The organism is Algoriphagus resistens, assembly GCF_001442615.1.
Classification (GTDB): Bacteria; Bacteroidota; Bacteroidia; order Cytophagales; family Cyclobacteriaceae; genus Algoriphagus; species Algoriphagus resistens.
Map to the genome: position 1 here is coordinate 115,343 of NZ_LMXN01000009.1, position 57,671 is coordinate 173,013.

Genomic DNA, 57,671 nt, shown 5'->3' on the forward strand with positions numbered 1-57,671 from the left:
GTTTTGATATAGATAGGGAGTGGTTTTTTGTCAAATATGCTTTTGAGGAATTTGGTGGAATAAATAAAGATCCAGCCCATGGAAGTTGCAGCCATTGCGAATAATACGGCGTATCCAAAGTCAAACACTCCTGCGTATTCATATTTTGCCACCTCCCATGTCGCCCCTAATCCAAGGTGAATAATAATAGCAAAGATCAGATAACTAAAGCAACTGGCAACCAAGGCTGGGATAATAGCTTTGTAATATTCTACAGCATGCTTGTGATGTAATATTTCCAACGAAAAAAGACTTCCTCCCAATGGTGCACCAAATAGCGCTGTGAACCCAGAAGCCATGCCTGCTATACTCATGGAACGCAGCTCTTCGCCTTTCAGTCTAAACACTTTTCCGAACCAGGTCCCAGTCGATCCAGTGACTTGTACCAATGGAGCTTCGGGTCCTAAACTTCCTCCAGAAGCTACACAAAGCAGGGAGGAGATAATCATTGAAGGATTATTCTTTGGGTCAAGCTTCCCTTTATTAAAACGTATATTGTTGACTATCAGGTGTATTTCACCGGGGTCGCCGATAAAGTGAATAACCAGTCCGGCGAGAAGTCCGCAGATAGCCATCACAGGAATGACTTCCCAGCCTTCAAAAATCGAGATCCTGTGGGTTAGATATTCCAATACAATCCAGTAAATGCCAGCTATGGTTCCACCAATCAGACCAAGCAATGCCCACAATAAAAAAGTGCGGCTAAAAAGAAATGGGTTGAACCGGATAGGTTGGTCAAGAATATCCAACGCTTTGACCAGATTTCTTCTTCTTTTTAATTTCAACTGATTTGAGTTAGATTAAAGGGTGTAAGATTTTGCAAATCCGAAGTAACTCTGCATAGTTCAAATTTACAAGCTAACATATTTGATTCAGAGGGGAGATTTCCAAGTAGCGTTTGAGACATCTTTTACTTGCTCTTTAGAAAAACAAGATAGCGCTAGAGACAAGTTTTTGGGATGTTGGTTTGTGGACATGTCAGACAGGTTCGATGTGTATCAAAACATTTCCCAGTTCCGGAATTACTTTGCAGAGTGTATCCTTGAGTTGATGTGAGATGTCATGCCCTTCGGTGACGGTGAGTTTTCCATCTACCAGTGCGTGTAAATCTACATGATATTCCATTCCCGCTTTTCTGATGTAGCACTTTTCGGTACCTTTTATTCCGGGGACGGTCAGGGAAATCTCACGGATGCGGGCTGTCAGTTCCTCGTAATTGTTTTCATCCATCACTTCCCCAAGGGCTGGACGGAAGATCTTATAGCAATTGAAAAGAATAAAGACTACTGCAAAAAGCGCTGCAATATCATCTGCTTTTTCAAATCCTTCCCCTCCAAATATCGCAATAGAAATCCCTATAAATGCTGCTACAGATGTAATGGCATCGCTGCGATGATGCCAGGCTTCTGCTTTTAGTGGACTGCTTTTTAGTTTTTTACTCCGTGACATTACTACCTGAAAAGAAATCTCCTTCCAGATGATGATTACAGCCAGCACAATCAGGGTAAAAGGCTTGGGTAACTCATGCGGCGTGATGATATGTTGGTAAGCTTGCCACGCGATAGTGCCTGCCGAAATGACTAAAAATACCACCACCAAAAAAGTAATCAATGGCTCAGCCTTTCCATGTCCGTAGGGATGGTTTTCGTCCGCAGGTCTGGAGGAATACTTTAACCCAAAAAGGACGAGGACAGAAGCAAACACGTCAACTACTGACTCGATGCCATCTGCAATCAGTGCATAGGAATTGCCAAAGATACCTGTCAAGAATTTAACTGCCGCCAAAGCAACATTTCCCAGCATGCTGAAAATGACTGTTCTTACGGCTAAACTTGAATTGCCCATGGACGGAATGGATGAGAGAATGACAAAAGTAGGGATTATTCTTTTTTTGGACGGAAATGACTGAAACATCTGATTCATTTTGTGTTTTCCTAGCTCAGGTAGCAAATGAATCCCCCTTGCCTAACATTTATCCCACTTTTTGGAATAGGGGATTTTTTCTTTTAGAACTACAAAATCAAATCCAATGAATAGCCTGGTTAGATTTCTGGCATCCGCGGCTTTTATTTCCCTGGTATTTTTCTCCTTTGGAAAAAATGTGGATTCAGGTTGCGTTGAATTTCTGTGATTATGAGGATCATCTTCTTTTTGCCGGTACGAATGAAGTAATGGTAGATTGTGATTAAAGCGCCCAAAAACCTGAATACACTGAAGTCCAAAATTCCTTCGATCAGACGTTTGTGGATGCTGTACTATCTACTGGGAGAAGAAATACTTATCGTAATCTGGTAGTGCAGACCTTCAATACTAATATAGATTATGGTGTGAATTTCTTTTTGATGCCAACCGATGTTACAGGAAGAAGATTAATGGTGGAGGCTCACTATTATGATCCATATGAATTTGCGCTGCATGCAAATGAGAACATAACACAATGGGGAAAAACGCAACCGATCCTTCTAAAGCAGCTACCTGGAAAGGTGAATTACATGCAGATGGGCAATTCCAAGAGATGAAAGCCAAATTCTTTGATAATGGCATTCCTGTTTTAATAGGGGAATAAGGAGCAGTCATGAAAAAGGCGGCAGAAAATCAGATCAACCTATCCCTGCTATCTAAACTACGTGACCAAAAGCATGGAAAAACATGGATTGGTGCCATTCTATTGGGATAATGGATATGAAGGTGCCTATTGTTTCGCGTTATTCGACAGGGGCACTGGAGGACAGATTTACCCAGATTTAATCAAGTAGATTATCGATTAAGAAAAAGCCGGAATCAATCAGGGATTCCGGCTCTGGTTTAAATAGGTTTTAAGAAGCATAAGCTTCTCTGTTTCGTTGGCGGCTGATCGTTCCGGGGATTGATTGATCCATTTTTAATACAACAAACCCGCCTAACGCGCACACGGCCATTCCCAATACCATAGGGAAAGCAGAACTCGCATGGAATAAGCTCACAATCGCAGTCACTATTCCCCCAATGGCCATTCTCATGCTCCCTAGCATAGCTGATGCCGATCCGGCATTTTTTGAAAACGGAGCCATAGAAAGTGCAGTAGTATTTGGGCCGTTCAAACCATGGGCTGTCAAGAATAAGAACATCAGCGCGATCAGGGAATAAACATTGTATACATTGAAATAAACCCCAACTACAAGCAATAATCCTGTGAAACTTTGATAATGCAAGGAGAAATTGATGATCTGCTGTGAAGTGAATTTTTTCAATAAAATATGATTCAACTGTGTGGAGCCGATCATCGCAAAAGCAAGTATTGCGAAGATCCATCCAAATTGATGTTCACTGACGCCATATAGATTCATGAATACATCCGCCGAGCTGGCGATGTAAGCAAAAGGAGCAGCTCCTGCGATACCTCCCACAAGCATGTACACCAAAAACTGGCGATTCTCAAGGACTTTAAGGTAGCTTTTCCAAACCTGCTTTGGCTTTAGGGACACTTCTCTGTCCGGTAATGCTCCAGAAGGAAGTACTACCACTGTGGCGATCCAAATAATAGCAGTAAGTGCTGCCAAAATTATAAATACCCAGTGCCAATTATAAGAAGCAGTAACGAATCCACCTAGCGTTGGGGCTATCATCGGAGAAACAGCAATTACCAGAACAAGAAGAGACATAGCCTGAGCAGTTTTTTTCACAGGGAAAATATCCCGCACTATTGCCTGCGCAGATACCATTCCAGCACAACCTCCAATTGCCTGTAGAAAACGCATGAAAATCAGGTTTTCGACGGATTGGGACAAAGCGCAGCCTATGGAAGCTAAGATGTAAATAGCCAGACCTCCATATAGCGGCTTTTTCCGGCCATATTTATCCAAAAGCGGTCCATAGAACAATTGGCCAATCGCAATCCCAACCAGATAGGCAGTAAGTGAAAGTTGGATATTTGAAATAGGTGTTCCTAGATCTTTTGCCATCTCAGGAAAGCCTGGAAGGTACATATCGATAGAAAAAGGACTGATTGTACACAAAGCACCAAGTACCAGGACAATCTTAAAGTATTCAGTTTTAGTATATTTCTTTTCCATCCTAAAAATAGTTTACCTAAAATATAGTATCCAGAAGAAACAGATTGACTTGTTAATGAGTTCGTAAATATTCGCTAAATTTTTTGCGAATTAATTAGGCATAATTAGAATGTGTTGTAAAATAATCAATCTCTTACTGTTCTTTTTAAATAATAATCCCATCAACCCGTATGATTTTGGATAATCCCGAAACTGCCAAAGAATAGATTTTGAAAAAGGGGGATTTATAGCCGCTTTTTTACAAGCAAGAAAGCGAAACGCAGCATGGGATCTGGTGAGCAAGAGTATTAGGATACACTTCGGTCATCGGTTACTTGTACTGAGCGAAGTATCGGTCTTCCGACCAGACAGGTGAGGGAAGTAGAAAAACTGGCATCATTTCGGTTTTTTTTTAGAGGATTTAAAACTCAATATCATCTATACCTCTCAGCTGCACATGCTTTTTCATCTTCTTTTGGATGATTTTGAAGTGATGAAGATCCTCCTCGGCGATTAGGGAAATAGCTTCACCGGTAGCACCTGCACGGCCGGTTCTACCTATCCTATGAACATAATCCTTTGGAGATCTAGGCAATTCATAATTGATCACTAGCGGTAAGAATTTGATGTCAATTCCCCTTGCTGCCAGATCGGTGGCCACCAATACCCTGGTTTTGCCGGTTTTGAACCGATGCAGGGCTTCTGTCCTTGCGCCTTGGCTTTTGTCCCCATGAAAAGCCAGTGCATCCACACCGTTTTTGTTGAGCTTTGTGACAATATTGTTTGCAGCCCGGATAGAGGAAGCGAAGACCAGGATTTGAGACCAATCGCCAGAGTTAATCAAATAACGAAGGAAAGGACCTTTTTGCTCCATGGGAACGCGATAGGCATATTGCTCGATTAAATCTGGAGAGACAATGTCAGGTTCAGCAGCGATACGGACTGGATCGTGCAGCAGCTCATTGATTAATCCTTCTACAGATTCTTCATTGGTAGCTGAGAAGAGTATGTTTTGTCGCTTACGGGGAAGTTTCTCCAGAATCTGATCCACCTCTTCTTTGAACCCCATGTTCAGCACCTTATCCGCTTCGTCCAGCACCAGAACTTCGACTTGATTAAGATTTAGAGAATTCTTCGAAAGTAAATCCAATAACCGGCCAGGAGTAGCAACCAAAATATCCGTTCCGTAGATTTTCATCATCTGAGGATTAATGGAAACACCACCGAAAACTGCCAAGGCCTTCACCGGCCTATTTAGAAACCTGGCAAAATTCTCCGTTACTTCAGCTACTTGGCTAGCTAATTCCCGCGTGGGGACTAGCACCAACACAGGGATCATTCTTCCTTTATTTGGAGCTTTTTCCTGAAGCCTCTGGAGTATAGGGAGTATATAGGATGCAGTTTTTCCAGAGCCTGTGGGTGCTATTCCCAGCACATCTTTCTTTTGCAGAATAGCCGGGATAGCTTCAATCTGTATCGGGTAGGGGCTGTCATATTTTGCTTTTGCGATAGCATCAAGGATCTGCTTTGAAAGTCCTAATTCTGAAAAGTTCATGTGCTGGAATTTTCGTCAAAGTTAAGGCTTGGAATTTACTATTGTACTTTTTCGGTAATCTTCATTCCTGGTGTTCCTGCATAGAAGACTATGATCTCAGCATCCTCATCGCCCATATTCTTCCCCAAATGCTTTTTATTCACCACTTCCACTATCGGGTCCCCGGCTTTGAGTGTGAGTTCATTGCCATCTTCATCTATCACAAAAAGCTCCCCTTTCAGCAGTACGCCTGCGTTGATTACGGGATGATAATGTAAGGGGAGTTCAGAATGTGCAGGGATGGTGATTTTCAGAATGGATATCAGAGGTTTTGAACTTGGGTAATGTGGCAGTGAATCTCCATTCCAGGAAAATTCGGACTGGATCAAAGTGACAGAACTTGGTGCAGCCGTTTCCATGACTTCTTTTTTGAAGATGTAAAATGAAAACAGTATCAGGATGGCGATAAGCAAACTATTTTTTAACATGAGGTGGAGTAGTATTGAATCCGATGAATATAGGCATAAAGAGAGAGCCTCTTATGATGATAAGGTATGAAGTAATGTTTCCACTAAAAAAATCAAGCTTGTGTATCAGCCGAATATGTTTCAAATTGTACAGACCTTTTTTAAGTTAGTCAAAATTTGTAGCGATTAGTTTAATTGGGGGAATTTGCTCAAACCCAAAATTCCGTATTGTAGTATGTCGATTACCCGTAGTATTCCTTATTTTTTCATAGTAATGATGTTGGCTTCTTGTGCCAAAACTGTCACCGAAGACCCTTCAAATCCCTCTCCGGCCAGAACTGCGGAGGAAGAATTAGAAACTTTCCAACTGGAACCAGGATTCCAAATCCAGCTAGTTGCCTCAGAGCCCATGGTGGAGGAGCCCGTTTTTATCACATTTGATGAGGATGGGAGGCTTTGGGTGATAGAAATGCGGGGATTCATGACAGATACACTGGGGTCTGAAGAAGACAAACCAATTGGAAGAATCTCTATGTTGGAGGATGAAAATGGTGATGGCCAGATGGATAAGAGTACTGTCTACATGGATAGTTTGATCATGCCCCGTGCGCTAGGTTTTTTCGCTGATGGAGTACTAGTATCTGAAAATAGTGCCCTATGGGTTACCCAAGATCTGAATGGTGACCTTAAGGCTGATACCAAGGTACTTCTGGATTCTACGTATGCATCATCAGGCAATCCGGAGCACTCAGATAATGGTTTACTGAGAAATGTGGACAACTGGTACTACAATGCTAAATCACGATTGAGATATAAATATGCCAATGGCGAATGGATAAGAGACACTACAGAATTCCGTGGACAATGGGGAATTAGCCAGGATGACAAAGGAAGATTGTTTTACAATTATAATTGGTCCCAACTTCACGCGGATCTAGTACCACCTAACTATCTCTCCAGAAATCCCAATCATGACCCATCCACAGGGATTGACTTTGGAGTTGCACAGGATCGTAGAGTCTATCCGATCCGGCCGACTCCTGCGGTGAACAGAGGTTATATTCCAGGTGTTTTGGATGATAATCAGAGACTGATGGAGTTCACAGCAGCATGTTCTCCTTTGATTTTTAGAAGTACACTTTTCCCTACCGAATATTATGGAAATGCCTTTGTGGCAGAACCTGCAGGCAATTTGGTGAAGAGGAATGTCCTATCTGAAGATGGAAATGCAATTGTGGGCATAGACCCAAATCCGGGAAAAGAATTTTTAGCTTCTACAGATGAACGGTTTCGTCCTTCTGCTTTTGCGACTGGACCAGATGGCGCTTTATACCTGGCCGATATGTATCGTGGATTGATCCAGCATGGGGAATACCTTACCCCTTACCTGAGTGAACAGACGGTTGGCAGAGGTTTACTTACGCCTATCCATTTGGGGAGAATTTGGAGGATTGTACCAGAGGGTAAAAATGCAAGAGCGATGCCCAAGCTTTCGCAAGCAGGCAATGGGAAATTGATAACATTGCTCTCAGACAAAGACGGTTGGTATAGGGATATGGCACAGCGTCTCTTGGTGGAGAGAAATGATAAAAGCGTGAAAGACGGTTTGATAAAAGTAATATCAGATTCAAATACAAGTGAAATGGGACGCTTTCATGCGCTTTGGACTTTGGAAGGACTTGGTTTGCTTTCAGAAGATCTGCTTTTTTCAGCCCTCGATAACTCTTTTGGTCTGATACAAAATACCGTCTTAAGATTATTAGAACCATTTGCCCAAATTTCTTCCACTACCCGTTCAAAACTTGCTCAAGCTATGGAAGATGCTGTCGCTTCTTCTACATCCCAAGAGGCCCTACAGCTTGCATTGAGTGCACATGTACTACCTGCAGATGAAGGTGAAAATGTCCTTTCCGCCATTTTCAAAACGCATGGTGGCGATCCTCTCATACGGGATGCGATGATGAGCAGCCTGGCAGGAAGAGAATACGATTTCCTACAAAAGCTTTGGGCTTCTGCAGATTGGAATGATCAAGATCAGACAAAGGAGATTTTTTTGGAAACCCTTGCAACCGCAGTTGTTAAAAATGGAAAGTCTAAGGAAGTTAGCGGGCTTTTGGCTATGGCTAATTCCAGGGAACTGGGCTGGAAAGAGAACATTCTTATTTCCGGAATGTCTATTCAGGCGGCAAACTTAAAGGACAAAGAGCCAATAGTCCTGAAAGCAGAACCTTCACTGTTTAGAAGAACCGATCTTCCAATTGATGAAAATCGTTTGAATATGCTGAAAGGGATGTTTTCCTGGCCTGGATTTGTGCCTTCCAAAACGGCTATTTCCGAAACTCAGCTTGATGAGAAAGGAATGAGGCAATTTGCGCAGGGCAGACAGAAATTTTTAGTGACCTGTGCAGGATGTCACGGCTCAGATGGAGCAGGTGCCAGCAGAATGGGGCCTCCGCTGGTTGGCTCAGAATGGGTACTTGGTGATGAACGAAGACTGGCGATGATCTTGCTACACGGGTTGGAAGGGCCGGTGGATGTAGCAGGCAAAACTTATGATGCCCCTGATATTCTTCCCGTAATGCCCGCCCATTCTACCATGGACGATGGGAGCATTGCAGCGATTCTGACTTATATTAGAAATGAGTGGGGCAATCAAGCACCGTTGATATCAGGGCGTACAGTCAGCAAAACCCGCCTAACAACTCAGGGTAGAGTCTATCCATGGAAAGCCGAGGAGCTAAATGAGTACATAGAATCTTTACCTGATGCAGAAACCCAAAAACCATAGCCTATGAAAACTTCAAGATCAGATTTAACCAAACCTGAGGCTGATAGAAGACATTTTATTAGAACAGCAAGCCTTGGAGCAATGGCGATGAGCTTTCCATTTCCTTCCATTCCCGGCTACTTGAATAGTACCCCAATGGGTGTGGTTGTCCATTCCTATGGAGCCAGATGGCATTCTCAAGAAGCTAGTGAGAAGTATCCTGGTTTTACTGATGCAATTGATTTGATGGAGCATTGTAAGCAAATCGGTGCTGGCGGAGTACAGGTGTTGGTGAGCGGTTGGGCGGAGGATTTTGCCAAAAAAGTGCGGGATCGAAGGGAAAAGCTGGATTTATACCTGGAGGGTAGTATAGCGCTTCCAAAGTCCATGGATGAGGTGGCGAGATTTGAGGGAGAGGTACTAGCTGCAAAAGAAGCTGGTGCCAAGGTTTTGCGTACTGCTTGCTTGGGAGGTAGAAGGTATGTGAATTTCAAAACCGCTGAGGAGTATAGCGCATTTAAAGAAAATGCTTTGAAATCTATAGGATTGGCGGAACCGATTGTGCGAAAGCATAAAATAAAGCTAGCAGTAGAAAATCATAAAGACTGGACTGCCAAAGAACTGGAAGCTATCATTATTAATCTGGGCAGTGAATGGATAGGAGTGACATTGGATTTTGGAAATAATGTGTCATTTCTGGAAGATCCTATGGAAGTCATTAAAGTTTTGGCTCCTTACGCTTTTTCTACGCATGTGAAAGATATGGGAGTGAAGGATTATAAGGATGGGTTTCTTTTATCTGAAGTTCCTCTGGGTCAAGGTATAGTTGATTTGAAGATGGCAGTGGAGCTGTGTAGGGAATATAATCCAGGGATTAATTTTAGCCTGGAGATGATTACCCGTGACCCATTAGAGATTCCGTATCTGACTGATGGGTATTGGGCTACGTTCGAAAATGCATCTGCTCAGGAGACTGCCAAAGTCCTGCGGATGATAAAGGAAAATGATTTTCCTGGAGCGCTTCCCCATGTTACCGGGTTCAGTCCTGAAGAGCAGTTGGCTTTTGAGGAGAAGAATGTGGTGGAGTGTCTAAATTACAGTAGAAGTTCACTGGGGTTGAAATAAGTGTTTTTAAAAAGTAATAAGGAAATCAATATATAGTTCAAACCATTAACAGATTCGTGATCATGTCTAATAAATTACCTGGAATCAAACTTTTTGACTTAAGTGGAAAAGCAGCCATCATCACAGGTGGTTCCAAAGGTCTGGGATTGGCAATGGCTGAAGGGCTTGCTTCCGCTGGCGCAAATGTGATGCTTGTCAGCAGAAATGTGAAAGAAGGAGAGGAATCAGCAAAGAGAATCTCCGAACTTTATGGCGTAAAATCCTTTGGATTTGAAGCAGATGTCGTGAAAAAAGAGCAGACAGAAGCCATGGCTAAAGCGGCTTTTGATGCTTTCGGAAGAATCGATGTGTTGATCAACAGTGCAGGAATTAACATCCGCGGAGCGATCGACGAATTGCAACAGGAGGAATTCAGCAAAGTAATGGATATCAACGTAACGGGAACCTGGCTTTGCTGCAAAGCGGTGACCCCGTATATGAAAGAAGCTGGTCAAGGAAGTATCATCAATCTGGCGAGTACGCTAGGGTTGGTTGGACTAGCGAACAGGACGCCTTACGCTTCCAGCAAAGGCGCAGTGGTACAAATGACACGGGCGTTGGGATTGGAGTTCGCACCATTTAATATTATGGTAAATGCAATCTGTCCGGGGCCATTTTTGACAGAAATGAACTTGCCTATTGCAGATACCGAAGAAGGGAAAAAGTTTGTGGTAGGCGCTACAGCTCTCGGGAGATGGGGGAGACTGGAGGAAATCCAAGGTGCAGCGATCTACCTGGCTTCGGATGCAGCCACTTATATGGTTGGATCTATGCTTACTGTAGATGGAGGATGGACTGCCAGATAAATTCACCTGGATCTGACGAAATGGTTTTGCACGACTTTGTCCAAAAAGCGGGTAGATTGAATGCATTCGAATATCAGTTGCTTAGACAACCCTCCAAACAAAGGAATGCCCGAGCCCAATAACACAGGAATCGTGGTAATGATCATTTCGTCAATTAGGTCCTCTTTTAGGAAGCTCTGAATGGTTTTGCCTCCATCGATGTAGAGATTGTGAAAACCCTTACCATGAATTTCAGATAGTACCTCCGGAATACTTCCTTTGATTAGAAATGCCTTGTCCCGAAGTTTTTCAGGAATCTCTGTCAGGGAATTACTCCAGACAAAAACCGGCTTTTTATAAAACCATTCTCCTTCAAAACCTGCTACCACCTCAAAGGTATTTCTTCCCATGAGCAATGCATCGATGCGGGAGGTGAACTTATTAAATCCGGTATCGATATGATCAATTTCAGGAAAGGTAGAAAGCCAAGCCAGGTCATCGTTTTTTCCGGCAATGAAACCATCAAGGCTTGTAGCTATAAATACACTGTTTTTCATATTCTTATAATTGATTTTTATGGACACGCCGAATAGTCGGGCAGGCTATTGAATCCCGCTTGATAGCTAATCATCTCTTTTTGGGTCGGGCTGCAATATGCTCGATTTCATCTAAGTCTGATTTCCTAAAATTATTACCAACTCGCCAAATTTTCTATTCTGAAAATTTTCCCGGTCATTAATTGTCTGAATAATTTCTACTGGATCTTCAACTATTTCTTAAAGCCTCAGTTCATCACTTATTGACTGAATCAAAGAAATATATCTTTTCTTCAAATGTGTTTACTGGCATTTACCAAAACAGCGTCATCCTTAAGATTATCATGTATATCCGATATTCTATGAGGAAAGTACTAAAGGCATCAAGAGATTTGGAAATAATAGCATTTAGGCCACTTCGGTCTTTGCTTTTTCATGCATTATATAAAAGATGATATAACGACTGGTAAAGGGTATGAGAATGGGTGTGATTTTATTAGTAAATAGGATTAATTACCAGCTTCCGCCTCCACCTCCGCCAAATCCACCTCCAGATGACCCACCTCCGCCGGACCCACCAGAACTTGAAGGTGAACTGATCATAGTGGATTGAGTGGATTTGATAGAATTGTTGAAGGACTTGGAAAAATGGCTCATGGTCATGAGCCTACCCGAAGTAGAGTGATACCAAGCTGGAGGCTCTAAATTCAATCCTTCGAATTTTTTTGCCCATTTGTCAAACATCCCAAAGGCCAATGCATAACTCATTGTGGATTCGAAATAGGTTGGATCTTCCTTGAGTAGCATTTTGAGCTTGTTCTCCTCAGCAACTTTGATGAATTGTTTGAAACCTTTCAGCTCAGATAAAACCATTGTGCCGTCCTTGTTCTTTTTGATTAAAAACTGGCTCAGGGTTATTAAGAGAATGACAGAGACTGTTGCAGCGATTGCTGCTAGTATTCCCCAGAAAAACAAAAAGGTTGGTGCAAGAAGAAAGAGTAGAATTAGTAATGCCACGATAGTGAAATTCTTGATTCTTCGGGATTTGTTGACATAATAAATCTGTGCAGAGTCCTTTAAACTTCCTGCAGCCGTACTCATCGTGGTGTAGAACTTCTCTTTGAGACTGCTGACCAGTACTTCTGATTTAGATGCAAATAAGCCGTTAAACAACTGGCGCTGGTATATTGGAGCATCTGTTGGGATTTCTTCCAGCTTGGTGAGTTTGATGTCATCCTTTGCAAACCATCCTTTTTCATCAATCTCCTCAATAGCCAGGTATCCGCTGGAAGCCCAAAATGGAATTAGAGAAATTAGATCTGCGGTGTCTCCAGAGTCATCAATCAGATAGCCAGCCATGGCTGGATCCATATCTTTCGGAGGATAATAGCTGGTAGTCGTCGTGACTAAATCGTCCTTTCCATGTTTTTTCCAGATCGCATGAAAAGCAATATAAACTAAGCTCAAAATAATAATCCACCCATAGTCTGTCCAGAAAGGCCAAAAAGGTTTGATCTCTTTGATACTTCCCAAAGGTAATTTCAAAAGCACAGTCACGGCTTCACCACCTGAAGAAACAACGCCGGGTTTGCTTTCTCCCGAAAAGACTCCATTCGAAAACTTTGTGTCGAAGTCCTTGGTAGGAGTAGAATTTCCTACATCTCCCGAATAAACATAATATTCTTCGGGAGTTAGAATGATTCCATCTGGCAAATGGATCTTTAAGTCAATTTTATTGAAAGGTGCAGCCCAATCGCTTGGCTTTATGTTCCAATAAAATAGAATTGCTTCGGATTCGTGGAGGAAAGCATTTTCAACGCTATAGCGGATTTCATATTGCTGCGGTCCTTCCAGTGTAATACCTGCATCTCCGATTTTTATTTGCAGGTTGTTGGACATCCTTTGTCCTATTTTTGAAGGCGCATCAAACTTATAGCCCGGAACATAAATATTCCTAAGCTTGATTTTTCGAGTTTCTTCCTGGCCATCTTCATTGAGTAGATCATAGGAGGTTTGAATGTTCCGATAAATCCCGTGCTTTGGAACCTCAAAATTGAGGTTATATTTTTCGATTACATCAAAACATCCCTCCTTATGAACAGTAATATCGACTGAATACGAAGTGACGCTAAAATCCTGTGCAAAGACCTCTAGCTGCACAAACAGAAAAAGGAATAGACATAAGGTTTTTCTCATAATAGGTCTCATTTGCTTAAAAAATGCCAGGTTTAGCACGTCTTTGATCCCCTGTCATGAGAAACTCACCTTCACATTTTCACGGCTTTCTGGCTCGGCCTCGAAGTAGTCGAAATGCTGATAACTGAACATGCCTGCAAAAAGAACTCCAGGGAAGCTTTCTCCATAGGTATTGTTTTCGCGGACAGTGCCGTTGTAATAGCGCCTTGCCCGTTCAAGATTTTCTTCTATTTCGTTGAGTTTGTCCTGTAGTTGGAGGAAGTTAGTGTTTGCTTTTAGATCTGGGTATGCTTCACTCAACGCAAAAATGCTTCGGAGAGTCTTTTGGAGCTGGTTTTCTGCCTGTATCTGCTGATTGATGTCATCAGTCGGGACAGCCATTGCGGTGTTTCTGGCTTGAATCACCGCTTCCAATGTTTCTTTTTCATGGCTTGCGTAGCCTTTTACAGTTTCTACAAGATTAGGAATAAGATCGTATCTACGCCTCAGCGCCACATCAATATTACTCCAGGCATCTTTTACGGTGTTTTTATTTTTGACAAATCGATTGAAAATCCCTACGAGAATGACTGCCAGTAGCAGAATAATTCCAATAATAATGAGCAGTGTTACCATAATGGATTGTTTTTAAGCTATGTTGAGACAAGAGGAAATTAAAAACGTTAACCTTTCGGTTTTCAATGATTTAACATTTTCAAAATACTACCTTTTAGCGAAAACTCAAGAATTTAATGAAATTGAGCCTTGTCTACTGACATTTAAAGTGGTTTGTTTCCCAAATATTTGATATTTTGAAATGTAGCTCTTATGCAAGTTGATTCTATCGCATATCGGCAACACTCATAGTTTTTATCAATTGAATTTTTAATTACATAAATAAACATTTTCCTAAATTAGCTCCAGTAAAAATCAATTAAATACAAACCCTAATCATATGGATAACAAAGAAAACGGACATGATTATACAGACCCAGTATGGGATGTCAACGATAGTGAGGCAAAATGTCCATTTACCAGTGGTGCGATTCACCACACAGCCGGCGGGGGAACAAAGAATAAAGATTGGTGGCCGAATCAATTGAACTTGAACATTCTACGTCAGCATTCATCGAAATCCAATCCTATGGATCCAGATTTTAATTATGCTGAGGAATTCAAGAAATTGGACCTTGCTGCAGTGAAAAAAGATCTGGCTGATCTGATGACAGATTCGCAGGATTGGTGGCCGGCAGATTTCGGACACTATGGCCCATTTTTTATCAGAATGGCCTGGCATAGCGCAGGTACTTATCGTATAGCTGACGGCAGAGGCGGTGGAGGATCAGGATCCCAGCGCTTTGCTCCGTTAAATAGCTGGCCTGATAATGCTAATCTGGATAAGGCGAGATATTTACTCTGGCCGATCAAGCAGAAGTATGGAAGAAGGCTTTCATGGGCTGATTTATTGATTCTGGCAGGAAATGTTTCTTTGGAAACAATGGGCTTTAAAACTTTTGGATTTGCTGGTGGCCGTGAGGATGTATGGGAGCCAGAGGAGGATATTTATTGGGGTTCTGAGGGAGAATGGCTTGGCGATCAGGACAGGTATGCAGGAAGCGGAGATGGAGAGAGAAATCTGGAAAATCCGCTTGGAGCTTCTCACATGGGATTGATCTATGTGAATCCAGAGGGTCCAAAAGGACAACCAGACCCAATCGGAGCTGCACACGATATTAGGGAGACTTTCGGTCGAATGGCGATGAACGATGAGGAAACTGTTGCCTTGATTGCAGGTGGACACACGTTTGGAAAGACGCATGGTGCCGCAGATCCAGGAGAATTCGTTGGACATGAGCCGGAAGGAGCGAGTATAGAAGAGATGGGCTTGGGTTGGAAGAATAGCTTTGGTAAAGGCCATTCTGGAGATACCATTACCTCTGGAATTGAAGTGACCTGGACTACCACTCCAACGAAATGGAGCAATAATTTCTTTGAAAATCTATTTGGATTTGAGTGGGAATTGACCAAAAGCCCAGCGGGAGCACACCAATGGAAGCCAAAAGGCGATGGAGGCGTAGGAACTGTTCCAGATGCCCATGATCCTGCAAAAAAGCATGCCCCAAATATGTTGACAACTGATTTGGCATTGAAAGAAGATCCTGTATACGGGAAGATTTCCAGACGTTTCTTCGAAAATCCTGATGAGTTTGCAGATGCATTTGCCAGAGCCTGGTTCAAATTGACGCACCGGGATATGGGACCTATTCAGCGCTATTTGGGTCCGGAAGTGCCAACCGAAGAGTTGATCTGGCAAGATCCTATACCAGCTGTAAATCACGAATTGGTAGATGGGTCAGATGTTTCGGCATTAAAGGCTAAAGTCTTGGATTCAGGATTGTCAGTATCCGAATTGGTTTCAACGGCTTGGGCATCGGCATCTACTTTCCGAGGATCAGATATGCGGGGAGGAGCCAATGGAGCAAGAATCAGACTTTCTCCCCAGAAATTCTGGGCTGTAAACAATCCTACCCAGCTTGGAAAAGTGATCGATAAACTGGAAACTATTCAAAAGGAATTTAACTCTTCTCATTCAGGCGGAAAACAGATTTCTTTGGCTGATCTAATTGTCTTGGCAGGCTGTGCCGGAGTAGAAAAAGCAGCAAAAAATGCAGGTAAGGATATTACAGTTCCTTTTACTCCAGGTCGTATGGATGCTTCTCAAGAACAGACTGACGTTGCTTCTTTCGCGGCTATGGAGCCTGCTTCGGACGGGTTTAGAAATTACTTCCGACCTACTCATAAGGCTTCAGCTGAAGAGATGCTCATAGACCGGGCTCAACTACTGAAACTTACTCCTCCCGAAATGACAGTCTTACTAGGTGGGTTGAGGGTTATAGGAACAAATTTTGACAATTCTAACCACGGTGTATTCACCGAAACTCCTGGAGCTTTGACTAATGACTTCTTTGTGAATGTCTTGGATATGGGGACTTCCTGGAAAGCAGCAGATTCAGGCCAGCATGCATTCCTAGGTTCAGATCGCAAGACAGGTCAGGTGAAATGGACTGGAACTAGAGCAGACTTGATCTTCGGGTCCAATTCGGAGCTTCGCGCATTAGCGGAAGTATATGCCTCGTCTGATTCTTCAGATAAGTTCCTGAAGGATTTCGTGGCTGCTTGGAATAAAGTAATGATGCTCGATCGCTATGATCTGGCATAAGTTGATTGGATAAATGGAAATATAAAAGGTGATCTGGAAACGGATCACCTTTTAGTTATAGGAAGTTTTGGGGATATATTTTATGTATATCCGTTTTTCTATCAATAAAGAGACTAGTGAAATTAAGGATTTAGTCAACAAAGGTATTGAGGCCACCTCGGTCATTTGACCGACTGAGCAAGTAATTTTGGCTTCCGGTATCAATGAGGATACCCGCTTAATTCTTTAGCCACCCGGCTATACTTCTTCGCTCCCGGGTAAACGAAGGATGAACTTCATGCTCCATCTCATCGCTTCGAAAGAAGACTATCCTGCCGCCAATAGGTGAAATATCTTTTGTCTGCCTTCCTTCTGGATATAAGGAAAGCATACCTCCATCTTCAGTTTGCCAGTCTTGGTTCAGAAATAGTACAATAGAAAATTTCCTTCCTTTTTCATTTTTGAATTGATCCACATGCCTTTTATAAAAGCTCTTTTGCTCATAATTGGCATAATGGCTTTCAAAACTCTTGATTGAAGTGAAGCAGGTTTTATTCAAATGTGAAATGAAGTTGCTTACTTTTTTTAAATAGACCATTTCGAATTGATTGACGCTTTTCTCGTCTATCCATTTGATTTTATCTCCTCTGATCAGCGAATTCTTAATGTGGTTTTTCTGACTTCCAATGCCAGCTGCCTTTAGGACCCCACTTTGGTCAGCACGCAGTATATTTTCTCTCAGACCGCTGACAATATTTTCATTTACGAAATCATTGCTACAGCCATATTTATTGTCAATCAACCCTTGAATCATTTCTTCGAATTGATTTTTTTCGTCCTTTTTCTCTTGATCTTTGTCCATTTAGGCTGTTAGAACCTAGCTGCATTGATTTACAGTTAGGGTTTTACACAAGAAGAACATTCCTTGGTTCATTTTTTCATTTTATTTTTGAGAGTAGAAAAACTGAAAGAGGAAAATAGTTTTTTTGAGATCCCGAAAGAAGGATTAAGGCGGATTGTATGGCTGGTTTTGGCTTTTATTTATCCAGGTATTAATTGGCAAGTTTCTTGGTTAAATCCGGAGCAATAAGTTTTCTCGCCTCTTCTGCATCAATATAATCTTCCAATTCCCGCATAGAAATAACAGTGAAATCATTGTACTTAAGGTAGTGAAGATATTCCTTGAAAAGTTCTGGCGGGGTATTCACCCAAGGATGTTCAATGTCGGGAACGCCATGAATGGTCAGGATGACAATATTTCCGTCTCTTGCTTGTTCAAAAGATAAAAGAATCTCTTCCTTATTTTTTTCATTTGTCGCCCAGCTTGGAACCAGGTAAGGATGATCGTTCAAAGGATCATAAGCTCTGCTTCCTCCGGCACGTGCGAAGGTATAGTCTTTTTCTTCTAAAAATTCCAAAGCCTGTGCATTCAATCCATAACCGGGATATGCAAAGTTGCCGGGTTTTGCAATTCCTAAAGAGTCGCATTTTGCCTCGATGTAAATGAGTTGTGTGTTGAATTCTGCCTGGGTCAGTTTACTGACATTCGCGTGGGTATGCGTATGATTGGCGATTTCAAACCCCATTTTGTCCAGTTCCTGAATCTGCCTCCAAGTCATATACAAGGTGCTATCAGTGTAATTGGGCTGAAACTCACAGACAAAGAAAGTCGCACCAAACCCAAATTTTTGAAGCAGGGGAGCTACGACAGAATACTGGCTTGCAGGCGCATCATCAAAGGTGAGAACTACGAGCTTGTCCGGAATTGGTTTTTTGAGGATCTGGGCTTGGGAAATTATTGAATGTGAAAGGAAGGAAAGTAGTAAAATCAGAAGTTTCATAACATTGGCTTTGCATGCTGTCTATCTGCTAGATAGTTATACCACTATCAAAGTGATTAAGTATATCACGCTTATCGCCGTTACGGACATGATCAGTGTACCCAGACTGTGTGTTTGATTGCCCTGCTTGATAGATAATCCTGACAGCTGGGTCACTGCCCAGAAGAAACTGTCATTGGCATGCGAGATCGCCATAGCACCGGCTCCTGTTGCCAAGACAGCGAATACGCGCATGATTTCAGAATCCAAACCAAGACTTCCTAATAGGGGAGCAATAATCGATGCGGTAGTTATCATCGCTACGGTGGATGAGCCTTGCGCGGTTTTTAGGGCAAAAGCGATCAAGAACGGAAGAAAAATCCCCCAGCTTGCACCACTCATACTGGCACTGACCAGATCCCCGATTCCAGAGTTTTGCAGCATTTTCCCGAATACTCCTCCAGCACCTGTAATCAGAATGACAGGAGCAGCAATCAAAATCGCTTCACCTATCCAGCCAGAGGAGGAAAGCAATTTGGCATCAAATTTCTTTGGCAAGCTAAAGGCCATAAAAGCGCCTAACAGTAGGGCGATGACCGGGCTTCCTGCGAATTGGATAAAGGTATAAAAAGCACCATCTCCAAATGGTTTTGTGGGGTATTTGGCAATGGAAGCTGCAATAATCAGAATCAATGGAACAACAATAGGAAGAAAAGAAGCAAACACTGACGGTCTTTGTTTCTTTTCAATTTCCTCTGTTTTTACAGCCATTTTTGGCATTAATGGAATTTTATAGGCTACTTTTTTGACAAAAATATAGCTGGGAACCAGGGCAATCAAACTTACGATAAGCCCGTAGAAAATGATCATTCCAAGATCAGCTTCATAGATTCCTGCTGTTGCAATCGGTCCTGGTGTGGGCGGGACAAGCGAGTGTGAGGCGGTAGCCCCCAAGGCCAAAGCAATAGTGGTGGCTGCATAAGGAACCTTGCTTTTCAACGAAAGCGATTTGCTGATGGGATTCATCATAATAAAGGTACTGTCTCCAAATACAGGAATAGAAAGGATATAACCTGAAATCATCATAGCAAGGGTTACCGATTTCTCGCCAATCCAAGACAGGATTTTCTCAGCAATTACGATAGCTCCCCCAGTTTTTTCCAGAAAAGTGCCCATCATCACACCAAGCAATATCAGAAGGCCAATACTTCCCAATACCCCTCCAAATCCTTCGGAAATGGATTGAAGGATCAATTCTCCAGGCATTCCCGATAAAAGTCCGTAAAGAATAGCACCACAGAAAAGTGCGAGAAATGGATGAATGTCAAATTTCACTATGGCAACAAGAATTACTGCCAAGGCAAAAAGGATAATCAACAATGTGAGCATTTTAGGTTAGGTTGGGTTTGAAAAAAGAGCATGAAACAGGTCGTGTTCCGAGCCTTCAACCTAAAAATTAGGGAAAAAATGGGAATATTAAAGCCTAAAGTTCTAATAGCTTTATAATTGTTTGTTGAGTGGTTCTAATAGCTTCGAATATTTGGTATTTTAGCCAATTCATCATTATTTAAACCAGATAACCTCATTACATGCGCGTATTTTCAACGTTCAATCTGCTGCTAATCTTATTACTGCTTTCTTCCTGCAATTATTCTTCCAAGAAAGAGGGTAACTTTATGATTTTACCCAGTCCTTCATCTATGGAGATTTCGGGAATTTCTGACTTGCAGGTCTCTGATATCGGAAAACTGGCAGATGAGGCAAAAGCAGATTTTATCTCAGGGAAATCTCTTGAAAACGGGAATAATAAATTGTTGACGCTCAACTTAGATGAGGGGGCTGAGCTTAAGGCTGAGGCTTACACCCTTGATATTGCCGAAGATCATATTACTATCACTGCTGCTACAAAAGAAGGGCTCTGGTACGGGTTAATTACTCTGGGGCAATTAGTGCAGGATGCGCTGGATCAGGAGGCTGCTTTGCCCTTGATCTCTATAAAAGATGAGCCGGCATTGATGTACCGGGCGGTGCATCTGGATGTCAAACACCACATGGAAAAGAAGGAATATTATTATCAACTGATGGACCGATTGGCAGAAATGAAAATCAATGGGGTTATCCTTGAAATAGAAGATAAGCTGGCTTTCCAAAAGCAGCCAAAAGTTGGATCTTCAGATGCGTGGTCTATCAAAGAATGGAAAAAACTTAGCGAGTATGCCATGGCTAGGAATATCGCAATTTCGCCATTGGTGCAAGGGTTGGGACATGCATCCTTTATTTTGAAACATGACGAGTACAGGGATCTGCGCGATGATCCAGATAGTGATTGGGCTTTCAATCCGCTTGATGAGCGAACCTATGAGGTGCAATTTGATTTATATGCGGATGCACTGGCGGCTTTTCCATATGCACAGTACCTACATGTGGGAGGGGATGAAGTGCATACTACAGGAAGAGGAAGTGGTAAATCAGCGTTGGAATTACAGTTGATCTGGCTAAATAGAGTAAGTGAATATGCTGACCAAAAAGGATTGACTCCGATTTTTTGGGATGATATGCCATTGAAAAATGCGGAAGTTTATGGATCTATTTTCAACGGGAATTTATCTGAAGCCCAGGTGGATAGTATCTGGACGGTGAATGAGCCAAATCTGAACAAGTATGTGGATATGTTTCCAAAGAATTGTGTGTATATGCGCTGGAACTATGACATGCCCGAGTCTATAGGGAATAATCGTGCAATGCAGTGGTTTACTGATCATGGGTTCAAAGTGATGGGGGCTACAGCAGGCCAGACTCGCTGGAACCTGATGCCGCTTGAAGAGAGTAATACGGCAAATATCCGGGATTTTGCATTGATCTCCATTGCCAATAAGGCTGATGGATTGCTATTGACACTTTGGGATGATGATTCTCCACATTTTGAATTATACGGCAGGGGGATTGCAATTTTTTCGGAATACACCTGGGCAGGTAAAAAGCGGACTTCTGATGAGCTTCATGCAGCCTATAGACAGCGTACTTTCGGTCCTGAATTGGTTGCAGAGGGCTTTGCCTTTATCAATGACCTGGAAGAACCCGTCGCCTTTTGGAAAAATGCCTTACTGGATGATAAAGACCGAAACCAACTGCGAAGTATGGATAATCCTATGCAGGATGCAGTGTTGACATTGCCGGAGGCAAATGCTCCGGGAGAATGGACGGAAAGTAATAGGTCTAAATTGGCCAAAGCGAAAGAAAACCAGCAGGTGATAGATTCGGTTTTATACAGGATATCTGAATCCAAAAAAGCAGCCCTCAGAAATAATTACACGCTGGAAGTATATGAGCAAGTGGCTAAAGTAGCTCAATTTTCTAATAAATCACTGCTGCTTCTGGCGGCGTGGGATCTGGCAAAAACTGCTGAAGAGAGAGAAGCTGCAAAAGGGAAACTGCTGGATCTTGAAGTCGAATGGAAAACCCAATTGGCGGAACTGGAAAACACCTATGGTAAAACCAGAGTACTGAACAAGCCGGATGATTACATTTTAGATCAGGATCATCATGTTCATTTAGCCAATCAGGCAATTAAGTTTTCAGACTGGCAGTTCTATGTGGAGGGTTTATTCCTTCAAAAAATTAAAGAAGGAAATAGTTTGGAGATGAGAAGTGGTCTTGAGAGTAAATAGGCTCTTATTAAACAGCGAGGAGTCCAAAGATAACGCATTGTGAAATAGATAAATCAAATTGCAAAGCCTCCTGCTACTTCAGAAGCAGGAACTCATCGTGCTTTATGGATACAACTTTCCCATAGTTTTTAAACTTTGGGAAAGTTGTATCTTTTGCTTCTCACTTTTAACTTCAAAACTACTCATTAAAGAAGGGCTTCATCTCGTTATGAATGTCCTCTCTGAGTGCTTTTAGTTTGGTAGCGTATTCTTCCAGTTTTTTTTCCTGATCGGTTTGGGGAATCCAAGGTTTTACCTTTTTGGGAGAACCATTTTCATCTACTGATACAAAAATGATAATACAGTGAGTCTTTTTCTCAAATTCCCTTTGAGAAAAATCCCGGGAATAAACCTCAACCATAATGTGAATGCTAGAACTTCCAGTATAGATCACCTGGGAATCCACCTTGATCACCTCACCGATATTGATAGGTTTGTAGAATCGGATACCGCCAACATAAACGGTTACACAGTAACTTTCAGACCAAGTGCGGGCACAGGTATAAGCCGCTTGGTCTATCCATTTCATCACTACACCTCCATGCACTTTTCCTCCAAAATTGATGTCTGATGGTTCGCTGATAAATTGGAATGAGGTTTTGTGTGAGGTATCCATAGGTTTGGTTTTTTGTTAAAGGCTGCTAAGCTAAGAGATATTTTGGGTTTATGGTGGATGTGGAGGGGTTCGGTTTGATTAATTATAATTTTAACATTGCACCCTAATTACAGTTTTGCACCTTTAATAAGCCAGACTGACTTAATAGATTGTTCCTTCAAATGGATATATTTTTTACGTTCCTCATCCTTGAAGAAATCTGCTACATCTTGCTCATTTTCGAATTCCACCAAGTGTATTTCATAAGGCATTTCTATGTTTTGCTCGATAATGTTTTCAGAACTAGGTTTATATCTGAATAGTAGCTTGCCCTTATGTTTTGCAATTAAAGGGATGGCAACAGCTTCAAATTCCAAAAAACTTGCTTCCTCACCGTCCAGAATGTAAATAAGTTGGGTAAAGTAAATCATAACTATTCAGCGGTTAATGAGTCAATTACTTGTCTATGTCTTGACTGGATTTTATGAGCTGGAATTGATAAATGAGCTTAGTAAAAATCTCTTTTTTGGCGGAATAGCTTTGCTGCTAGCGGCAATTTTCAAGAGGTTCTGATCTTTATCTTTAGCAAAAACCAATCGGAATAAATCGGCAACGGAGAGGCTTGAGTTAGGTCGCTCAACTAGAATGAATTCATCATCAATGGCCACATACCCCTCTTCCAAAATACTCAGATAGGTTCCGCCAAAGCCATGTTGGATAAATTGCTTGATGACATGTTGAGTTCCAAACTTATGACCGAATTTATAGCAGGGTTCCCGGTATTGAGAAACCTGCACCAAGGTTTCGCCAACTTTATAAATATCGCCTAAGTAAACTTCATTTTCATCAAATCCGGAAACGGTCAGATTCTCACCAAACATTCCCCAGGACCAATCCAGGTCTGGATACAGATCTTTCCAATAAGGATATTGCTCCGCGGAAAAGATATAGCAAGCCTTATAATATCCTCCGTGATTTAGTCTGTTGGAGACCTCATCATTGATGACATCGTTCTTTGTCAAATAGATCGGTTTGCCTGTAGGCTTTTTATAAATCCCCGTAATCTCTTCTTTTCCATTCCAGGTGAAAGAAGTAGGCTTTCCAAGATTTGTAGAAATGATTTTCATGAGTTTTTCGAGCATTCCAATGAATGCTATATTTTGTGCTTATAAATTATTTCTGTTTTTCCGTTCAATTTAAGATTTTCTACAAATCACATCCGAAAATAGCACGTGATTTTGGAATTATGCTTTACTGAATTTGGAGTTGATATTTGTGAACTACCATCTCACGACAGAGCCGATGGGCTGGACTTCGGTGGTCATAGACCCGCCCAATGGCAACGCCTCATCCCGTTTTGTTTGTGTCCGACTGCATCCCCACAACCAGACAATACCTTTATATCTTGTGTTAAGATGTTCTTTGTCGCATTGACATCCCTGCAAGTTTTTGTTTTTACCTTCCCCTTGACCTGCTTCCTTTTGTTTTCTTCGAAAGCTGTCTTTGCCCAAACCTGAGCTTCTTTAATTTGGTCTTAAGTGATCTGATGTTTTCATAGATGCTTCCATCTGAAAGAACGGCAAGTTCCTTTATACCCGTATCAATACCAACTGATTTCCCTGTTTTGCCATAGGGTTTATGTTCGACTTCGCAAGTAATCGATATGTGCTATTTTCCCGTTGTTGACCTTGAAACAGTGCCAAACAAAGGTTCACCTTCCAACGCTCTATGAAGGTTTATTTTAATTCCTTCTTTGAATTTTGGTTTCACAAGGTCTGCTGTCCCCAACGGATACATTTTGTGGTATTCTGAAACTTCAATTAGTGTTGTTACATGATGGTACTTTATGTCAGTATTATTGATGTCGGCATTTACCCTGGGGCGATGAGCTCTTTGTTTGTCCAATAGGTGAAGCATCACCTTCAATTTCGCTACATCAAAAAGTCTTCACAACTAAAGCCCGTATCTGGAAGTTTCCACCTCTTCTAGTATATTTTTTGCATGGCTCAATAAGCCAATTTGCTGAATGCATTCTGTGAAGTTCCATTGCATTGCCGATACAAAACAATGCATAGCCAGTAAGGTGCGATTCATTTCTCTGTGATTAACGGCCATTTCAGTGATTCTTTTTTTTGCGGACTCATATCCCTCCTTTTGATAGACTCCAAGTATCTCGACAGCATTTTCTTCAGGTGTAACGATACGTGTTTTGGGCTGGTAACCCAATTGTTTAATCATGGCTTCCGCTAGCCTCCAGGTGGACCATGGGTTTTGTCCTGTGATCAGATTTTGGTCACTCACTACGTTTTCCAAATACATATTACCTTCTTTGAAATTGGCCCCACTTTCAATCAACCTGTCTTCCAATAAAAAAGGGAAAATGGTTTTTGCATCAGGAATCAGAAAGAGTTCTTCATTATTTGTAAAACTGCTAACGGACTTACCCATTAACAAAGGCTTTCCGCCTTCCACTTTAACGTTCACCAAAGCAGCAGGACCATGGCAAACTGCACCAATAACCTTCCCTGACTGATAATAAGAACTGACAATTGACTGAATATGGGGGTTGTCAGGAAAATCGTACATCGCCCCCTTTCCACCGACAAAATAGATGGCTGAATACAGTGAATTATCCACTTCAGACATAGCTAGTGTGTTTTTTGTCTTTAGCTGAGCAACAGAGTCATTGAGAAAGGCAAAATCGTACACCCCCATGTCTTCATCATCAATGATGACAGGGGGTTCACCGCCTTTTGGACTGGCCACATCCACTTCAAAACCGTTTGCTTGAAAGACGTAGTATGCCCGTGATAGTTCTGTGAGTTCATATCCTGTAGCTTTACCGCTTACACCCATTGTTTCTGTGCTTGTAACTACGGCTAGGATCCTCCCTCTGTTTTTAATTTTGTTTTCGCTTAGATAGGGGAGCGATCCGATGACCGTTAGGCTGATGGTATTCTCGGGATCTGGTTCTGGAATCAAGCTGATAAACCAATACCCAAAGGCAAAAAGCAAGAGGGTTAATCCTAGTATGGTAAGTAATACCCGTTTCAGTGTTTTCTTGAATAGTGACATTTGCTTTCTATGATTTTGAGCAAAACAACCAGACAAGTGTTTCAAATCCTTTCTAAATGATCATTTCGCAAAAGCAAAAGATCATTCTGTCAAATCCTGTCTGTATATCTGGGGTGTTTTGCCTGTCTGTTTTTTGAAAGCACTATTGAAACTGGAAATACTATTGAACCCTGCTTCATATGCAATGACGGAGATTGTATAGTTGTTGTAGCTGGAATCTTCAAACAATTGAATGGCATATACCACTCGGAAGTTGTTTACAAATGCGTTGAAGTTTTTCTGACTCTTCAGGTTGATTACCATTGAAAGCACCTGTGTGCTTACTTTCAAGGCTTCACTCAGAGATTTAAGTGTTAGTTCAGGGTTTTTAAATTGCTTCTCTTCAATCATCAGTCTGCTGACCCTTGAGAATAGCTGCTCCATTTGTTGGTCAGATACCCTTGTTGTTTTGTATTTATCCTGCTTGAAAACTTGGATATACCCTTTTGATATCACAATAAAACTGATCACATAGACTACAATAGAATAAAGTATTGGACCCACAATGTAGGGGAACATTTCATCAAACAGATTGAGCACGTATGCTACCCAAATAATAAACAAGCCATAGAGGAGCAATGTAAGAAGCTTATATGTCTGGTCGGGTATTCCGGCTTTGCGCTGTTTGGAGAGATATCGCTTGCTTTTGATAAGATAAAATAAGTAGTGGGTATAATAGCATACAAAGAGCACTATAAATAATGCCTTCGGTAAGGTTTTCATGTCACTATCACTAATCCAGAGACCGAACAGCATCGCCAAAAAACATGGTGAAAAATGCAGCAATTGTCTTTTGGTCCATTGAAAAGATTGATCAATGATTGCCATTGTGTAGAGATAAAAAAGGGGGCCTATGGCCATCAGTGTGCCCAGACCGACAAAAATGAATTTGGCCTCCAGGTTTTCATGAAATTCGAGAAAGACGGATTTACCAACGCGGAATGACAAAACCAGGAGCAGTGTACCAAGTAAATGGTTAGCAAGCGAATTTCCTTTTTTTGTCGTCCACAGAAACAGCGCTATAAACAAACCATGTATGACTCCTAGTCCACTGATAATAACAAGGAATATTTGACTTACTGACATTCGTGTAAAAATACAGAAAAAAGTATTTGGGTGATTATCTCACACTATTGAGTTTAAGAACACTTTTTGTAATCACAAATAAGATACAACGGTCCGGGGCTTTGGGATGGGGACGCACCCATACTGGGAACAACAATTACACTTTCCAGATTGAGAAGAAAAAGTTATTTATGTATGATGGACTATTACTCAAAATCAAGATCTGAGATTCAGCGAACAGCCATACAAGAGATTATTAAAACAAAAAGCTAGTTTTTGGATTTGTAATCTACAATTTTATCTTCCTGATTCAGGGTTAGTAGATGAACAGAAACTAGTAAAAGCTCATCTTTCGATCCAAGTCGAAAGATAATGGGTTTTCAAGAGCTGAACTGTCATAGATGGAGGGAAACCTCCGGTCGTTTCAAAGGTGTTTCCATATGCAGCAAGCCTTTTTAGTGGTAGAACAGTAATTTATTAAAAAACTTCCGAATTGACCATCTGTTTTGGGATAGAGAGACTCAACGTTTACTACACTATCTTCGGAATAGGATCTTGTTCCTTTACAAATAGCCCAAATATCACTAAATATATCAGGAGATATGGCGTTCAAAAGTTCGCTTTGCATTGGTTTGGAAATTCCAGTGATTTCATAATCGTAGTCTTTATATCGATCAAAGTATCTATTTATGCAATCTGCCTGATCTCCGTCACAGTTAGTTATTTGGCCAACAACGAATTCAGTTAGTCTATTAAGTTCTCCGATCTGATTTGGCTTGAAGTAGTTCTCAAGCTGTGTTTTGCTTCCAGCTTTTTCAAATTCATTCAAAATCACTAAAAAGCTAATCGAAAGCATAACCGTGCCTAAAGCGAGAAGTCTAACGGATTTTTTTGAAATTGCCATCAGAACTTATTTATCACCTCAATATCTTCTCAAACAACTCATGGGCTTGGTTTTCAGCTAGGGAAGAGAGGTTTGTCTTTTGCTCCTTTAGTTCTTTCAGCCAATCCAGATACTTTTTGCCAGCCTCAGGTTTGTCTCTAAGGAAATGACTTAGGGATTGCAGGGAAAGCTGGTTGGAATACCACGGCTTGAGATTGTCCTTTAGCTCAGCTATTTCCTGATGGATAGAATTGATGAAAATTGGGTTGAAGCCTAAATTCATCAACAAATTCTCGAGCATGATTATCGTACGCAAGCCTTCAAAAGTATCCTTCAACGCTTTGCTGTCCATCGGTCCTTTTTTGTCCAGCTGGAAAAATTCTAATTCTTCCTGGATGATCTGATTTACGGCGGTATTGATGGTCAAGGGCTTGATTCCTCTGCTCGCCTTTAAAGCTTTGCCGTGAAAATCATCCCAGCTTTTTAAGGTGCTGCCAACGATCAGATCAAAAGCTTCAGTATAGAGCTGTTTTTTGTATTTGTCGAGATGGATTCTATAGCCGTTGTATTTAATTCCCAGTCTCTGCTCCCGGTCATTCAGGCTTTTTTCTGCCAATTTGAAATGATGGATTTTCCTCAGGCTTCTCTTCATCATTTTGAAATCCGAGAAAATATTAAAATTCAATCCTTCAATATCGAAATGGATCTTTGCCATCAGATCGGCGTAAAGCTCCAGAAATTCCATTTTCCCGAGGAGCTCAAACACTTTCTTTGATTTGATCTGCTTTCCCAAGGTCAAGAAAAGTGCCTTAGCCTCTTGGTGTTGCGTTTCAAAAAGCTGAAAGACAGGTGATACTTTTGCCTGCATAGATTAGGAGATTCTGACCAAAGTGGCACCGTAGCCCCATTGGTCTTTTTGCGTATCCTGAAAGTACTTAATATTTTGATGCTGGCTTAGTCGCTTATGAATTTCTTTGCGAAGCACACCATTTCCAATGCCATGGATGAATGTGATTTCATCCATTCCCGAAGCTATCGCCTGATCTAGATTCCTTTCAAAAGACTCCAGCTGGATGCGCAGCATCTCCGAATTGCTCATTCCCTTGGGATCTGTAGCCAGCTTTTCTATATGTAAATCGATGGATCTGGATGGTTTGACTGGTATTGAGACTACAGATTTGGGATTAATTTGTTCCAATTCCTGATTGAGCGCACGAATATCAAGCTCTTTGGTAGTCTGCTCCAAAGCGAAAAGATAGGCTGTCTTATCCAGTCGGGGCGCTTTGCTAAGATGCTTGAAGAACTGGGTTGGCTTCATCTTCAGCTGCCGCTCAAAAGCTGGTTTTGCCTTCTCCAGCGTGTTGTGAATCGGGATAAAACGGAGCAAAAATGCTGGCCACTCATCCATTTCCTTCAGCAATCGATCATCAAATTTCTTAGCATCACCAGGATTTAGCACAGCAGCAAGCAAAGTGCGCTGATTTTCCCCAAATACCTCCGAAGCATGGGCCAAATAGGCCTGAGCGCTGTCATTGATCAGGTAAAGGCTAAGACTTTGGTCGTTGATAGGAAGGAATGCCAGGTAAAGTCCCTGATCCTTTGGACCGGAAATAGGCATCGGTGTTTCACTTTCCTTTTCTTCTACAGGCTTATCTCCAAAGTGTTTCTTTTCAGATTCGTGGATGAGAACCAGCTCTGATTTCATAGCGGGAATGATAAACCCATCTTCAATTTCTATCTGTATTCTTCCGCCGGAAGAAATCTTGCGGATGATTCCTTCTTCGTTTCCATGAAGTAATCTTACTCGGTCTCCTATATTCATTGGTTGAGAGCTGATTTGTAGGTGTCTATTGCACGTTGCCTAGCAAATTTATGATCTACTATCGGTTTTGGGTACTTATCCGAGTTTATTTCTGGAATCCATTTTTTAATGTACTTCCAGTTCTTGTCAAATTTCTCCTGTTGGGAGCTTGGATTGAATACCCGAAAGTATGGCTGGGCATCTGTACCCGTTCCTGCTGCCCACTGCCAGCCGCCGTTGTTGGATGCCAATTCATAGTCGAGCAATTTCTCTGCGAAATAAGCTTCCCCCCAGCGCCAATCGATCAAAAGATGTTTGGTGAGAAATGAGGCGACTATCATCCGTACACGGTTGTGCATGTATCCAGTGGCATTTAACTCCCGCATTCCAGCATCAACAATGGCATATCCTGTTTTCCCCTCGCACCAAGCCTGAAATTCTTCTTCGTTATTTCTCCAGGGTATTCGATCATAAGCCGGTTTGAAAGCCTGATTTACAACCTGTGGATTGTACGTCAAAATCATCATGTAAAATTCCCTCCAGATCAATTCATTCAGGTAAGTGGTGTTTAGTTCCGAAGCTTTTAGCACCAATTTTCTGATGGAAATAGTCCCAAAACGCAAATGGACCCCTAGTCTGGTAGTACCATTCTTGGCGGGGAAATCACGGGTTTCATTGTAATGAAAGATGATTTCCTCGTCAGCAGTTTTTGATGGAATGGAAACATCACTTTTTTCAAAACCGATTTCCTTTAAAGTAGGTACGTCGAAAGCGGTCGTTTGAAGTAGGTTTTTCCAGTGCATGGGTTGGTAGTCTTCGATTTTTTTAGGATCAAATTTGCTCAGCCAAACTCTGCTGAAAGGAGTGAAGACCTTGTAGAATTCCCCTGTGCCATTTAGTATTTCCCCGGGTTCGAAAATCAGTTGATCTTTAAATGCATGAAATGGAATTTCTTGTTTGTGGAGCAGTACCGCTATATTTTCATCCCGGTTGTTGGCATATGGCTCATAATCCCTGTTTGTATAGACCGCTTGGATCTTATAGTTACTTAATAGCTCCTGGTAAACGGTTACCGGATCGCCATATTTAACTAATAGTGAGGAACCTTTACTTCCAAGTTGATTATGGATCAGGGTGATTTGATCATGTATAAATTCTACACGTGCATCCGCTTTATTCTCTAGTTTGTCAAGAATATTTTTATCAAAAATGAATAGTGGTAAAACATTTTCACTTTGATTAAGCGCTTGAAAGAGTCCATGATTATCTTCAATTCTAAGGTCTCTTCTAAACCAAAAAATGCTGATTTTCTCCATTTCTTTTTATAAAACAAATCCGTAGAAGGTACCAATTGTTTAAAATTTCCCTTCCTCTAGCATTCTAATTTTTCGCTCTCGGTCAAGAGAGTCCAGTCTTTCTTCAATATTGTCCAACTGTATTTGTTTCCATTCCTGTTTATTTTCAAATTGATAGCGTAGAAAATCATCTTGATCGTTGATGATCAATTTCTCATTTTTCTTTCTGGTTATTTTCTTGAAAAGCTCTGAAAATGAATTGAAAGAAACACTTTGTGATACAGCTACGCCGTATGTTGCTACGTTTTTGGAAAGAGACAGCGAGGTAAATGTATTGAAGTTGTTTCTGTTGAAAATCCGTATTCTATATACCCCATCTGCTGTAAGCATGTATTCCGCCTGCCAATCGCCGATGATGGAAGATGGGCTTGCATCGCCCTGGTTATTGGTGAATCCGCCGTCTCTTGACACGCGAAGACGTCCATCTAGGAAAGTATATGCAACACTGAGCTGGAAGGTTTCCAGTGCATTTTGATCCAAACTGGCCACATCCAAATCTACTTCCAGGTTTTTATCCACTTGGCCAAGGAAACTGTTGAGTTGGGAGGAAAGTAATTGACCTAAACTGGAAGAGATCGTTGAAACACCCGAGAATTGACCCTCCGGGGAGAAGGAGCGTGTCATGATCACAGAAAAGACCTGTCTATTCATCTCCTGTTCATCGTTGGCAATTTTGTTTTGGAAAGAAGAGATAGTTGTCTGCGTGTCACCACTCGAAGGGAATTCAGAGAAGTCAAAACCAAAACTGATATCAGGAGACAGTAACTGCCCGTCCAGATTCAGCAATACTTTGACCGGGTACCTGCGGTTGGAGGTGGAACTTTGGTTTTCTGTTGTCGCCGTATTTAACAAAAGTGGCTGTAAAGAAACGTTTTCGATATATTCTGCCGAAATATCCATTATCCCGGTGTATGGATCCCCATACCAATTTATACGTCCCCCAGGCTTAATGCGGAATTGCTTTTTCACCACATTGTAAAGGGAAAAATTATACATGCCCTCGGTGATTTCGTAGGTGCCGTTCAGTGTGAAGTTGCCCTGCGTATCCACATTCATTGTCAGTACACCACGACCTCGGCCTGAAATACCTTCCTCCGTCCGTGGGTCAATGATAATCTCTGCGTAAGCATCAGGGGTGATGTCCAGTATGAAATTCATCCTGACATTCTCTATTTCCAGTCTGTTGATCTCTTCGGCGATTTGTTTGATGCGTACCGTGTCCTGGATGTTGATCATGTGAATGAAATCTTCCTGGGCTTGGTTATTGTTGCTTATGAGAGGGATATAGATTCTGGTGTTGGGTCGACTGGTGGCCCGGGCGTTGATATCCATATTTGTGGTAGTTCCCACCACTTCAGCCGTTCCCGTTACGAAGGCAGTACCATAGAATGTCTCATTATCCTTGTCAGTGGTATTCATTACCTGAAGGTTATTGAGATTGGCTTTGATATTCAGCCGGATATTATTAAAGCCCTGATGACTTATCCCCCCGGTAAGAGAGGCTCCATTTCCAAAGAGGTCTTTGAGTTCCATCTGCTGGAAACTTATTTGGGTAGGCTTAAAAAGGATGTTCCCATTGAGTAAATAGGTAGTTTTGAGGTAGTTTACGGTTAGTTTCCCATCGTTTACCCTACCTGTTCCTTCGATTTGAGGATTAAAAAGGGTTCCACTCAAATCCATTTTTCCAGAAACTGTGCCGCCCATCTGAGATACATAATTGGATAAAAACGGCTCCAGTATAACAAGACTGGCATCATTTAGTGTAGCATCCATGTGCAGCTCCCGATTTGTATTTAGCATATACCCGCCAAGATTAATGGTCTCTTTGCCTTGATTTACATTGGTCAGCGAGACTTGCAGTCGTTCTAAATCCAGGTTGGCCTTAGCACTCATGTCCCCAATGGGAAACTTATTGATGGCGACATCATTTAAGCTGAATTCACCCCGCATCATGGCTTTGTCCAGCAGATGATCAAAGGAGATCAAGCCATTTGCTACGCCGTCAAAGTCTTGGGGAAAAAGCGTGTTTAGAAGGTCGACGTTTACATTGTTTACTGACAGGTTTAGTCTATCGTCAGGCTGAGCGCTGGCTTTTCCCTGTAGGGATATTGATTGGTTTTCGTTAAAGAGCTTTAGGCTGTCCACCTGAATTAATCCGGGTGTGATAGTGATCAGGTTGAGAGAGTCAAATTTCCATTCCCGATCTAGTAATTTCAGAGAAGACGGGGCAAAAGCGAGTTGGGTATTTTGGTTGGCAAAGCGGGCTGAAGCATTAATCTTGACAGCACTTTGCGTGGAGTCTTGATCCAAGGTGAAGTCAATGTCCATTTCGTCTTTGTCCCAAATCGCCTCAAAGCCAAAATTGGTAAACTGAAGGGATTTACCCATTTCCTGCGTTTTCGAATAAACGTAGAAGGAGGCTAAAATATCAGGACTGTTGATAAGTTTGGAAGTGTTGAAATCAATGTTGATGTTTTGGGCGGCATTGTTTTTATATTTCAGGCTATCAATGCTGGTGAAAAAGTTAAAGACGGTATTTTCCTGTGTTTGGTAGAAAGCCCCTTCCAGGACCATATTTTTTGAAAGGCTTAGATCAGGCTCAAAAAGCTGGACAATCGGGTTGATATTGATCAGACGGAGGTTAAGATCAAGATTATATATTTCCGAGAAATTTCTTTCCAGATCTGCTATGGGCTGTTCCTCATTTAAGATAATGGCAATGTATTGTTTGAGCAGGATGTCCAAATCTCTCCCCATTTGCTCAAGGTTGAATTGTCCTGAAGCAGCTGCAACCAGGTAATCAGAATTAATCGACATTGTCCGGGTACCTCCCGCAAAAAGCGATTGGAAGTTGAAATCTCCTACATTCAATTGCCGATCCTCGTAACCTACCAAAATATTTCGGAATCGAGCAATCCCTTGAATATCATCCAACTCTATTCCTTTGACGTCTATGTCCAGATTTCCACTGATGAAAGTAGCCTTGTCAGCGAGATTCAATCGATCAAGAAATGCCGTGTCAATTTGCAAACCCATCCGCACTGAATCAGTGGACTCACGGAGGTTTAACTCTCCATTGGCATTGATTTTTAAGTTCGGATCATTTACAGCCAGATTCCCTCTAAAGAGATCCAACCCGTAAGTAGCATCGGTTTTAATGTTAGTATATACGTAGTTTTTGAAACCAAATTTTGTAACATCTGCATCTACATCAACTAATAAGTTGTCGATGGAATTCCCAGTCGTATTTACTTGCCCCTTGAGGCTTACTTTCTGCAATAGTTCCCTGTTTTCGGCGATTATCCCTAAATCAAGATTCTGCGTGGTGATATTCGACACGACAACGGGAAGTCCATCTGCCAAATCAAAATTAACTCTGCCGGTAATATCTCCAATTGACGTTTTAAAGTCTCCGTTGGTATCGAATCTGCGCAAGTAGCCAGCAAAGTCTGCTGTGAGGCGAACCGTATTGAATTTATTGATCTGACTGGAAACTGAAGAAGGCAAGTAGGGAGCGAGATCTTTGGCAAAGATTGTCGAGTTTTTTAATGAAAGATTGATGTAGGTGTTGGCTATATCGGGCAAGCCATCTAGTCTAAAGGCCCCAAAGATTGCGGTCTTTTCCCCAAGTCTAATTAGTAACTCTTCTGACCTAATATCTGATACGGGCCCGGCAATTTTTCCTGAAAGGTAGATTTCATCGTCAATAGCGGGAAGAGAGGGAGCAAATAGCTTCAGATCTCCCAAATCAAGCTTTGTCTCATCTAGATTGGTTATGATTACCACCTCTTCCACGAAATTGGAAAATGCGGCAGGAGTGGCATATTCAAACCTTAGGAAGTTTTTGATATGGCTATTGACAGACTTTAAGCTGAGTTTGTCAAATTCCATAAATTCCCTCGCATAGGTCATATCAGTTTTGAGCTCCACGATCTCAAAACCTGAAGTGAGCTCTGTTCCTGTTAACATTTCTATATTTGCCCCAATCTCAGGTCCTTCGAGGTAAAAGTCAGAGGCATTCAAAGTGATATCAGAAAAACGTAGCTTACTGTAATCTAATCCTTTGGTGAGTGCATCGGTGATTTCATTGACGATATAGATTTCAGAATTTCTCAATTCCACTGAATTAATTCGAAACTGGGTAGGCTTGGAGCTTTTACTGCCTGTACTGAACATGTTTGCGAGTTCCTCCACCCAGATATTGATATTCATGGCAGAATCGCCCTCATGAGTAAGCATGTGGAGCTTTGCATTCTCCATCCGCACAGCATTTATTGTTGTGATTCCCGGAGGGATCAGTGAGAGTAACTCAAAATCCGCATTGATCTTTTTTGCACCTATCATCAAGCTATCCCGATGATCGCGGATGACAACGTCATCCAGTTCCAGCGCATCCCACCAGGTAAGTCTGATCTTTCCGATCTCTGTGTGAAAAGCGGAATTGTCGTTGAGAACTCCTGTGACTGTGTTAATTACCTTATTCTGGACCCAGGAGATCTGGAGACTTATTGCTACCAAGGTAAAAAGTATCAGCAATGAAAAGACTATCCATAGTAACACTCGAAACGCGTTGTGCAAAAAATCCGTAACTTTCGCGTTCTTTTCCAATGGGTACCAACGATATCTTTATTCTAGCAATTGAATCCTCGTGCGACGAGACCTCTGCGGCTGTTATAGCTGACGGCAAAGTACTTAATAATATTGTCGCCACACAATCTGTTCACGAAAAATATGGAGGTGTAGTTCCTGAATTGGCCTCACGCGCACATCAGGAAAATCTAATCCCAGTGGTTCAGGAGGCCATTTTATCCTCTGGCATTTCCAAGGACCAACTTTCGGCGGTTGCTTTCACCAGAGGTCCTGGATTAATGGGATCGCTTCTTGTTGGGGTTAGCTTTGCGAAAGCATTTGCCTTCGGGCGAAACATTCCTCTGATCGAAGTGAATCATATGAATGCACATATACTGGCGCACTTTATTGAAGATCCTAAGCCAGATTTTCCATTTATTTGCCTGACCGTGAGCGGTGGACATACGCAGTTGGTTTTGGTCAAAGACCACTTGGACATGAAAGTGATAGGAGAGACGCTGGACGATGCGGTAGGAGAGGCTTTTGACAAAACAGCTAAACTATTGGGTCTGCCGTATCCGGGCGGTCCGCTTATTGACAATTATGCCAAGGCTGGAAATCCCAAAGCTTTTCAATTTCCTATTACCCGCATGCCTGGATTGAATTATTCCTTCAGCGGGATTAAGACAGCAGTATTGTATTTCCTTCGGGATCAGCTGAAGGATAATCCAAAGTTCATTGAGGAAAATCTGTCTGATCTTTGTGCTAGCATACAGTATTCGCTTGTGGAAATGTTGCTTATCAAGTTGAAAGCTGCGGTGAAGGAATATGGTGTGAAAGAAGTCGCCATCGCCGGTGGGGTATCTGCTAATTCAGGATTAAGGGAAAGCTTGAGCCGCCTGGCAGAGCAAAAAGGATGGAACTTGTACATTCCAAAATTCGAATACTGTACAGACAATGCCGCCATGATAGCCATGGCAGCACATTATAAATACCTGAAAGGAGAATTCTCATCTATGGATGTCACTCCTCTCGCAAAAATGAAAATCTAAGCATGGCTAAGGATAATAAGTTTGACAAAGTCATCAATATCAAGAATAAAAAGGCAAGTTTCCAGTTTGAATTTGTGGACACCTATGTGGCGGGAATGGTGCTGAAGGGCACTGAGATCAAGTCAATACGTGAAGCAAAGGTATCGCTGACAGAGGCTTTCTGTATTTTTCTGGACGGCGAGCTCTATGTCCGCCAGATGCACATCGCGCCCTATTCAATGGCTGCTAGTTATAACCACGTGGCCATTCGTGATAGAAAGTTGTTGATGAGCAAGAAAGAACTGGATAAACTTGAAACTAAGTCCCAGGAAAAAGGGCTGACTATCATTCCTGTTCGTATATTTATCAATGACCGGGGAATGGCAAAAATGGAAATTGCACTAGGTCGGGGAAAAAAAACACACGACAAACGACAGGATCTGAAAGAAAAAGATGCAAAAAGAGAAATCCAGCGAATGGCCTTTGATTGATGCTTTTGGGATTTGCAGGCAAACAATTTTGCCACTTTACCGCAAACCTACTTTTGATTCGGCTATGGTCACTCAGCTGCTTTTTGGGGAATGCTACCAGATTATAGCGATGACCTCAGATCAACAGTGGTTTAAGATAGTGAATGAAGATACTGGGATCGAAGGGTGGATTACCACACAGGCACTGAAGGAAATCCCCGAATCTGATTATTACAATTTTCTAAATACAGACTTTCAGGTCGTTACCAGTCCCATCGCAGCTATAGAATACCTTGGGACCAATCTTTATCTACTTCCCGGTAGCAGGCTCCATTTCTCAGACTTGGAGCTTTTTAATTGGCAAGACCACATAGGATTCACGGGATCGGTACGTAGTCATGCATTGAAAGCTGACAGAGCACAATTGATCGATGTAGCGATTAAGTATGTAAATGCACCGTATCAAGCGGGAGGAAGAAGCATATTTGGCCTGGACGAGTGTCAGGGCTTTGAATTGATTTTTAGCATAGCTGGTTATACTTGGAAGTCCGGACAAATTCCTGGCAGAAAAATTGATCCCGAGCTCGTTTTGCCGGGTGATTTATTTATTTTCAGGGAACTTGAAAAGAAGCAAGTGAAATATGCCTTGTATCTTGGGGCGGAAGAGGTATTTTGGATGGACAATAGAATAAAAGTATCAGACTTGGGTGAATGGGAAGCCTTCTTGCGGAGCAGTAAGGATAAACAGGTGGAGTTGGAAACTCGGTCAATAGTAAGTTAACCTATGGAAAAGAGGGTATTGGTATTGAATTTAGATCATTCTCCCGTGGCGGTAGTTTCACCACAAAAAGCCATTGTCCTGCTTCTTCTGGAGAAAGCAAACTGTCTCTCCGTTTATGAGTTGCTTCAGATCCGTACGGTCAGCCGAAGTTTTGAATATCCTGCAGTAATTTGCTTGAATCACTATAAAAATATTCCGTATCGTGGTGTGCTCCTGAACCGTGTCAACCTGTTCCGAAGGGATCGGGGAGAATGTCAATACTGTGGAAGCAGAAGGCAGCTTACTATTGATCATGTAGTGCCGCGATCCAAAGGCGGAAAGTCCAACTGGACAAACCTGACCACGGCCTGTCACCGATGTAATGTCTTGAAAGGAGACAAGAGCCCCGAAGAGGCTGGTCTAATCATGCAAACACAGCCGTTCAAGCCTTCTTTAGCCTATTTCTTATCTGAATATGCTGAAAAACAAGCAGAGGAATGGCTGCCTTATTTAGCCAGTAAAGTGATGCATTGAAGGACATATACTGATCAGGTATTAGTTTGGTGCAAGTTCGATTTCCTATTATCTATTCTGGCAAAATAATTGCGATAGTCTGGGTATGTATCTTTCGATTATCCCCACTGTTTTGCTGGCTTTAGTACTGCAAACCACCCAGATTAATTTTCAGCAGCTTATTGGCACTTGGCAATTGGTACGCTTTGATGCCATGGATCAATTGAGAAATTCTCCCCAGTATAAAAATGCTGATGCAACTATGCGTGCTGGATTAGAGTACAAGATCCAAAACCGACTTGAAAATACAGTCTATAAATTTGTGCCTGGGGACAGTTTGAAATTTACGGATTATGTGAGACAGGAAGTGGTCCAGAAGCTGGCGAAAATAAAAATCAGTTCCGAAAATGTATTGACTATAGATACAGGGACGCAAACAAGAGAAGCTAAAATCTTAGAATTTAGCAATGATCGTATGGTACTGGAACCGATCAGTGATAAACCTGGATCAGGAAAACTGGTATTTGAAAGAATCAATTAGAAAAATAAGAATCACTAGTCAAAAGGTTATGAGCTGTCAGGTGATCTGATAACTCATTTTTTTTTTTTTTTTTTCACCGGGATTTTTCCACCGCTGACCATAGGGAAGTAGGCTCTGCCGTATTGCTGATATTGGGGTTAGTATTCCCCAAGGTAATTCTTTATTGCCACGAGATTTAAAGTTCAAAAGGGGTATAAGATCAGTGAGGGCAGTTGGTATGGTTTTGTAGCACTTTTTATTGAACCATCAACCACTAAATGCTATGATACGCTGGATATTGATTTTCTTAGTAATTGCACTTATTGCTGCAGTTTTGGGATTTGGAGGAATAGCCGCCGGAGCAGCTTCTATCGCCCAAATTATCTTCTATATTTTCTTGATTTTGCTAGTGATTTCCTTAGTAATGCATCTTTTCAGGAGAACCTGATTTGTAGAAAAGAAAACAAGAGCAATCTATTGGTCGCACCATACCTAATCAATAGGATTGGTGCTACTTTAAAAACAATATCCATTACTATGAGCCTAAAACCTATTGTCCCAACGGTAATAGAAGAAAAATCTAAACGAGGGGTTATCCTAGATAGCTTATTGCAGGGATTTTTAATCTTACTGCCGATCACTATTGTTTTGATTCTTGTTTCGATTGTTTTCAATTTTATTTTTGGGATAGTAGCACCTATTAGCTCAGCTTTGGACTCAGGAGCTGACGAACCTCATTGGTTGATCAATTTTCTTTCGCTTGCTATATTTTGTGCCTTTGTATTCTTTATAGGACTGCTAGTCAGAAATAAAGTAGGAAGGGTTTATTTCAAAAGCTTTGAAAGGAAATATCTTACCAAAATCCCTCTTTACAACTTAATTCACCAGACAGTATATCAGTTTGTAGGACTAAAAAAGCTTCCATTTTCGGAAGTTGTGCTTCTGGATCCATTTAGGTCAGGAACTATGATGACTGGGTTTATAACAGATCAAATTGATGAAAAACTCTATACTGTTTTTGTACCTACAGCTCCTAATCCTACCAACGGCAACATTTATCACGTGCCGAAAGAGTTGATAACTTTTTTGAGTGTAAGTACACAAGATGCTATGCGTACGGTTATGGGTATGGGAACAGGTACGGCCAGTATGTTAGCTGGCATCGACCTTTCGGAGATAATCACTGAGGGCAGTGCTCAGCAAATCAAAAAAAGCCAACCAGATGATAGCCTGGATGGAATGCCGCCTCTTCCTGTTTAGGTACTTTATCCAGAACCTTTAAAATAAGCCAGATTTGCAAGAAATTGGATATTAATAATCCGAAGCATCGCTTTTCGAGAAGTAAGATGGATTAACCTATAATTGAAAAAACCAAAGTTCTCAATGGGATGAAACGAATTTTAAGCCAATGATAGATCCTATAAGCGTTGCCATAAAAAAAAGCCGCCAGAATTCTGCTGACTCCTTGAACACAAAAATCCCTACTAAGACTGTGCCTACCGCACCTATTCCTGTCCAAACTGCATAGGCTGTTCCGATAGGAAGCGTTTGAGTGGCTTTGATCAGTAGGAGCATGCTGATTGTCAGGCAAATGACAAAACCGGCATACCAACCATAGACTGCCATTCCCGTCGCATGTTTAGCTTTGCCTAAACATGAAGCAAAACCTACTTCAAATAATCCGCCGATGATCAATAATATCCAGTTCATTGTGAATGAGGGGTTTCAGGAATTTTACAGGTGTGCAAAGATAGAAAAACGCAGGATGCTATAAGATGGTTAGGCTACAAACAATCTGAAAGGCTATTTTTTAGAATCGAGATAATGATTTTAGGGTGATTAAACTCAAAATATTTCAATTTGCTCCTTTAACAATCGGAAACTCTTCCTATGCCAGATGCAGTCTCCGTGATCCTCGATTCCTGATCTATGCGCTTTGGTAGGGTAGCCAGCATTATGCTCCCAGGCGTAATGGGGAAACTCTGCGGCAAGATTTTCCATGAATCTGTCTCTATAGACTTTGGCAAGGATAGATGCCGCCGCGATGCTTGCATATTTTCCGTCACCCTTGATAACGCAGGTATAGGGTAGGCGAAGAGTAGATTTGAAGCGGTTACCATCAATAAGCAGATGTTCAGGCTGGATTTTAAGACCTTGAACTGCTCGGGTCATAGCCAGAAAGGAGGCATTCAGAATGTTGATTTTGTCAATTTCAGCCACACTCGATTCGGCAATTTGCCAACAAAGCGCTTTGTCTTTGATTTCTTCAATTAGGTCTTCCCGCTGCTTTTTGCCTAGCTTCTTTGAGTCATTGATCCAAGGATTGGCATAATCGGCAGGCAAAATCACCGCAGCAGCTACTACAGGTCCAGCCAGACAGCCTCTTCCCACTTCATCACATCCTGCTTCTATTCTGTTAGCTTCTAAAAAGGGTTTTAGAATCATGGTGCTGTTCTTCTCTGATTTTGTGAAATTTATGAATCATCTCAGCCACCAAACCTGTCCAGCCTGTCTGGTGAGATGCACCCAAGCCTGCGCCAGAGTCTCCATGGAAATACTCATAAAAAAGAATGTAGTCCCTGAAATGCGGATCTTCCTGAAACTTTTTATGGCTGGCTCTATATACAGGCCTATTACCATTTTCGTCCTTCATAAAAATCCGCATGCAGCGGAGTGATAATTCTTTGGCAATGATATCCATAGTCATGTACTTGCCCGAGCCCGTAGGATATTCAATAGAGAAGTCTCCTCCATAGTAGAAGTCAAACTTCTTCAGTGACTCAATAAGCAGGAAGTTGATAGGAAACCAAATCGGGCCTCTCCAGTTGGAATTTCCGCCAAACATGACCGTATCAGATTCGCCTGGAGTGTATTTTACGGAGAGGGTTTCTCCTCCGATTTTCATCGTGTATGGATTTTTTTCGTGGTATTTGGACAGCGACCTAATCCCATAATCACTCAGGAATTCATCGGAATCCAACATTTTCTGCAAAACACTTTTCATCCTATGTCCTCTCAAAAGTGAAAATAGCCTACGCTTGTCATAGCCTGGCTGTATCCAGCTGGATACAAGAGCTGCCAACTTAGGCTTTTCTCTAAGGAAAAAATCCAGCCGTTTTTTGAACTCCGGAAGGTTTGCAAAGAGATCTTCCCGGATGGGTTCCACTGCGAAAAGAGGGATTAGGCCTACAATAGAGCGTACTTTCATTTTGCTGGGCTCTTTGCCTGGAATATGAAAGACATCATAGAAGAAATTGTCTTCATCATCCCACAGGGAAATGTGCTCCTCGGAGATATTACTCATAGCCCCGGCAATGTAAAGAAAGTGCTCAAGAAACTTGGTTGCAGTGAATTGATAGACCGTATTGAACTCGCATAGATCAAGTGAAATACGGAGTAAGTTCAAAGAAAACATGGCCATCCAAGAGGTAGCATCAGCTTGTTCCAGTTTGCCGTGGTATTTCTGTGCATGGCTTCTATCGAATACAGATATATTATCCAGGCCAAGGAATCCACCTTCAAATATATTTTTGCCATCGCTATCTTTCTGATTGACCCACCAGGTAAAATTTAGCATCAATTTGTGCAGCGCCCTTTCCAGAAACTCATGATCGCCTACACCATTATTTGCTTTTTTATCAATCTGAAAGACCCGCTGGACTGCATAGGCATGCACAGGTGGGTTTACATCCGAGAAATTCCATTCATAGGCAGGAATTTGCCCATTTGGGTGCATATACCATTCATTTAACAAAACAAGTAGCTGGTCTTTAGCGAATTCTGGGTCTATTCTGGCAATTGGGATGGCATGAAAAGCCAGATCCCAGGCTGCATACCATGGATATTCCCATTTATCAGGCATAGAGATGATATCATAATTTTGCAGGTGACGCCAATTGCTATTTCTGCCTTTTTTTCGGGCCAGAGGTGGGACGTACCGGCCTGTATCGCCTTCCAGCCAGCGCTCAACATCATAGTAATAGAATTGCTTTGACCACATCATACCTGCATAAGCCTGTCGCTGGATATTTACTAAATCATCGTCAGTCACCCGTTCCTGGAGCGCCGCATAGAATTCATCCGCTTCAGTTTTGCGCTGCTCAAGGCATGTATCACAGATTTCTAGGGGGCTATCTTCCTCCTGATGCTGAAGTCTTAGCTTTACTTGTCTGCTTTCCCCCGCTGGAATGGTGATCTCATAGATAGCGGCTGCCTTTGTCCCTTGATCGGCAGGATTGATGTGACTGGTGTCACCCTGGACAACAAAGTCGTTGATCGCATCCTTTAGAAATTTTTTCTCATTTCCAATGTTATAGATTCGTTCACGATTGGTTTCATTGTCACAAAATTTCAGATCAGGATTTCCATCAAACGTGATAGAATAATTTCCTGACTTTGGATTGAAAGCTTTGATGGTATTGTTACTGGTCTTGGTGAGTTTGGGCATAAAGGGTTCGTGCCCGGTAAACCAATTCTTGCGAAACCAAAGGGTAGGCATCACCCAGATTTTGGCTTCTTCGGGACCCCGATTGTGAATCGTAGCTACCGCAACGATGTCTTCTATATCTTGCTTTGCATACTCGATAAAGATGTCAAAGTATTTATCCTCATCAAAAATCCCTGTATCTATCAGCTCATATTCAGGATCTAATTTACTTCTCCTGCTATTTTCTTCTAAGAGATTTTGATATGGAAATTCTGCTTGAGGATACTTATAAAGCATCTTCATGTAGCTGTGCGTAGGGGTGGAGTCCAGGTAATAATAGATTTCCTTTACATCCTCCCCGTGGTTGCCCTGATTACCGGTCAACCCGTATAAACGCTCTTTAATAAAAGGATCCTTTCCATTCCAAAAAGCCCAGGCCAGACAAAATTTCTGCTTATAGTCAGAAATCCCACCGATTCCTTCCTCTCCCCATCGGTAAGCTTTGCTACGGGCATCGTCATGGGTTACATTTTCCCAAGCCGAACCATCAGGACTATAATCTTCTCTTACTGTTCCCCATTGTCTTTCGGTGAGGTATGGCCCCCATTTCTTCCAATGTTTGATGCGGTTCCTATCTTCTTGTAATCGTATATTTTCAGCGGACATGTAAATTCTCTCTAGGGCAATCCTCGAAATTATCAATTTCTATTAATTATCACTCGATAAACCTAGATCCGTTTAGAGTTTCGGAGGTTCTTTTTATGATTTATCAATTAATTCCCATTTCCTTTAAATGGATGAAGGTTCTGAAAATCAGGATTTTTACCCGTTTTGGATAGTTAAATTGATGACTTAGCTCACTATTGGTCTGCTTGAACCTTCTTTTTATAAAAATTAGCGTTAATTTTTTCATCTACATTTGTAGATGAAGTTTTTTATTCTACATTTGTAGATGAAAATTAACTGATCGACTATGAAATTATCCAGAGCAGAGGAGGAATTGATGAACCATTTGTGGCGACTAAAACGGGCTTTTATGAAGGATCTTATGGAAGCTTATCCAGATCCCAAACCTGCTTCCACCACTATTTCCACACTATTGAAGCGTATGCAGGACAAGGATTTTGTGGGATATGAAGCGAATGGGAAGCTCCGTGAATATTTTCCACTGGTGACAAAAGAAAATTATTTTTCAAAGCACCTAAAAGGCCTGATCAAAAACTTCTTTAATGATTCACCTGCACAGTTCGCTTCTTTTTTTACGAAAAAGGCAGAACTCTCCGAAGAGGAGTTATTGCACCTGAAGAGTATCATTGATGACCAGCTAAATCAGAAAAAATGATCCCATACCTAATCAAATCCGTAGCGTGCCTACTTATTTTGCTGTTGGTGCATCGATTGCTTTTACAGCGGGAGACCATGCACAGATTCAACCGATTCTTTCTCTTGTTTTCGGTAGTTGCATCCTTTCTTATTCCAGCTTTTACGATTGAGGTTACTGAGACAGTAGAAAAGGGACAATTTGTGAAAGAGCCAGTCCAACTAATTGCTGAGGAAAGTTACTATGAACCTATTACTGAAACGCAAATTGATGAAGCTGTCCCAGTCGCAACAATAGAAGAAGCCCAAACTCAATTTAATTGGGAATACCTATTATTTGGGCTTTACGGGCTGATTTCAATCATTTTCTTATATCGATTTGTACGCAATATTAAGATTTTGGTCAATAAAATCCAGCGAAATATTAAGATCAATTATCGTGGTCAAACGCTCGTGCTACTGAAGGAGGATTCCCTTCCTTTTTCCTTCCTCAAGTACATTTTTGTAGCAGAATCAGATCTGGAGGATGGCAAATTCACAGATGCAGTTTTTACACATGAATGTGCACATGTCGAAGAAAAACACAGTTGGGATAATCTTTTCCTGGAAATACTGCTTGTGCCGTTTTGGTTTCATCCCGGCTTGCACTGGGCCAAGGCTAGTATCAAGCTAAATCATGAATTTATAGCTGACGAAGTGGCTTTGCGTAGCACTCCCTTAGAGAAATACGAGAGCCAACTACTTGCTATGATGCTTTCTGAGCAGAAATATGGCTTGGCTAGTAGCTTGAATTTTTCATTGACCAAAAAACGATTTGAAATGATGAAGAGAAAATCAGTAGGCGGAAATAGTTGGATCAAATTATTAGTCCTAGTACCGATACTGGGTGCCTTGGTGTACTTTTTCAGTGAACGGGTAGCGGCGAGTCAGGAAGGTATAAACGGACTGAGCGAAGTGTATATAAACAGGTCAAACCAACTTTATTTAGAAGAAACGGATTTTGACTTGACCTTTACGCTAAGACCAAATGGTGAAATTCTTTATAAAAGCGAATTGTATGGTTTGGGATCAGTAAAAGAGCTGATTCTTGAGACTGAAAACTCATTGGATGCTGTAAAAATTAATTTGGTGACAGAGCCCGGGATTTCAATGGGAGATTTGAGCGATTTTAAAGCAGTTTTAAGAGACTTGGATATTCGACGAGTTCATTACGTTGACTCCGGGAGAAAAGCAGGTGAGGCTCAGGAGGAACAGAAAGCAAAACTTTACAGCGGTGTTGGATTTCTTGTATATGCTGATAAAATGCATTATGAAAACAAAAATTACTCGGAGCTCACAGATAAAGAGCGGTCTATGTTATTATCACCACCTTTGCCACCTCCAGGAATAAAAGAAGATAGTACAGTTGCACCTTCTTTTGAGAATGAAAGGGAAAATGATGTTTCTAAAATTCCCCACAACGCATTTGCTCCTAATGTCGACCCTTATTTAACCTACAATTTATTTACTGAGTCATATGTAGAAGAAGTGACAAGGCTAAAAAATGCTAAAGGAACGATTACTATTACACCTGCTGCGATTTGGTTAGTGGATCTTTCAAAATATGCTGATCCAGTAAGCTACTTTTCTCAAAAGTTAACCGAATATGATAACCTGAGAAATGGCAAACCTCATTACATTAATAAATCCGCAAAGGAGCAAGCAATAGTTGATGCGTTGTTTTATGAATTAACAGCAATATATTTCCAGTTTGACAAAGGAATGAGATCAGAATTATCGTCACTTCTGGGTTTTCCATATTATCCTTTGAATCCTCCATATTATCCTTATATCAAGCTAGTTAAGGATGGGGAAATATATTACAAAGACTATGATCAATTGAATGACGATGAGCGAAAGTTAGTACCACCACCACCGCCAGCACTACCAGCTAGGAAAACTACTGATGCAACAAAAAATCCTGCTGATTACAAGCGAACTAATCCTGTTGTCGATCAGAAAAATGTAACAGCAAGCAAATGGCCTCCCGCAGTAAAAGCTGCCAGAATACAGCAGGATTTACAATCCTATATAGATGCCCATGCAGCCTACGAAAAGCTTCGAAAGCAAGCTCCGCATTTTGTAAAGAGAAGCAAAGCTGAGCAGGATAAGCTCTCAAAAATGTACTCGGATTTGGGGAGTATGTATCTCCAGGTTACATTCCATGACAAGCCTAAGGTAAAGCGACCTGTTCAACCTTTTGTGCCATACATAAAATTGGAATCGAATGGCGAAGTATATTACAAAAGGGGAAGGGATCTAACTGCTGAAGAGCTTAGTAAATTTCCTCCGCCGCCTCCGCCACCTACACCTGAAGAACAAGTAGAGGCTTACAAAAAAGTCTTTTATAATTATGAGTTGATGCGAAACAAAGGTAGAAACGATGCTTCCCTATCCATGGAAGAGCGTAAAGCTATGTTTATAATGTACAACGAGCTCCAGGTGAGATTTCTCTCTATGGGCACTTCAGAAAGGAGACAAGTGAAAATGGTCAATTTCCCTTACTACCAAGTAGAAGAAGATGGTAAGGAGGTTTTCAAAGCTGTAAGTGAGCTCACTCCAGAGCAAAGAGCTTTCCACAACTGTTAGCGTGTCTGGCTTATTAGATTATGAAAATGACTGAGTCAGGACAAAATCTGGTTCAGTCATTTTTGCTTCAGGCAAGATTTGTTGGAAAGTACTTGGCCAAGTGCTTATCCAATCCTGAAAAGAATTCTCTGAAGCAGACGTTGTTTGAATCACTTTCTCAAGTTTTGCAAAATCAAAGTTAATTGAAGTAATTCCAGCCCCTGAATGAACTGTGTCAAGCGCATTACAAGCTTGCTCGTACTGACCAGCTACTGGGATTACCATCACAGGTTTGCCTAGATACATCGCCTCGCAAATAGATTCAAATCCTGCTGTACTGACTAACCCTCTGCATGCGGCCATATCCCGAAGAAAATTTTTGTCGTGAACTCTGTGAAAACTTAGATTTGGCAAGGGAAACTCAGTTTCGGCAGCATCTTTTTTATCCCAATAAGCTCTTATTTTCAGATGAGGGTTTGCTTTCGCAAAAGATAGAACCTCCGCACCATACCCACTATTGACGATGTAGGTAAGAAAAAAGTCTCCTAAAATTGGCTTGAGCTTTTTTACTTCCTCTCTTAGCAGTGGGGGCACCACGGTAATTTCATCAGTGGATTCCAATTCATAGAATGAAAGTGCCAGTTTCTTGCTTGCTCCTATTGCTGTCATGTACGTATTGAGTTTGAAAAAGTATTTGTTTAATCCTTTGGCGGGAGCAAATTTGAATTCAGAATGATAAATCAAGTATTGATGTCCAATAACCCAATACTGAGCCTTTGGGCGGAAAAAACCATTGTAAACTCCGCCCAATAAATCGTAAAAATTCAGAATAATATCAGGCTCCTCCTCTTTTACGATTTCATGAATCTTGATGAGGCTTTTCTTAAAAGTTGCTGTTTTAGTCAGATTTTGGCGGATAGTCTTCCCGATCAAAATCTCCTTTTCGTCCTTGTCACAGGCAAAATTCGGGCTTTCTACCAAATAAAGTGGAGCAGTAATTTCTCTTGAGAAGAATTCTGGTATTGCCCTACGTTTACTTTTTCCGAGGATTACTCCCACCAATTCATGTTTTTGGATTTTGAGCATATTGGAAAAGGCGATGGCCTGAGTCATATGGCCGCGACCTTCACCCTGGACGATAAATAAAAACTTCATTGGATGGACGTGATTGCAGGAGGTTCCAGATCATCTTTGGCTTTTTCAAAAGAAACCTCTCGCAAAGGAATAATGGTAGGTTCAGGTTTACCGATAAAGAATTGCTGCAGGCTATCGTCTTTGGCTTCCTTGAAGTTGATTTCATTGTAGTAGATCAACTGCCAGTTGCCCTCATGATCTTCCGCCAATGCACTCATAGTTTCCACCCAGTCACCGGAATTCAGGTATTGGATACCATCGATTTCTCTGTTTTCAGGTTTGTGGATATGTCCGCAGATGATTCCGTCACATCCTTTGGCTTTTGCCATTTTGGAAAGCTCTTCCTCATATTGATCGATGTAGGAAACAGCTGATTTGACCTTGCCTTTGACATACTGGGACAGAGAAAAATAAGGAAGCCCCCGTTTGATCCGATAGTGATTGACCACGCTATTCAGCCAAAGTAAAAAAGTGTAGCCGATATCTCCCAGATAAGCAATCCAACGAAGGTTCGTCGTGATACTGTCAAATACGTCACCATGCGTGATGAAGTATTTTTTGCCATGACTCTCGTAGATCATGTCTTTTTGGATGGAAAGGTTTCCCATCTGAAAGGGTAGGATCTGATCCAGAAAATCGTCATGGTTCCCTCGGAGATAATACACTTTGGTATTATGATTCTCAATCATTTTCAGGATTCTATTGAAAAAGCGAGTGTGCTTTCTTTTCCAGGAACCTGATTTTTTGAGTTGCCATCCGTCTATGATATCCCCGTTCAGAATGAGATTTTCACAGTTGTACTGCTTGAGAAACCTGGCGATCTCTTTGGCTTTGGAGCCTTTTGTACCCAAATGTACATCGGATACTACTATCGTTTTGAATTGGGTCTTCACGATTCTGGTTTTGGTTGAAAGATAGAACCTCCAATTGAACTCATTGTCAGTGTATTATTAAAAAAATAGTAAGATTACTTCAACTTTTCCTGCGAATGTAACCCCTATGTTAATAAGATGTGAAAAAGGCTGTTCTGACATTAGAATCAGGATAAGCCACCGGGATATCTACAGAAAATAGAGAAAAATTGGCTGATTTTAAAGTAATGGTTGTTTTGGTAGGGCTTCCAGATCAACGACCTGGCTAGAGGGATATGACAGCGTAGTTCTTCCGGCGAAGCGGAGAATATTTTGTGCGATACTTGTGAGGAGACAATATCTCTCCACCGGTGGAATTAAGCCTGATTCGGCGATGGAACTAAGCTTTTATTGGTTTTGCATTATGTTTACTTACGATTGGGCGCAGGTGTAAAACTTCTGGCTGAAAATGAAAAAAGTGCTATAAAACGAGCAGTACCTTCGGATAGACCTTGAAGTTAAGCAGGCAGTTTTTACCTTGTAGAATCAAACACTTATCTGTTTGGGGCTAGAAATAAGAAATTATATGAACAATTCAACTCCACTTTTTTGGGAACGCTACCAAAAAGCACCTGTTATCGGAATAATTCGAGGTCAATCGCTTCAAACAGTATTGAAAATTGCACAAGCCTATGAAGAGGCGGGATTTACCACACTCGAAATCACAATGAATACAGCCGGCGCTACTTCGATGATTTCTACTTTGAGAAGAAAATTCCCATTACTGAATATAGGAGCTGGGACGGTGTGTAATTTGATTGAACTTCGGGAAGCACTTGATGCAGGGGCACAGTTTATCGTGACACCGATTATTGATGAAACGGTGATAGCACATGCTGTCGATGAGAATGTCCCGATCTTCCCTGGGGCATTTTCACCTACAGAACTTTACAAAGCATGGTCCTTAGGAGCATCTGCTGTAAAAGTCTTCCCGGCTACTCAGCTCGGTGTACAGTTTATCAAAGATGTGTTGGGGCCGCTGGATCAAATTAAGCTGCTCCCAACAGGTGGAGTTTCTAAATCCAATATCAGATCATTCTTTGAAGCGGGGGCATTTGGGGTAGGAATGGGGAGTTCACTTCTTGATAAGAAACTGGTGAATGATGGTGATTATGAGGGATTGAAACAGCATTTTAGTGCCATTAAAACTGAGATAGCAGCTTATATAAGTACGTAATTTTTACGAAACAAAATTTTAGATCTCTTGGTCCACTTTCAATAGTTATTAATTTTTCCAAATGAACATCAAAGTCGCATCTATTCTTTTGTTGTGTAGTATTCTGATTTTTCCTGCTTTCAGCCAAAACGCTACGCCAATAAAAATTATTTTCGATACGGACATGGGGCCGGATTATGATGATGTGGGGGCGATGGCCTTATTGCACGCATTTGCCGATCAGGGCAAAGTGGATATTCTTGCCACTATAGCGAGTACTAACTATGAAGGAGTGGGAGGGGTTATAGATGTGCTGAATACCTACTTTGAAAGGCCTGATTTACCCATTGGTATCCCAAAAGGGAAGGCGATAGCCCAAAAAGACTGGCAGCACTGGACTGATACCTTACTGACAAATTATCCCCATAGTCTTCGCCGGAATGCGGAAGCTCCAGATGCAGTAGAACTGTACCGGGAGATTCTCGCTGCTCAGCCGGATGAAAGCGTTACGCTAATTACGGTTGGGTTTTTAACCAATATTTCCAATTTGCTGCAATCAACGGCAGATGAGTATTCGCCACTTTCAGGAATTCAGCTGGTGCAAAAAAAAGTAGTAAAACTTATCAGCATGGCAGGAAAGTTTCCGGAAGGCTCGGAATTCAATGTGAATCAGGATCCCGGAGCATCACAGGTAGTGGTATCGCTTTGGCCTAATACAATTATCTATAGTGGCTTTGAAATAGGGGAGAAGATACATTCTGGGATACCGCTTATCTCAAATAAGAATATTGTTCATAGTCCCATCAAGGACGTGTTTGCCCTTGCTATACCTATGTCAAAGCTGGACGAGAAAGGGCGCATGAGTTGGGATCAGACTGTGGTTTGGGTGGCAGCTATGGGATATAAAAAGTACTTTGAGCTTGAGGAAGGTAAAATGAGGGTGTTAGATGATGGTTCCAATACCTGGAATATGGAGGGGAAAGGCCAGTTTAGACTGGTGGGTAAGAGAAATATGACTGGACTGGAAGAGGAAATCAATGACCTGATGATGCATCAGCCCAAGGGAGGGGAAATGAAATAGGAGGATTAAGTTTATACTGATCAAAAAAAAAGTGACTTTTACAAAAGCCACCTTGAATAAACTACAAACCAATTTATACCTAATTGTTTACTACCTCATTTTCTAACTCTACCAAGGCTACGGCACCATGAATAGCGGTTTCATCCATTTCTGAAAGCAAGATCTGAAATTTTTCCAGTACAGTTGGATAATTAAATTTTTCCAGTGATTGGTAGAGTGATTTTTTGAAAAGAGGATAAGTTTTTCGAATCGATCCGCCTAAAATAATTGCTTCTGGCGCTAATGCATATAAAATATGCTTGATGAGTTCCCCTAGATGATGTCCATATTCTTCAAAGGCTTTGATAGCTACAAGATCTCCTGTTAGTGCGAGTTTGGCCAAGGCCTTTGGTTTGCTGTGATAGTTTTTTTCAAAGAACTTACCACTACAATAATGTTCAAAATCATGGTCTAAATATGCAGCACTACACCATTCTCCGGCCGCAGAATTTACACCGCTATACAGATGGCCATTGATGACGATCCCGCCGCCAATGCCAGTGCCCAACGTAAGTCCTACCAAATGATTGAACTTCCGGCCCACACCGAATTTATGTACGCCTGAAGCAAAACAGTTTGCATCATTATTGATGAAAACCGGCTTTAAAAAACGCTCTGTTAAAAATTTCTTCAACTCGACGTGCTGAAATGCAGGGATATTTGAAAGCCCTAAGACTATGCCTTCCCGTACATCCACAAGGCCAGGTATGCCTACACCTATCCCAACCAAATCGTATGTTGAATAGGTTTCAATAAATTCGGCGATGGTCTCTAGAATAAATTCTTTACTTTCTTTTGCTGGGGTAGTAATGGAACGGATATCTTCTAATTCTCCATTAATTAGCACGCCTCCTTTAATCCCCGTGCCACCGATGTCTAATCCCAAAATGGCTTTTTCCATTCGCTACAGATAATAGGTTAATAGGTTAATTACAAAAGCTGTGACTGATTGATCATCCGATCAGTCGCAGCTTAATTTGGTCTTTATTAGAGCATCCCTTCTATTGATTTCTCCAGCTCTCTTGCCGTAGCCAGAAATTCCTCCACATTCATATCACGAAAGAAAATCAACCCATGACTAGATCTTACTTTAGCTCGATCATGCTGGTAAAAGTAATTTTTACCAAGCAAAAGCTGAATAGCATTCAGCTGATCCACCCAGATCCTCTTAGCAACTGTACTGAATTTGCCATTGTGGGAATAGCTCGGAAACGAGGCATTCACCTGGCTCAGATAGCAGTTGGCAAATGAATCTTCCATGACCGACATATCCCCAAGAGAAACAGGAACTATGACATTAGCCTCGTGCGGTTCAAATTTGAACCATACGTTTCTGTAGCCAATGATCCTTAAGTCACTAATATCCTTTTCTTCTCCCCACTTTTTTACAGCCGCGGCAGTAGCCTGAAGGACTTTATAGTGGGTGTCCGGACCAGACCCCTCAGGATCGAGTGTTAAACTAATCTTTGTAGGATTAATATTTCTGAACATTTCCACGATCGGTTCTACGTCACGATCTTTGTCTGGTTGCTCAGTGAAGATATCTCCTGTATAGAATCCAAGTCTTAGGTGATGCACATTTTTCACCTGTACCCCGAAGTGGGCCCAAACTAGCTCTTCTTCAAATTCGCGGATCATCCCCTTAAGTTTTTGGACTTTAGAGGAGTTTTTCTCTCCATCATAACTATTCTTTAGAATACTAATGACATCGTTGATGGTTTCTCTGAGTTGTGTTTTATTCTTAATGCCATACACGATCACCAAAGCTCTCACCACTCGATGGCAAAGACCTCTGAGCCGCTCTTCTGCATTTTCAGAAGCAACGTTAGTGAGATAATGATAGACGTCCTTGTCTGTCTTAAGGCTATAGCCTACATCAAAAAAATCATTAAAATGAACCATTTGAATCAGACCGTTATCCAATAACTTTTTAGTATGTTGGAGTGTATCTATTACAAAAGTGTTTGTCACCGCTGTAAAGCCAGAAGTCAATACAGAGAAGTGTGCCTCATTGGTTGGCTCATGTAGCTGATTAGTGATGTGAGGTAAAATACCCAATGAAATATCATCATGGTGTGGACCGGTATGGAGAATCACTTCATTACGTTCTTGTTCAAGCCCTTTGGAAAGCTTATTTTCGATGCTTGTCATCACCTGCTTCACGGTTTCCTCAGACAAATCAGGAATTAGCTTTGTGTATTTATCAGCTTTAAGATCAGATAGCTTTATTCTGTGGCCATATTTCCCAAGCTTCTTACATAGATCTATTATCGAACGTTCAGTCTTTTCCCAAGTCCATTCACCTTGTTCATAATATGCATCTACTGAATCAGTCAGTTTCACACCGGCGCCTTTGGTGACATAGAATCTGCCATTTTTCAGTTTTTGAAGTACAGTAGCGGGAAATACATTGTTCAGGGGTGTTTCCAGCGAGTCTTTTACTATTCCAGCTTTAGCCTCCCCAGCCGCAATAATAATAGCCACTGCATCCGGATTGTAAACAATTGTATCTAATCCAATAGTAATTACCAGACGATTGGAAGAAACTTCAATTCCACCTAGGTCGCCGGCTGCCACAGCCTGCGTTTCAAAATTGGTTTCAGTCAATCTTGTGACCGAAAATAAATGAGAGCCTCTTGTGTTAAACGCAATATGTCCGTCAGGACCGATTCCCCCCAAGAAGAAACCAATTCCACCGGCATCTCTGATTTTTTGTTCGTATTCACCACACCATTGATCAATCATGTAAATAGACTGCTGTTGTAGCTTTTCTAAATCATTCTGGGGATCACGAAACCTTAATGAAAGATCTACTTTCAGATCAGGGAAGACTTCTTTAAAATGAAGTCCATTTGCTAAGGGGATTTCATCAGAGTTGATGAGAATGGCTTTTTCTTTAGAAAGACCAAACCCTTGGATATAGAATTTATTGACGTAATCGTAAAAACTATTATTCTGCTTAGAGGAAATAGGATAGAATTCATCGATCTGAACAAATGTCAGATCTTTTAGGACTGGTTTTTTGGTTTTTTCCAAGCCATATTTTCCTCTGACATCCTTTCCTCGTTTATTATCCCAATTTTCAAGGAGGAATTGAGTCCATTTGATAAAAAATTCAGGTGTTTTACCTGTTGGTAAGCTAATTACTCCATTAGGGTTTTCCGCTGCCCATTCTAGAAATCTACAGGCAGTAAGCAAGCCTAGTTTAGGGAAATTGTCAACCTGAAGGTAAGGGATTAAGGTGCTGATCTTCTCTACACCAGATTCTTGAAGAAAACTTTTTTCAACTTCTGAAAGCGGATACTTACTTAACATATTGTTTGGACAGGTTTGTTTATAGGGACTATTTTTTTAGCTAGCTGTTTATAAGTCTTAAATAATCAGATTGTTAAGGTCGTTCGTTTGCGGTAGAACCTAAACGGCCCTGATAATTAAACTTACAATCTTAAATTTTTCCACTCTGATAACCTATGTCAACAAATCTAAAAAATGTTTTTTAATAAAACGAACTTTACTAAAAATTTTATAAAAGTTTAATCTTTAATTTTCTAAGTGAAGGAAAATTTCCATATGTCAGCACTTTCATTCCCTCCAATGTATAGATGAGTATGTTGAAATTCGTTTTTGTTCCATAGGTCTTCTGATTGATTTTGAGGGACTGGAAGGATTTTTTTCCATAACTTTCGACCATGCTAATTATAGTTACAGGAGTTTCAGGGACAGGTAAAACGACTATTGGATCTGGATTAGCAGATTCGTTGGGTTTGCCTTTTTTTGATGCGGACAATTTTCATCCCAAAGAAAATATCGCAAAAATGAGTCAAGGGATCCCATTGGTGGACGAAGATAGATTACCATGGTTGCACGCTTTGGCAGACCTATTAGTCAAGTACGAGAAAGCTGGCGGTGCGGTTTTGGCTTGCTCAGCGCTGAAAGAAAGCTATCGCCAATTATTGAAGGTGCAGGAAGCCATGTACTGGATTCATCTTAAAGGAAGCCGTGAGTTAATCTGGGAACGCATGCTTGCTCGTAAGAATCATTACATGAAAGCGTCCATGCTTGACTCACAATTTGCAACTTGGGAAGAGCCTGGCTATGGACTTAAACTGGATATTGTTCACTCACCAGCAGAAATGCAAGCTGAGGCATTGAAATATTTGGGTCTTTCAGCTAGTAGCTTGAAATAACTCAAGCAACTAGCTAGTTAGGAAAAGCAACCGCATACTTCTTTTTTTGCTGAAGGTATTTTTAGAAAAGATTGTTTTAAGGTTTTTTATGAACGAAATTTAAGTTCCTCATCAATAGTATTTTATGAAAAAATCAAGTCTTTGTTTTTTCCTGCTGATTCCTATTTCATTTTCTTTAGCATATTCTCAGACTTCACTTATTTCCAATGTTCATATCCTGAGTATGGAGAATGATCAGATCTTGGAAAATCAGTCGGTTCTCATCAGAGACGGTCAGATCGAATCAATCATTCCTATGGATCAGGCTAAAAACGTAGAGGCAAGTCAGGTTTTTGATGGGCAGGGATCTTATTTGTTTCCCGGATTGGCTGAATTTCATTCTCATATCCCCGTGGCACAACAAGGTAATACGCAACTTCAGGAAGAAGCAATGTGGCTCTATTTGGCCAATGGTATCCTGCGTGTTCGAGGGATGATCGGACATATTTCACATCTTTCACTGAAAGAAAGAATAGAGTCCGGAGAATTGGATGGACCAAGGCTTTTTCTCTCCGGGCCTTCCTTTAGCGGCTCTACTGTTACTTCTGCGGAGCAGGCAATACAGATAGTTAAAGCCGAAAAGGCTGCTGGATACGATCATTTGAAGTTGCATCCAGGATTGGAAATGGATGAATTCCTGGCAATTGCCAAAACAGCGAAGGAATTGGATATTCCTTTTGGAGGACATGTTTCTTTGGATGTTGGACTGGAGGCCAGTCTGAATAATGGTTATAAATCTATAGAGCACATGGATGGCTATATAGAGGCTATGGTTCCGGATTATTCCAGAGTTTTGGATCCTAAGCTTGCAGGTCCATTCACTATGCTTTTGGTGGAGGAGGCTGATATAGACAAATTGCCGGAGTTGGTGGATATGACACTAGAGACGGGTGCTTGGATTGCACCGACTTTGACTTTGTTTGATCGATATTTTGGGTCTACTCCTGCGGAAGAATACCGGAATATTCCTGAGATGAAGTACATGTCGGAGGACCAGGTACAAAGCTGGATCAATGCCAAAACTCCACTTGAGAGGTCTGGAGTTTTGACTGAGGAAAACGTACAACCCTACCTGGAATTCCGAAATCTGCTATTTATGACTTTACATCAGGCTGGAGTTCCGGTGCTGATGTCTTCGGATTCCCCGCAGGTATTTAACGTTCCCGGATTTTCCATTCATCATGAGATCGCATTGATGTCTCAGGCCGGTATGTCTAATTATGAGATTTTGAAAACGGGATCTGTGAATCCGGCGAGGTATTTTGATCAGGAAGGAGAATGGGGAGTCATTAAGGAAGGAGCTTCGGCAGATTTCGTGCTGGTGAAAAATAATCCTTTGAAAGATTTGAATACGTTAAAAGAACCATTCGTTGTCGTCATGAAAGGTAAAGTATATACTAGAAATGAGCTTAAGAAGCAGTTGGATACAATCGAATCAAATCACAAAAGAGAATGACAGAAAAGATCGGAGATAGAAGGACGGAAAAAACAATTTTGCAATTTCAAATTCAGCCCATGACCTCAAAAAACAAATTAATTGCTTTTACTCTAATATTTTTAACTATGTCCTTCAGTTTTGCCCAAACCAACTCAATGGTTATCAAAGAGTCAGCTGTACTTTCCATCAAAGGAGAAAAGGTAGGAATGTTGGATGGCGAAGATGTTTTTCATTATACATTGGATAATGGCAAAATGCAGGTGGAGATGACGAACTACGGCGGGATCATTTCTAGAATTATTGTTCCTGACAATAATGGAAAGCTCGAAAATGTCGTTTTGGCTTTGGAAGAAATTCCAGATTATTTCACCAAAAACGGGCCATATCTTGGTGCTGCAGTCGGGCGGTACGCAAACAGGATTGGTAAAGGTTC

Annotated in this window: 49 protein-coding genes and 1 pseudogene (2 of these 50 running past the window's edge); 20 read left to right on the forward strand and 30 right to left on the reverse strand. The window is 41.4% G+C overall.

The window, feature by feature from the left end; translation table 11 throughout:
* Both AS141_RS16185 and AS141_RS16190 read right to left on the reverse strand, forming a co-directional pair.
* On the reverse strand, nt 1-824 hold the 5' portion of the coding sequence (locus AS141_RS16185) for a chloride channel protein (RefSeq protein ID WP_057938726.1). 457 nt of this gene lie to the left of the window's left edge; 824 of the gene's 1,281 nt are visible here — the first part of the coding sequence; its start codon is at nt 822-824; its stop codon lies beyond the left edge, outside the window.
* A 193-nt stretch (nt 825-1,017) separates the two neighbouring features.
* Nucleotides 1,018-1,953 carry a cation diffusion facilitator family transporter gene (locus tag AS141_RS16190; RefSeq protein WP_317043047.1) on the reverse strand — a complete coding sequence of 312 codons (936 nt, stop codon included), beginning with the start codon at nt 1,951-1,953 and terminating at the stop codon, nt 1,018-1,020.
* A 317-nt stretch (nt 1,954-2,270) separates the two neighbouring features.
* On the opposite strand from AS141_RS16190, the pseudogene AS141_RS26630 reads away from it, so the two are divergent.
* Nucleotides 2,271-2,558, forward strand: a pseudogene (locus AS141_RS26630) (cellulase family glycosylhydrolase); the annotation flags it as partial.
* A gap of 297 nt (nt 2,559-2,855) precedes the next feature.
* On the opposite strand, the gene AS141_RS16195 reads toward AS141_RS26630, so the two are convergent.
* The 3 genes from AS141_RS16195 to AS141_RS16205 all read right to left on the reverse strand — a co-directional run bounded on the left by AS141_RS16195 (nt 2,856) and on the right by AS141_RS16205 (nt 6,092).
* On the reverse strand, nt 2,856-4,091 hold the full coding sequence (locus AS141_RS16195) for a multidrug effflux MFS transporter (RefSeq protein ID WP_082632332.1): 1,236 nt from the start codon (nt 4,089-4,091) through the stop codon (nt 2,856-2,858).
* Nucleotides 4,092-4,491: 400 nt separating this feature from the next.
* The gene (locus AS141_RS16200; protein WP_057938727.1) at nt 4,492-5,625 is read right to left on the reverse strand and encodes a DEAD/DEAH box helicase; all 1,134 of its coding nucleotides are present in this window, start codon (nt 5,623-5,625) and stop codon (nt 4,492-4,494) included.
* Between the two features lie 38 nt (nt 5,626-5,663).
* Nucleotides 5,664-6,092 (reverse strand): cupin domain-containing protein, encoded by a 429-nt coding sequence (locus AS141_RS16205; RefSeq protein ID WP_057938728.1) that lies wholly within the window; start codon nt 6,090-6,092, stop codon nt 5,664-5,666.
* A 214-nt stretch (nt 6,093-6,306) separates the two neighbouring features.
* On the opposite strand from AS141_RS16205, the gene AS141_RS16210 reads away from it, so the two are divergent.
* The 3 genes from AS141_RS16210 (at nt 6,307) to AS141_RS16220 (ending at nt 10,808) form a co-directional block, all read left to right on the forward strand.
* Entirely contained in the window at nt 6,307-8,859 is a 2,553-nt protein-coding gene (locus AS141_RS16210) for a DUF7133 domain-containing protein (RefSeq protein WP_057938729.1), read from the forward strand.
* A 3-nt stretch (nt 8,860-8,862) separates the two neighbouring features.
* Nucleotides 8,863-9,963 carry a sugar phosphate isomerase/epimerase family protein gene (locus AS141_RS16215; protein WP_057938730.1) on the forward strand — a complete coding sequence of 367 codons (1,101 nt, stop codon included), beginning with the start codon at nt 8,863-8,865 and terminating at the stop codon, nt 9,961-9,963.
* Nucleotides 9,964-10,025: 62 nt separating this feature from the next.
* Complete coding sequence (locus AS141_RS16220; protein ID WP_057938731.1) at nt 10,026-10,808, forward strand: SDR family NAD(P)-dependent oxidoreductase; 783 nt, start codon at nt 10,026-10,028, stop codon at nt 10,806-10,808.
* 2 nt (nt 10,809-10,810) lie between these two features.
* On the opposite strand, the gene AS141_RS16225 is transcribed toward AS141_RS16220, so the two are convergent.
* The 3 genes from AS141_RS16225 to AS141_RS16235 all read right to left on the reverse strand — a co-directional run bounded on the left by AS141_RS16225 (nt 10,811) and on the right by AS141_RS16235 (nt 14,134).
* Complete coding sequence (locus AS141_RS16225; protein WP_057938732.1) at nt 10,811-11,344, reverse strand: dihydrofolate reductase family protein; 534 nt, start codon at nt 11,342-11,344, stop codon at nt 10,811-10,813.
* A 492-nt stretch (nt 11,345-11,836) separates the two neighbouring features.
* Nucleotides 11,837-13,519 (reverse strand): DUF2207 domain-containing protein, encoded by a 1,683-nt coding sequence (locus AS141_RS16230; protein WP_057938733.1) that lies wholly within the window; start codon nt 13,517-13,519, stop codon nt 11,837-11,839.
* 54 nt (nt 13,520-13,573) lie between these two features.
* A complete protein-coding gene (locus tag AS141_RS16235) occupies nt 13,574-14,134 on the reverse strand; it encodes a LemA family protein (RefSeq protein WP_057938734.1) in 561 nt (186 codons plus the stop codon).
* A gap of 319 nt (nt 14,135-14,453) precedes the next feature.
* On the opposite strand from AS141_RS16235, the gene katG reads away from it, so the two are divergent.
* On the forward strand, nt 14,454-16,718 hold the full coding sequence (katG, locus tag AS141_RS16240) for a catalase/peroxidase HPI (RefSeq protein ID WP_057938735.1): 2,265 nt from the start codon (nt 14,454-14,456) through the stop codon (nt 16,716-16,718).
* Nucleotides 16,719-16,935: 217 nt separating this feature from the next.
* Here katG and AS141_RS16245 read toward each other — a convergent pair whose 3' ends face one another.
* The 3 genes from AS141_RS16245 to AS141_RS16255 form a co-directional block, all read right to left on the reverse strand.
* Complete coding sequence (locus AS141_RS16245) at nt 16,936-17,559, reverse strand: 2OG-Fe(II) oxygenase (RefSeq protein WP_057938736.1); 624 nt, start codon at nt 17,557-17,559, stop codon at nt 16,936-16,938.
* Nucleotides 17,560-17,749: 190 nt separating this feature from the next.
* Nucleotides 17,750-18,538, reverse strand: a complete 789-nt coding sequence (locus AS141_RS16250) for a polysaccharide deacetylase family protein (RefSeq protein ID WP_057938737.1) — start codon at nt 18,536-18,538, stop codon at nt 17,750-17,752.
* Between the two features lie 36 nt (nt 18,539-18,574).
* Nucleotides 18,575-19,906 carry a GntP family permease gene (locus tag AS141_RS16255; protein WP_057938738.1) on the reverse strand — a complete coding sequence of 444 codons (1,332 nt, stop codon included), beginning with the start codon at nt 19,904-19,906 and terminating at the stop codon, nt 18,575-18,577.
* Nucleotides 19,907-20,106: 200 nt separating this feature from the next.
* Between AS141_RS16255 and AS141_RS16260 the strand changes: the two genes are divergently transcribed.
* Nucleotides 20,107-22,185 (forward strand): beta-N-acetylhexosaminidase, encoded by a 2,079-nt coding sequence (locus AS141_RS16260; protein ID WP_057938739.1) that lies wholly within the window; start codon nt 20,107-20,109, stop codon nt 22,183-22,185.
* Between the two features lie 178 nt (nt 22,186-22,363).
* Here AS141_RS16260 and AS141_RS16265 read toward each other — a convergent pair whose 3' ends face one another.
* The 12 genes from AS141_RS16265 to AS141_RS16315 all read right to left on the reverse strand — a co-directional run bounded on the left by AS141_RS16265 (nt 22,364) and on the right by AS141_RS16315 (nt 35,555).
* Nucleotides 22,364-22,840: an acyl-CoA thioesterase gene (locus tag AS141_RS16265; protein ID WP_057938740.1), complete on the reverse strand. Its 477-nt coding sequence runs from the start codon at nt 22,838-22,840 to the stop codon at nt 22,364-22,366.
* 107 nt (nt 22,841-22,947) lie between these two features.
* A complete protein-coding gene (locus tag AS141_RS16270) occupies nt 22,948-23,250 on the reverse strand; it encodes a hypothetical protein (protein ID WP_057938741.1) in 303 nt (100 codons plus the stop codon).
* Between the two features lie 51 nt (nt 23,251-23,301).
* Nucleotides 23,302-23,946, reverse strand: coding sequence for an MOSC domain-containing protein (locus AS141_RS16275; RefSeq protein ID WP_057938828.1), 645 nt, complete (start codon nt 23,944-23,946; stop codon nt 23,302-23,304).
* Nucleotides 23,947-24,274: 328 nt separating this feature from the next.
* Nucleotides 24,275-24,484, reverse strand: a complete 210-nt coding sequence (locus tag AS141_RS27425) for a transposase (RefSeq protein ID WP_082632339.1) — start codon at nt 24,482-24,484, stop codon at nt 24,275-24,277.
* A gap of 3 nt (nt 24,485-24,487) precedes the next feature.
* Nucleotides 24,488-24,736: a hypothetical protein gene (locus tag AS141_RS26880; protein WP_057938742.1), complete on the reverse strand. Its 249-nt coding sequence runs from the start codon at nt 24,734-24,736 to the stop codon at nt 24,488-24,490.
* 36 nt (nt 24,737-24,772) lie between these two features.
* Entirely contained in the window at nt 24,773-25,894 is a 1,122-nt protein-coding gene (locus AS141_RS16285) for a type 1 glutamine amidotransferase domain-containing protein (RefSeq protein ID WP_057938743.1), read from the reverse strand.
* 81 nt (nt 25,895-25,975) lie between these two features.
* The gene (locus tag AS141_RS16290; RefSeq protein ID WP_057938744.1) at nt 25,976-27,019 is read right to left on the reverse strand and encodes a helix-turn-helix domain-containing protein; all 1,044 of its coding nucleotides are present in this window, start codon (nt 27,017-27,019) and stop codon (nt 25,976-25,978) included.
* 403 nt (nt 27,020-27,422) lie between these two features.
* The gene (locus tag AS141_RS16295) at nt 27,423-27,902 is read right to left on the reverse strand and encodes a hypothetical protein (RefSeq protein ID WP_057938745.1); all 480 of its coding nucleotides are present in this window, start codon (nt 27,900-27,902) and stop codon (nt 27,423-27,425) included.
* 13 nt (nt 27,903-27,915) lie between these two features.
* On the reverse strand, nt 27,916-28,749 hold the full coding sequence (locus AS141_RS16300; protein ID WP_057938746.1) for a hypothetical protein: 834 nt from the start codon (nt 28,747-28,749) through the stop codon (nt 27,916-27,918).
* A gap of 3 nt (nt 28,750-28,752) precedes the next feature.
* On the reverse strand, nt 28,753-29,703 hold the full coding sequence (locus AS141_RS16305) for a Smr/MutS family protein (RefSeq protein ID WP_057938747.1): 951 nt from the start codon (nt 29,701-29,703) through the stop codon (nt 28,753-28,755).
* The gene (locus AS141_RS16310; RefSeq protein ID WP_057938748.1) at nt 29,700-30,998 is read right to left on the reverse strand and encodes a cryptochrome/photolyase family protein; all 1,299 of its coding nucleotides are present in this window, start codon (nt 30,996-30,998) and stop codon (nt 29,700-29,702) included. Before AS141_RS16310 ends, AS141_RS16305 begins: the two co-directional genes overlap by 4 nt.
* Nucleotides 30,999-31,037: 39 nt before the next feature.
* Nucleotides 31,038-35,555, reverse strand: a complete 4,518-nt coding sequence (locus AS141_RS16315; RefSeq protein ID WP_232424948.1) for a translocation/assembly module TamB domain-containing protein — start codon at nt 35,553-35,555, stop codon at nt 31,038-31,040.
* An 89-nt stretch (nt 35,556-35,644) separates the two neighbouring features.
* Here AS141_RS16315 and tsaD point away from each other — a divergent pair, with 89 nt between their 5' ends.
* The 7 genes from tsaD (at nt 35,645) to AS141_RS16345 (ending at nt 40,160) form a co-directional block, all read left to right on the forward strand.
* On the forward strand, nt 35,645-36,658 hold the full coding sequence (gene tsaD, locus AS141_RS16320) for a tRNA (adenosine(37)-N6)-threonylcarbamoyltransferase complex transferase subunit TsaD (RefSeq protein WP_057938750.1): 1,014 nt from the start codon (nt 35,645-35,647) through the stop codon (nt 36,656-36,658).
* Between the two features lie 2 nt (nt 36,659-36,660).
* The gene (smpB, locus tag AS141_RS16325) at nt 36,661-37,128 is read left to right on the forward strand and encodes an SsrA-binding protein SmpB (RefSeq protein ID WP_057938751.1); all 468 of its coding nucleotides are present in this window, start codon (nt 36,661-36,663) and stop codon (nt 37,126-37,128) included.
* Entirely contained in the window at nt 37,091-37,888 is a 798-nt protein-coding gene (locus tag AS141_RS16330) for an SH3 domain-containing protein (protein WP_057938752.1), read from the forward strand. Before smpB ends, AS141_RS16330 begins: the two co-directional genes overlap by 38 nt.
* Nucleotides 37,889-37,891: 3 nt before the next feature.
* Complete coding sequence (locus AS141_RS16335; protein WP_057938753.1) at nt 37,892-38,401, forward strand: HNH endonuclease; 510 nt, start codon at nt 37,892-37,894, stop codon at nt 38,399-38,401.
* 85 nt (nt 38,402-38,486) lie between these two features.
* A complete protein-coding gene (locus AS141_RS16340) occupies nt 38,487-38,921 on the forward strand; it encodes a hypothetical protein (protein WP_057938754.1) in 435 nt (144 codons plus the stop codon).
* A 262-nt stretch (nt 38,922-39,183) separates the two neighbouring features.
* On the forward strand, nt 39,184-39,348 hold the full coding sequence (locus AS141_RS26050; protein WP_082632333.1) for a DUF1328 domain-containing protein: 165 nt from the start codon (nt 39,184-39,186) through the stop codon (nt 39,346-39,348).
* 89 nt (nt 39,349-39,437) lie between these two features.
* A complete protein-coding gene (locus tag AS141_RS16345) occupies nt 39,438-40,160 on the forward strand; it encodes a DUF502 domain-containing protein (protein ID WP_057938755.1) in 723 nt (240 codons plus the stop codon).
* Nucleotides 40,161-40,280: 120 nt separating this feature from the next.
* Here the strand turns inward: AS141_RS16345 and AS141_RS16350 are convergent, their stop codons facing one another.
* The 3 genes from AS141_RS16350 to AS141_RS16360 all read right to left on the reverse strand — a co-directional run bounded on the left by AS141_RS16350 (nt 40,281) and on the right by AS141_RS16360 (nt 43,992).
* Nucleotides 40,281-40,610 (reverse strand): DMT family transporter, encoded by a 330-nt coding sequence (locus tag AS141_RS16350; RefSeq protein ID WP_057938756.1) that lies wholly within the window; start codon nt 40,608-40,610, stop codon nt 40,281-40,283.
* A 135-nt stretch (nt 40,611-40,745) separates the two neighbouring features.
* Nucleotides 40,746-41,345 (reverse strand): ribonuclease HII, encoded by a 600-nt coding sequence (locus AS141_RS16355; protein ID WP_198293562.1) that lies wholly within the window; start codon nt 41,343-41,345, stop codon nt 40,746-40,748.
* Nucleotides 41,317-43,992, reverse strand: a complete 2,676-nt coding sequence (locus tag AS141_RS16360) for an MGH1-like glycoside hydrolase domain-containing protein (protein ID WP_057938757.1) — start codon at nt 43,990-43,992, stop codon at nt 41,317-41,319. Before AS141_RS16360 ends, AS141_RS16355 begins: the two co-directional genes overlap by 29 nt.
* 307 nt (nt 43,993-44,299) lie before the next feature.
* Here AS141_RS16360 and AS141_RS16365 point away from each other — a divergent pair, with 307 nt between their 5' ends.
* Entirely contained in the window at nt 44,300-44,668 is a 369-nt protein-coding gene (locus tag AS141_RS16365; RefSeq protein ID WP_057938758.1) for a BlaI/MecI/CopY family transcriptional regulator, read from the forward strand.
* A complete protein-coding gene (locus AS141_RS16370) occupies nt 44,665-47,274 on the forward strand; it encodes a M56 family metallopeptidase (protein ID WP_082632334.1) in 2,610 nt (869 codons plus the stop codon). Before AS141_RS16365 ends, AS141_RS16370 begins: the two co-directional genes overlap by 4 nt.
* An 18-nt stretch (nt 47,275-47,292) precedes the next feature.
* Here AS141_RS16370 and AS141_RS16375 read toward each other — a convergent pair whose 3' ends face one another.
* Nucleotides 47,293-48,408 (reverse strand): glycosyltransferase family protein, encoded by a 1,116-nt coding sequence (locus AS141_RS16375; protein ID WP_057938760.1) that lies wholly within the window; start codon nt 48,406-48,408, stop codon nt 47,293-47,295.
* The gene (locus AS141_RS16380; protein WP_057938761.1) at nt 48,405-49,280 is read right to left on the reverse strand and encodes a UDP-2,3-diacylglucosamine diphosphatase; all 876 of its coding nucleotides are present in this window, start codon (nt 49,278-49,280) and stop codon (nt 48,405-48,407) included. Before AS141_RS16380 ends, AS141_RS16375 begins: the two co-directional genes overlap by 4 nt.
* Nucleotides 49,281-49,824: 544 nt before the next feature.
* On the opposite strand from AS141_RS16380, the gene AS141_RS16385 reads away from it, so the two are divergent.
* Nucleotides 49,825-50,475, forward strand: coding sequence for a bifunctional 4-hydroxy-2-oxoglutarate aldolase/2-dehydro-3-deoxy-phosphogluconate aldolase (locus AS141_RS16385; protein WP_057938762.1), 651 nt, complete (start codon nt 49,825-49,827; stop codon nt 50,473-50,475).
* Nucleotides 50,476-50,536: 61 nt separating this feature from the next.
* Entirely contained in the window at nt 50,537-51,535 is a 999-nt protein-coding gene (locus tag AS141_RS16390; protein ID WP_057938763.1) for a nucleoside hydrolase, read from the forward strand.
* 79 nt (nt 51,536-51,614) lie between these two features.
* On the opposite strand, the gene AS141_RS16395 is transcribed toward AS141_RS16390, so the two are convergent.
* Complete coding sequence (locus AS141_RS16395) at nt 51,615-52,475, reverse strand: ROK family protein (RefSeq protein WP_057938764.1); 861 nt, start codon at nt 52,473-52,475, stop codon at nt 51,615-51,617.
* Nucleotides 52,476-52,561: 86 nt separating this feature from the next.
* Nucleotides 52,562-54,889, reverse strand: a complete 2,328-nt coding sequence (locus AS141_RS16400) for a PIG-L family deacetylase (protein WP_057938765.1) — start codon at nt 54,887-54,889, stop codon at nt 52,562-52,564.
* Between the two features lie 374 nt (nt 54,890-55,263).
* Between AS141_RS16400 and AS141_RS16405 the strand changes: the two genes are divergently transcribed.
* From AS141_RS16405 to AS141_RS16415, 3 genes are all read left to right on the forward strand, one after another.
* Nucleotides 55,264-55,761 (forward strand): gluconokinase, encoded by a 498-nt coding sequence (locus AS141_RS16405; RefSeq protein WP_057938766.1) that lies wholly within the window; start codon nt 55,264-55,266, stop codon nt 55,759-55,761.
* 124 nt (nt 55,762-55,885) lie between these two features.
* Entirely contained in the window at nt 55,886-57,256 is a 1,371-nt protein-coding gene (locus AS141_RS16410) for an amidohydrolase family protein (protein ID WP_057938767.1), read from the forward strand.
* Nucleotides 57,257-57,393: 137 nt separating this feature from the next.
* On the forward strand, nt 57,394-57,671 hold the start of the coding sequence (locus AS141_RS16415; RefSeq protein WP_157243505.1) for an aldose epimerase family protein. 784 nt of this gene lie beyond the right edge of the window; 278 of the gene's 1,062 nt are visible here — the first part of the coding sequence; the start codon lies at nt 57,394-57,396; the stop codon falls past the right edge of the window.

What these genes read in the sequence shown, in the direction of transcription:
- AS141_RS16190 (WP_317043047.1), bottom strand. Translation starts at nt 1,953, where the DNA reads ATGTTTCAGTCATTTCCGTCCAAAAAAAGAATAATCCCTACTTTTGTC.
- AS141_RS16195 (WP_082632332.1), bottom strand. Translation starts at nt 4,091, where the DNA reads ATGGAAAAGAAATATACTAAAACTGAATACTTTAAGATTGTCCTGGTA.
- AS141_RS16200 (WP_057938727.1), bottom strand. Translation starts at nt 5,625, where the DNA reads ATGAACTTTTCAGAATTAGGACTTTCAAAGCAGATCCTTGATGCTATC.
- AS141_RS16205 (WP_057938728.1), bottom strand. Translation starts at nt 6,092, where the DNA reads ATGTTAAAAAATAGTTTGCTTATCGCCATCCTGATACTGTTTTCATTT.
- AS141_RS16210 (WP_057938729.1), top strand. Translation starts at nt 6,307, where the DNA reads ATGTCGATTACCCGTAGTATTCCTTATTTTTTCATAGTAATGATGTTG.
- AS141_RS16215 (WP_057938730.1), top strand. Translation starts at nt 8,863, where the DNA reads ATGAAAACTTCAAGATCAGATTTAACCAAACCTGAGGCTGATAGAAGA.
- AS141_RS16220 (WP_057938731.1), top strand. Translation starts at nt 10,026, where the DNA reads ATGTCTAATAAATTACCTGGAATCAAACTTTTTGACTTAAGTGGAAAA.
- AS141_RS16225 (WP_057938732.1), bottom strand. Translation starts at nt 11,344, where the DNA reads ATGAAAAACAGTGTATTTATAGCTACAAGCCTTGATGGTTTCATTGCC.
- AS141_RS16230 (WP_057938733.1), bottom strand. Translation starts at nt 13,519, where the DNA reads ATGAGAAAAACCTTATGTCTATTCCTTTTTCTGTTTGTGCAGCTAGAG.
- AS141_RS16235 (WP_057938734.1), bottom strand. Translation starts at nt 14,134, where the DNA reads ATGGTAACACTGCTCATTATTATTGGAATTATTCTGCTACTGGCAGTC.
- katG (WP_057938735.1), top strand. Translation starts at nt 14,454, where the DNA reads ATGGATAACAAAGAAAACGGACATGATTATACAGACCCAGTATGGGAT.
- AS141_RS16245 (WP_057938736.1), bottom strand. Translation starts at nt 17,559, where the DNA reads ATGGACAAAGATCAAGAGAAAAAGGACGAAAAAAATCAATTCGAAGAA.
- AS141_RS16250 (WP_057938737.1), bottom strand. Translation starts at nt 18,538, where the DNA reads ATGAAACTTCTGATTTTACTACTTTCCTTCCTTTCACATTCAATAATT.
- AS141_RS16255 (WP_057938738.1), bottom strand. Translation starts at nt 19,906, where the DNA reads ATGCTCACATTGTTGATTATCCTTTTTGCCTTGGCAGTAATTCTTGTT.
- AS141_RS16260 (WP_057938739.1), top strand. Translation starts at nt 20,107, where the DNA reads ATGCGCGTATTTTCAACGTTCAATCTGCTGCTAATCTTATTACTGCTT.
- AS141_RS16265 (WP_057938740.1), bottom strand. Translation starts at nt 22,840, where the DNA reads ATGGATACCTCACACAAAACCTCATTCCAATTTATCAGCGAACCATCA.
- AS141_RS16270 (WP_057938741.1), bottom strand. Translation starts at nt 23,250, where the DNA reads ATGATTTACTTTACCCAACTTATTTACATTCTGGACGGTGAGGAAGCA.
- AS141_RS16275 (WP_057938828.1), bottom strand. Translation starts at nt 23,946, where the DNA reads ATGAAAATCATTTCTACAAATCTTGGAAAGCCTACTTCTTTCACCTGG.
- AS141_RS26880 (WP_057938742.1), bottom strand. Translation starts at nt 24,736, where the DNA reads ATGCTTCACCTATTGGACAAACAAAGAGCTCATCGCCCCAGGGTAAAT.
- AS141_RS16285 (WP_057938743.1), bottom strand. Translation starts at nt 25,894, where the DNA reads ATGTCACTATTCAAGAAAACACTGAAACGGGTATTACTTACCATACTA.
- AS141_RS16290 (WP_057938744.1), bottom strand. Translation starts at nt 27,019, where the DNA reads ATGTCAGTAAGTCAAATATTCCTTGTTATTATCAGTGGACTAGGAGTC.
- AS141_RS16295 (WP_057938745.1), bottom strand. Translation starts at nt 27,902, where the DNA reads ATGGCAATTTCAAAAAAATCCGTTAGACTTCTCGCTTTAGGCACGGTT.
- AS141_RS16300 (WP_057938746.1), bottom strand. Translation starts at nt 28,749, where the DNA reads ATGCAGGCAAAAGTATCACCTGTCTTTCAGCTTTTTGAAACGCAACAC.
- AS141_RS16305 (WP_057938747.1), bottom strand. Translation starts at nt 29,703, where the DNA reads ATGAATATAGGAGACCGAGTAAGATTACTTCATGGAAACGAAGAAGGA.
- AS141_RS16310 (WP_057938748.1), bottom strand. Translation starts at nt 30,998, where the DNA reads ATGGAGAAAATCAGCATTTTTTGGTTTAGAAGAGACCTTAGAATTGAA.
- tsaD (WP_057938750.1), top strand. Translation starts at nt 35,645, where the DNA reads ATGGGTACCAACGATATCTTTATTCTAGCAATTGAATCCTCGTGCGAC.
- smpB (WP_057938751.1), top strand. Translation starts at nt 36,661, where the DNA reads ATGGCTAAGGATAATAAGTTTGACAAAGTCATCAATATCAAGAATAAA.
- AS141_RS16330 (WP_057938752.1), top strand. Translation starts at nt 37,091, where the DNA reads ATGCAAAAAGAGAAATCCAGCGAATGGCCTTTGATTGATGCTTTTGGG.
- AS141_RS16335 (WP_057938753.1), top strand. Translation starts at nt 37,892, where the DNA reads ATGGAAAAGAGGGTATTGGTATTGAATTTAGATCATTCTCCCGTGGCG.
- AS141_RS16340 (WP_057938754.1), top strand. Translation starts at nt 38,487, where the DNA reads ATGTATCTTTCGATTATCCCCACTGTTTTGCTGGCTTTAGTACTGCAA.
- AS141_RS26050 (WP_082632333.1), top strand. Translation starts at nt 39,184, where the DNA reads ATGATACGCTGGATATTGATTTTCTTAGTAATTGCACTTATTGCTGCA.
- AS141_RS16345 (WP_057938755.1), top strand. Translation starts at nt 39,438, where the DNA reads ATGAGCCTAAAACCTATTGTCCCAACGGTAATAGAAGAAAAATCTAAA.
- AS141_RS16350 (WP_057938756.1), bottom strand. Translation starts at nt 40,610, where the DNA reads ATGAACTGGATATTATTGATCATCGGCGGATTATTTGAAGTAGGTTTT.
- AS141_RS16355 (WP_198293562.1), bottom strand. Translation starts at nt 41,345, where the DNA reads ATGATTCTAAAACCCTTTTTAGAAGCTAACAGAATAGAAGCAGGATGT.
- AS141_RS16360 (WP_057938757.1), bottom strand. Translation starts at nt 43,992, where the DNA reads ATGTCCGCTGAAAATATACGATTACAAGAAGATAGGAACCGCATCAAA.
- AS141_RS16365 (WP_057938758.1), top strand. Translation starts at nt 44,300, where the DNA reads ATGAAATTATCCAGAGCAGAGGAGGAATTGATGAACCATTTGTGGCGA.
- AS141_RS16370 (WP_082632334.1), top strand. Translation starts at nt 44,665, where the DNA reads ATGATCCCATACCTAATCAAATCCGTAGCGTGCCTACTTATTTTGCTG.
- AS141_RS16375 (WP_057938760.1), bottom strand. Translation starts at nt 48,408, where the DNA reads ATGAAGTTTTTATTTATCGTCCAGGGTGAAGGTCGCGGCCATATGACT.
- AS141_RS16385 (WP_057938762.1), top strand. Translation starts at nt 49,825, where the DNA reads ATGAACAATTCAACTCCACTTTTTTGGGAACGCTACCAAAAAGCACCT.
- AS141_RS16390 (WP_057938763.1), top strand. Translation starts at nt 50,537, where the DNA reads ATGAACATCAAAGTCGCATCTATTCTTTTGTTGTGTAGTATTCTGATT.
- AS141_RS16395 (WP_057938764.1), bottom strand. Translation starts at nt 52,475, where the DNA reads ATGGAAAAAGCCATTTTGGGATTAGACATCGGTGGCACGGGGATTAAA.
- AS141_RS16400 (WP_057938765.1), bottom strand. Translation starts at nt 54,889, where the DNA reads ATGTTAAGTAAGTATCCGCTTTCAGAAGTTGAAAAAAGTTTTCTTCAA.
- AS141_RS16405 (WP_057938766.1), top strand. Translation starts at nt 55,264, where the DNA reads ATGCTAATTATAGTTACAGGAGTTTCAGGGACAGGTAAAACGACTATT.
- AS141_RS16410 (WP_057938767.1), top strand. Translation starts at nt 55,886, where the DNA reads ATGAAAAAATCAAGTCTTTGTTTTTTCCTGCTGATTCCTATTTCATTT.